This is a genomic window from Schaalia cardiffensis (assembly GCF_016405145.1).
Taxonomy (GTDB): domain Bacteria; phylum Actinomycetota; class Actinomycetes; order Actinomycetales; family Actinomycetaceae; genus Pauljensenia; species Pauljensenia cardiffensis.
In genome coordinates this window covers 1-57,671 of the sequence record NZ_JAEKIA010000014.1, presented here as the reverse complement: position 1 = coordinate 57,671, position 57,671 = coordinate 1, and the positions used below count along the sequence as shown (strand labels likewise).

At 61.7% G+C, this 57,671-nt stretch carries 38 protein-coding genes, 1 tRNA gene and 1 CRISPR repeat array (1 of these 40 running past the window's edge); of the genes, 26 read left to right on the top strand and 13 right to left on the bottom strand.

Features of this window, described 5'->3' with window-relative positions; translation table 11 throughout:
- Positions 1-1,327 carry the 3' portion of a PTS beta-glucoside transporter subunit IIBCA gene (locus JFX23_RS08190; RefSeq protein WP_198776486.1) on the top strand. 731 nt of this gene lie to the left of the window's left edge, so only the last 1,327 of its 2,058 coding nucleotides appear in the window; its start codon lies off the left edge, out of view; it ends in the stop codon at positions 1,325-1,327.
- Between the two features lie 362 nt (positions 1,328-1,689).
- Here the strand turns inward: JFX23_RS08190 and JFX23_RS08185 are convergent, their stop codons facing one another.
- The gene (locus JFX23_RS08185; protein WP_005963169.1) at positions 1,690-2,709 is read right to left on the bottom strand and encodes a LacI family DNA-binding transcriptional regulator; all 1,020 of its coding nucleotides are present in this window, start codon (positions 2,707-2,709) and stop codon (positions 1,690-1,692) included.
- A gap of 473 nt (positions 2,710-3,182) precedes the next feature.
- Between JFX23_RS08185 and JFX23_RS08180 the strand changes: the two genes are divergently transcribed.
- Together JFX23_RS08180 and ptsP are read left to right on the top strand one after the other, a co-directional pair.
- Positions 3,183-3,449: an HPr family phosphocarrier protein gene (locus JFX23_RS08180; RefSeq protein WP_005963170.1), complete on the top strand. Its 267-nt coding sequence runs from the start codon at positions 3,183-3,185 to the stop codon at positions 3,447-3,449.
- A 2-nt stretch (positions 3,450-3,451) separates the two neighbouring features.
- Entirely contained in the window at positions 3,452-5,137 is a 1,686-nt protein-coding gene (gene ptsP / locus JFX23_RS08175; RefSeq protein WP_198776485.1) for a phosphoenolpyruvate--protein phosphotransferase, read from the top strand.
- Positions 5,138-5,808: 671 nt separating this feature from the next.
- On the opposite strand, the gene JFX23_RS08170 is transcribed toward ptsP, so the two are convergent.
- Positions 5,809-6,432: a superoxide dismutase gene (locus tag JFX23_RS08170; protein WP_198776484.1), complete on the bottom strand. Its 624-nt coding sequence runs from the start codon at positions 6,430-6,432 to the stop codon at positions 5,809-5,811.
- A gap of 482 nt (positions 6,433-6,914) precedes the next feature.
- Positions 6,915-7,886: a DUF808 domain-containing protein gene (locus JFX23_RS08165; RefSeq protein ID WP_198776483.1), complete on the bottom strand. Its 972-nt coding sequence runs from the start codon at positions 7,884-7,886 to the stop codon at positions 6,915-6,917.
- Between the two features lie 242 nt (positions 7,887-8,128).
- Here JFX23_RS08165 and JFX23_RS08160 point away from each other — a divergent pair, with 242 nt between their 5' ends.
- From JFX23_RS08160 to hemH, 7 genes are all read left to right on the top strand, one after another.
- Positions 8,129-9,877 carry a DUF7059 domain-containing protein gene (locus JFX23_RS08160; RefSeq protein WP_198776482.1) on the top strand — a complete coding sequence of 583 codons (1,749 nt, stop codon included), beginning with the start codon at positions 8,129-8,131 and terminating at the stop codon, positions 9,875-9,877.
- 969 nt (positions 9,878-10,846) lie between these two features.
- Complete coding sequence (gene topA / locus JFX23_RS08155; protein ID WP_198776481.1) at positions 10,847-13,555, top strand: type I DNA topoisomerase; 2,709 nt, start codon at positions 10,847-10,849, stop codon at positions 13,553-13,555.
- A gap of 418 nt (positions 13,556-13,973) precedes the next feature.
- Positions 13,974-14,957 (top strand): dTMP kinase, encoded by a 984-nt coding sequence (gene tmk / locus JFX23_RS08150; protein WP_416153027.1) that lies wholly within the window; start codon positions 13,974-13,976, stop codon positions 14,955-14,957.
- Complete coding sequence (locus JFX23_RS08145; protein WP_198776479.1) at positions 14,924-16,162, top strand: DNA polymerase III subunit delta'; 1,239 nt, start codon at positions 14,924-14,926, stop codon at positions 16,160-16,162. Before tmk ends, JFX23_RS08145 begins: the two co-directional genes overlap by 34 nt.
- A 101-nt stretch (positions 16,163-16,263) precedes the next feature.
- A complete protein-coding gene (locus tag JFX23_RS08140; protein ID WP_198776478.1) occupies positions 16,264-17,925 on the top strand; it encodes an alpha/beta hydrolase in 1,662 nt (553 codons plus the stop codon).
- Between the two features lie 390 nt (positions 17,926-18,315).
- Positions 18,316-18,391: transfer RNA gene (locus JFX23_RS08135), tRNA-Thr, on the top strand.
- A 200-nt stretch (positions 18,392-18,591) separates the two neighbouring features.
- Positions 18,592-19,671, top strand: a complete 1,080-nt coding sequence (hemH, locus tag JFX23_RS08130) for a ferrochelatase (RefSeq protein WP_198776477.1) — start codon at positions 18,592-18,594, stop codon at positions 19,669-19,671.
- A 293-nt stretch (positions 19,672-19,964) separates the two neighbouring features.
- Here the strand turns inward: hemH and JFX23_RS08125 are convergent, their stop codons facing one another.
- Together JFX23_RS08125 and JFX23_RS09435 are read right to left on the bottom strand one after the other, a co-directional pair.
- Positions 19,965-20,537 (bottom strand): chloride channel protein, encoded by a 573-nt coding sequence (locus tag JFX23_RS08125; protein ID WP_269815705.1) that lies wholly within the window; start codon positions 20,535-20,537, stop codon positions 19,965-19,967.
- A 3-nt stretch (positions 20,538-20,540) separates the two neighbouring features.
- A complete protein-coding gene (locus tag JFX23_RS09435; RefSeq protein ID WP_233050700.1) occupies positions 20,541-20,729 on the bottom strand; it encodes a hypothetical protein in 189 nt (62 codons plus the stop codon).
- A gap of 1,168 nt (positions 20,730-21,897) precedes the next feature.
- On the opposite strand from JFX23_RS09435, the gene JFX23_RS08120 reads away from it, so the two are divergent.
- The 5 genes from JFX23_RS08120 to JFX23_RS08100 all read left to right on the top strand — a co-directional run bounded on the left by JFX23_RS08120 (position 21,898) and on the right by JFX23_RS08100 (position 26,603).
- Entirely contained in the window at positions 21,898-22,230 is a 333-nt protein-coding gene (locus JFX23_RS08120; protein ID WP_198776476.1) for a histone-like nucleoid-structuring protein Lsr2, read from the top strand.
- Between the two features lie 67 nt (positions 22,231-22,297).
- Entirely contained in the window at positions 22,298-23,032 is a 735-nt protein-coding gene (locus tag JFX23_RS08115; protein ID WP_198776475.1) for a phosphoglyceromutase, read from the top strand.
- A 227-nt stretch (positions 23,033-23,259) separates the two neighbouring features.
- Entirely contained in the window at positions 23,260-23,772 is a 513-nt protein-coding gene (locus JFX23_RS08110) for a CarD family transcriptional regulator (RefSeq protein ID WP_198776474.1), read from the top strand.
- Positions 23,769-24,713 carry an IspD/TarI family cytidylyltransferase gene (locus JFX23_RS08105; protein WP_198776473.1) on the top strand — a complete coding sequence of 315 codons (945 nt, stop codon included), beginning with the start codon at positions 23,769-23,771 and terminating at the stop codon, positions 24,711-24,713. Before JFX23_RS08110 ends, JFX23_RS08105 begins: the two co-directional genes overlap by 4 nt.
- A gap of 525 nt (positions 24,714-25,238) precedes the next feature.
- Entirely contained in the window at positions 25,239-26,603 is a 1,365-nt protein-coding gene (locus tag JFX23_RS08100) for an MFS transporter (protein ID WP_198776472.1), read from the top strand.
- A 252-nt stretch (positions 26,604-26,855) separates the two neighbouring features.
- On the opposite strand, the gene JFX23_RS08095 is transcribed toward JFX23_RS08100, so the two are convergent.
- Positions 26,856-27,668, bottom strand: coding sequence for a class I SAM-dependent methyltransferase (locus tag JFX23_RS08095; RefSeq protein WP_233050699.1), 813 nt, complete (start codon positions 27,666-27,668; stop codon positions 26,856-26,858).
- A gap of 280 nt (positions 27,669-27,948) precedes the next feature.
- Positions 27,949-28,533: a 2-C-methyl-D-erythritol 2,4-cyclodiphosphate synthase gene (gene ispF, locus JFX23_RS08090; RefSeq protein ID WP_040313990.1), complete on the bottom strand. Its 585-nt coding sequence runs from the start codon at positions 28,531-28,533 to the stop codon at positions 27,949-27,951.
- A gap of 607 nt (positions 28,534-29,140) precedes the next feature.
- Between ispF and JFX23_RS08085 the strand changes: the two genes are divergently transcribed.
- Positions 29,141-30,724: a threonine synthase gene (locus JFX23_RS08085; protein WP_198776471.1), complete on the top strand. Its 1,584-nt coding sequence runs from the start codon at positions 29,141-29,143 to the stop codon at positions 30,722-30,724.
- A gap of 484 nt (positions 30,725-31,208) precedes the next feature.
- Here the strand turns inward: JFX23_RS08085 and JFX23_RS08080 are convergent, their stop codons facing one another.
- From JFX23_RS08080 to JFX23_RS08060, 5 genes are all read right to left on the bottom strand, one after another.
- Complete coding sequence (locus JFX23_RS08080; RefSeq protein ID WP_198776470.1) at positions 31,209-33,200, bottom strand: hypothetical protein; 1,992 nt, start codon at positions 33,198-33,200, stop codon at positions 31,209-31,211.
- A complete protein-coding gene (locus tag JFX23_RS08075; RefSeq protein ID WP_198776469.1) occupies positions 33,197-36,829 on the bottom strand; it encodes a DUF5682 family protein in 3,633 nt (1,210 codons plus the stop codon). Before JFX23_RS08075 ends, JFX23_RS08080 begins: the two co-directional genes overlap by 4 nt.
- Before the next feature lie 33 nt (positions 36,830-36,862).
- Positions 36,863-37,996 (bottom strand): ATP-binding protein, encoded by a 1,134-nt coding sequence (locus tag JFX23_RS08070; protein WP_198776468.1) that lies wholly within the window; start codon positions 37,994-37,996, stop codon positions 36,863-36,865.
- Between the two features lie 233 nt (positions 37,997-38,229).
- On the bottom strand, positions 38,230-42,756 hold the full coding sequence (locus tag JFX23_RS08065; RefSeq protein WP_198776467.1) for a hypothetical protein: 4,527 nt from the start codon (positions 42,754-42,756) through the stop codon (positions 38,230-38,232).
- Between the two features lie 80 nt (positions 42,757-42,836).
- A complete protein-coding gene (locus tag JFX23_RS08060) occupies positions 42,837-43,682 on the bottom strand; it encodes a DUF4132 domain-containing protein (protein ID WP_198776466.1) in 846 nt (281 codons plus the stop codon).
- Between the two features lie 324 nt (positions 43,683-44,006).
- On the opposite strand from JFX23_RS08060, the gene cysS reads away from it, so the two are divergent.
- The gene (gene cysS, locus JFX23_RS08055; protein WP_198776465.1) at positions 44,007-45,458 is read left to right on the top strand and encodes a cysteine--tRNA ligase; all 1,452 of its coding nucleotides are present in this window, start codon (positions 44,007-44,009) and stop codon (positions 45,456-45,458) included.
- Positions 45,459-45,631: 173 nt separating this feature from the next.
- Here cysS and JFX23_RS08050 read toward each other — a convergent pair whose 3' ends face one another.
- Positions 45,632-45,862 carry a hypothetical protein gene (locus JFX23_RS08050; protein ID WP_198776464.1) on the bottom strand — a complete coding sequence of 77 codons (231 nt, stop codon included), beginning with the start codon at positions 45,860-45,862 and terminating at the stop codon, positions 45,632-45,634.
- A 191-nt stretch (positions 45,863-46,053) separates the two neighbouring features.
- On the opposite strand from JFX23_RS08050, the gene rlmB reads away from it, so the two are divergent.
- The 9 genes from rlmB to cas2e all read left to right on the top strand — a co-directional run bounded on the left by rlmB (position 46,054) and on the right by cas2e (position 56,832).
- Complete coding sequence (gene rlmB, locus JFX23_RS08045; protein ID WP_198776463.1) at positions 46,054-47,031, top strand: 23S rRNA (guanosine(2251)-2'-O)-methyltransferase RlmB; 978 nt, start codon at positions 46,054-46,056, stop codon at positions 47,029-47,031.
- 489 nt (positions 47,032-47,520) lie between these two features.
- Complete coding sequence (gene cas3, locus JFX23_RS08040) at positions 47,521-50,502, top strand: CRISPR-associated helicase Cas3' (RefSeq protein ID WP_416153026.1); 2,982 nt, start codon at positions 47,521-47,523, stop codon at positions 50,500-50,502.
- Positions 50,502-52,166: a type I-E CRISPR-associated protein Cse1/CasA gene (casA, locus tag JFX23_RS08035; protein ID WP_198776462.1), complete on the top strand. Its 1,665-nt coding sequence runs from the start codon at positions 50,502-50,504 to the stop codon at positions 52,164-52,166. The genes cas3 and casA overlap by 1 nt, the downstream gene beginning before the upstream one ends.
- Entirely contained in the window at positions 52,163-52,852 is a 690-nt protein-coding gene (gene casB, locus JFX23_RS08030; protein ID WP_198776461.1) for a type I-E CRISPR-associated protein Cse2/CasB, read from the top strand. Before casA ends, casB begins: the two co-directional genes overlap by 4 nt.
- A 14-nt stretch (positions 52,853-52,866) precedes the next feature.
- Positions 52,867-53,991, top strand: coding sequence for a type I-E CRISPR-associated protein Cas7/Cse4/CasC (cas7e, locus tag JFX23_RS08025; protein WP_198776460.1), 1,125 nt, complete (start codon positions 52,867-52,869; stop codon positions 53,989-53,991).
- Positions 53,988-54,713, top strand: coding sequence for a type I-E CRISPR-associated protein Cas5/CasD (cas5e, locus tag JFX23_RS08020; RefSeq protein ID WP_198776459.1), 726 nt, complete (start codon positions 53,988-53,990; stop codon positions 54,711-54,713). Before cas7e ends, cas5e begins: the two co-directional genes overlap by 4 nt.
- Positions 54,713-55,471, top strand: a complete 759-nt coding sequence (gene cas6e / locus JFX23_RS08015; RefSeq protein WP_198776458.1) for a type I-E CRISPR-associated protein Cas6/Cse3/CasE — start codon at positions 54,713-54,715, stop codon at positions 55,469-55,471. The genes cas5e and cas6e overlap by 1 nt, the downstream gene beginning before the upstream one ends.
- On the top strand, positions 55,468-56,421 hold the full coding sequence (gene cas1e / locus JFX23_RS08010) for a type I-E CRISPR-associated endonuclease Cas1e (RefSeq protein ID WP_198776457.1): 954 nt from the start codon (positions 55,468-55,470) through the stop codon (positions 56,419-56,421). Before cas6e ends, cas1e begins: the two co-directional genes overlap by 4 nt.
- 6 nt (positions 56,422-56,427) lie before the next feature.
- Positions 56,428-56,832 (top strand): type I-E CRISPR-associated endoribonuclease Cas2e, encoded by a 405-nt coding sequence (cas2e, locus tag JFX23_RS08005; RefSeq protein WP_198776456.1) that lies wholly within the window; start codon positions 56,428-56,430, stop codon positions 56,830-56,832.
- Between the two features lie 18 nt (positions 56,833-56,850).
- Positions 56,851-57,671: direct repeats of the CRISPR family, unit length 28 nt; unit sequence GTGCTCCCCGCGTGAGCGGGGATGAGCC.

Below are 57,671 nucleotides of genomic sequence, written 5' to 3'. Positions count from 1 at the left end.
GGTGCTGTGCGTCGCATGGATTCTGTCCACCATTGAGAAGTGGCTGCACAAGCGCCTCTCCGGTACCGCCGACTTCCTGTTGACGCCGCTCATCACCATGCTGGTCACTGGCTTCTTGACCTTCGTCCTCGTCGGCCCTGTCACCCGTCAGCTCTCGGTGCTGCTCACCAATGGGCTCGACTGGACCTACAACACCCTCGGAGTCTTCGGCGGCTTGATCTTCGGCTTCTTCTACAGCCCGATCGTTGTCACCGGTCTGCACCAGTCCTTCCCCGCAGTGGAAATCCCCCTTCTGCCCCAAAACGGCGGCCCCGGCGACTTCATCTTCCCGATCGCCTCCATGGCCAATGTCGCTCAGGGCGCTGCGGCCCTCGCGGTCTTCGCGAAGACCCGCGACGCCAAGCTCAAAGGCCTGGCTGGTGCTGGTGGCGCATCCGCTGTCTTCGGTATTACCGAGCCCGCGATCTTCGGTGTCAACCTCCGACTCAAGTGGCCCTTCTTCGTCGGCATGGGTGCTGCGGCGATCGGCTCGGCGGGCGTCGCGCTCCTCAATGTTCGAGGCGCTGCCCTGGGAGCCGCAGGCTTTGTCGGCTTCGTGTCGATCCGTACCGCTGACATCCCGAAGTACCTCCTCCTTGAGGTCATCGTCTTCGCACTCTCCTTCGGCGCCACCTTCGTTTACGCTTCGACTCGTGGCAAGGCCGATATGGAGGCTCGTCCCGCCGCTGCTGGAGACGCAGGCACTGTCCCGGCGCACGTCGCAGAGCCCACTGCAGTTCCGGTTGCTGTCGGAGCCGTTGGCGGAGCTGCTGCTCCCTCCCCTGCCGCAGCTCCCGCGCCAAAGCCTGCGATCATCGGCGATGCCACTGATTACTCGATCACCGCACCCCTTGATGGCCAGATCGTTCCTCTTGAGCAGGTGAAGGACGAGTCCTTCGCTCGTGGGATGCTCGGCCCGGGCATTGCGATTGCGCCCACTGGAGGCCAGGTCGTCTCCCCGGTCGACGGTGAAGTGACAGTTGCCTTCGCGACCGGTCACGCCTACGGTCTCAAGACCGCATCCGGTGTCCAGATCCTCATCCACATCGGTATGGACACGGTTGAGCTCAAAGGCAAGGGCTTCACGCCTCGTGTCGCCAAGGGCGATATGGTGCGCCGCGGCGACGTCCTTGCTGAGGTCGACTGGGATGTCATCCGCGAGGCTGGCTACGACACGATCACCCCGATCGTTGTGACGAACAAGAAGAAGTTCGAGGCCGTCACTCCCGCCGCTTCGGGTCATGTCTCCTTCGGAGATGTGATCGTCGAGGTCACTCCAAAGGCCTGAACCTGAGGATCACTCGCAGGGCCCCGAACCGCCACAGCGGTTCGGGGCCCTGTGACGTGCAGAGGCCGTGCTGTAGAGCGTTGAGCTGCTGGAGTCGGGCGGTGGATTCCTAGGTCTTGGGGCCCCGGGCCCAGGACTCAAGGGAACTGAACCCCCGGGTTGGAAAAGTCGCGGCCTCGGGCTCACTGATCTAGGAGGCGAGGCCGATCATCCCAGCCGCAGCGCCGAGCTCATTCTCGCGCTCGGATCTAGGGGCCGAGCCCGGGGGGAAAGGCCGGGCTCGGCGACTCAGACCGTCAAGCCCCAGGCGTGGAAAAGTCACGGCCTCGCGCCCTCAGCTTGGAAAAGTCGAGCCCCGTGACTCAGGCCGTCGAGCCCTCGAGGAGTTCCACGGGGAACTCCACGATCTCCCCGATCTCAGGGATATCCGCCCCGCCCTCAAGCGGCGCAGAGTTCACCGCATCGATTCTGCCCAAAAGCAGACGCACGGCCTCGCGCGCCATGTCCTCGATCGGCTGGCGAATCGTCGTCAACGTGGGAAGAGCACGACGCACCGCCACAGTCCCATCAAAACCGATCACTCGAAGCTGCTCGGGCACCAAAAGATCACGCTGACGAGCCCACTCGAGGACCTCCGCTGCGGCCAGATCATCCGTCGCGAACACGGAGTCGATCATCCCGACGGCACCATCCAAACACTGAGCCATGAGGGCCGGACGATCCGCAGGAGCTGTATGGAAGGGAACCTCGAAAACAATGGGCTCGATGCCCGCCGCTTCACAGGTGATGCGATAGCCCCGCTCACGCAGGTTCAGACCATGAGAACGAGAGGTGAGAAGAGCTGGGCGTCGTGAGCCGCCTGCGAGGAGTCGCTCGGTTGCGAGCCTGCCCCCGGCCTCGTTATCACAGCGCACATTCGGAATACGAGGGGACAAGGAACGGTCGATCGTCACGATCGGCATGCGGATCGATTGGTATTCCTCGAGATCCTCGTTGTGAGCACCGGAAATGATGCCGTCAACGCGGTTGCCGATGAGGAGATTGAGATAGTCGCGCTCGCGGTCCGAGCGACCCAGAGAGTTGCAGATCAGTACTCGGTAGCCGGATTCTGCGAGCGCGTTCTCAACAGCGACGGCGATCTCGCCGAAGAAGGGAAGGGCGACCGTTGGAACAATCAATCCGATCGTGTAGGTCCGCTTGCCGTGCAAGGCTCGGGCGACTTGGTTCGGCCGGTAGCCCAAGGTTTTGATCGCTCGGGCGACCTTATCCTTCGTGGCCTGCGAAAGGTAACCGCGATTGTTGAGGACTCTGGAGACGGTTGTAAGAGAAACTCCAGCCTCTTTGGCAACATCGGCAAGAGTGGGCTCAAGACGGCGGTCCACGCACCCTCCTTTCGAATGACTGAGGCAACAGACATGAACAGTTAACTTACTTTAATTCGTTCTGCCTGATCCTGAGGAGGTTCCACCCTGAAGAAGCAGAGGTTCAGGCTGCGCTGATACACAGCAGAAACGAGGTACGAGAAGGTTTCCCCTGAAGAAGGGGAGGATCTGCCCTCAAGATAATGCGGCCGCGCCCCACGGGGAGAGTGCGTTCATCCTCGATGCGTTCATCTTTCAAGATGAGAAGCCTCTGCCCTGAAGAAGCCGAGGAGACGGCACTTCCTGAGACAGGACAGTTTTGTGAAGGACTACCCCCTGATTCTCGGAAGAACGCTCATCCGCGTCGAGAGATGACGAATAGGTGAAGATTCGTGCGTCTGTCCAATACCCCTCCCCATACAGGTGCTAAACGATTAGCATGACACCAAGGTCGCCCATCCACCGTGGTATGGGTTCAACTGGAAGGAACCTTCATGATCTCCCGCACTGTCGTCGTTGCCTCGTCTGTCGGCCTCCACGCCCGCCCCGCCGCCCTCCTCGCAGAGGCCGTTGACGACTCCGGCGTCGACGTCACCATTGCTTTTGACGGCGAAGAAGCAGACGCCGCTTCACTTCTTGAAATCATGACCCTCGGAGTTGGCCACGGGGATGAGGTCACTCTCTCAACCGACGACGACAATGCCGGTGCGGTCCTCGACTCCCTTGTCGAGCTGCTCTCGCGAGACCTCGACAAGGAGTGAGCATGGCAAGCCCACACGCAGTTCTTCACGGCATCGGTGTTTCTGCTGGAACCGCAGCAGCGAAGGCCGCCATTGTTCGCCCCGCCCCCGGCGTTGATGAGAACGAAGCCCCCTGCACCGATCCGGTAGCTGAGGGCGAGCGCGTTCGCGGTGCCCTCGCCGTCGTATCCGCAAGCCTGAAGGAACGGGCCAAGGATGCTCCCGAAGAGTCAGCTCCGATCCTGAAGGCAACCGCCCAACTTGCGGCTGACCGTGGCCTCGCTAAAGCGATCGATAAGAAGCTGAAGAAGGGGCTCGGCGTGACCCAGGCGGTCCACGCCGCAGTCGAAGAGTACGCGGAGATGCTTCGCGGCCTCGGCGGCTACATGGCCGAGCGCGCCACGGACCTTTACGACGTGCGCGATCGCGCGATCTGCGAGCTCCGCGGACTTCCCGCTCCCGGTGTCCCCACCTTCGAGGAGCCCGTTGTCCTCGTCGCACGCGATCTCGCGCCGGCGGAGACGGCCACTCTTGATCCTGAAACGGTTAAGGGCATCATTACCGAGGTCGGCGGCCCGACTTCGCACACCGCGATCCTCGCCGCACAGCTCGGCATCCCGGCAATCGTTAAGGTCGCCGGAATCCTCGAGGTGAACGAGGGGGATCTCCTCGCTCTGGACGGCGGTGTCGGCGAGGTCGTGGTCTCCCCGACCGCTGAAGAGGTTGAACTCCTCGAAGAGCGTTCACGTCGTCGTGCCCTTGCTCTCGCCGGTTCCTCCGGTGAAGGCGCCACTTACGACGGCCACCGGGTCAAGCTCCTCGCAAATATCGGCACCGTCGATGATGCGAAGAGGGCTGCCGAGGTCGATCTTGAGGGTGCGGGCCTGTTCCGCACGGAGTTCCTCTTCCTCGATCGGGCGGAGGCGCCTTCTTTGGAGGAGCAGACCGACACCTACACGAAGGTGCTCGAGGCCTTTGGGGAGCGGCGCGTTGTTGTGCGCACCCTCGATGCGGGCGCTGATAAGCCTCTGTCCTTCGCGAACCTTGGTGAGGAGGAGAACCCCGCGCTTGGGCGAAGGGGTCTTCGCCTGTGCCAGGTCCGTGAGGACCTTATCGATACGCAGCTTGCCGCCCTCGCTGCCGCGCATGCGAAGACGAAGGCTGAACTGTGGGTCATGGCTCCGATGGTGGCGACCCTTGAAGAGGCTGAATGGTTCGCCGAGAAGGCGCGCGCCGCTGGCCTGCCGAAGGTTGGCATCATGATTGAGATTCCGGCTGCCGCGATCCGTGCAGACCAGATGCTCTCGGTCGTGGACTTCGCTTCGATCGGTACGAACGATCTCACGCAGTACACGATGGCCGCGGACCGTATGGACGGTGAACTCGCACCGCTGCTCAACGCATGGCAGCCCGCGGTTCTCCAGATGATCAAGTTCGCGTGTGAAGGGGGCCGTGCCACCGGCAAGCCGGTCGGTGTGTGCGGCGAGGCAGGCGGAGATCCGCTGCTGGCCCTCGTCCTCACGGGCCTTGGTGTCGCTTCGCTGTCGATGGCTCCTTCGAAGGTTCGCGCTGTGCGTGCGGGCCTGCGCATGCATGATCTGGCGACCTGTCAGCAGATGGCAGCCTTCGCTGTCGATGCTCCGACTCCTGAGGAGGGGCGCAACAATGTCCTCAAGCTCGTCGCGCCCGCGATGCAGGCGCTGCTCTGAGTAGACAGGTGTGGCGTCGAAGAGGGCAGCTGTTGTGGATAGGCAGCTGCTCCTTCGAGGAAGCACGAGCGTTCATCTGGAGCTTTACCTGTGAGGGTTCCTTTGTGATGCTTCGCTTGGTGAAGGGAGCTGAGTAAGGCTTTCAGGTGTTCGACGTTCTCCGCCCGGCTGGTCCTCCAGCCGGGCGGATTCCTTTTTACGAGGCGGCATTTTGGGGATGAGGCCGACAATACGTGGCGAAGCTGGGCTGCTCGTCTTGTTGAGGTCGGGGCTGCTCGTCTTGCTGAAGGCGGGGTCGCTGGTCTTGCTGAGGGCTGGGCTGCTCGCCTTGCTGAGGCCGGTGGGTGGCCCGTTTTCTTCGAATCCTCGCATCAGGCTTCTGGATGCTTCCCCAGGAGGGGTAACAGCTAGTGGAGGGTTTGACGATATGTGGAGGGGATATAACCCCTCCTGAATTCGTCAAACCCTCCACTCGTGTAGGAGCCTCGTAGTGAGGTTCGTGCTCAAGGCTCGCGGGCCAGCCTGTACTCAAGCTTCGTGGGCCGACCTGCACTCAAGACTCACGGGCCGACCTGCGCCCGAGGCTCGCAGGGCCACTCGCGGCCAAGGCACATGCGGACAAGCCCGCTAAGTGTCCAGCGATAGAGTGCGAGCACTCACCCGCTGAAGAATCAGGCGAGGACGAGACCCGTGTACTGGGTGCGGGCGCGCTCGAAGCGGGCGGCGACATCGGCCCAGTTCACGACGTTCCACCAGGCCTTAACGTAGTCCGCCTTGACGTTCTGGTAGTCGAGGTAGAAGGCGTGCTCCCACATGTCGAGCATGAGGAGGGGAACGGTTGCTACGGGGATATTGCCTTGCTGATCGGTGAGCTGGAAGGTCACGAGACGCTTGGACAGCGCATCCCAAGCGAGGACACCCCAGCCCGAGCCCTGAAGTCCGAGGGCGGCCGCGGCGAACTGGCCCTGGAACTTCTCGAAGGAGCCGAAATACTCGTCAATGGCTGCTGCGAGTTCACCTTCCGGACGCTCCTGGGCGTCAGGGGTCATGTTCTGCCAGAAGATCGTGTGGTTCGTGTGGCCGCCGAGGTTGAACGAGAGGTTCTTCTCGTAGAGGTTAATGGCGGCGAAATCACCGGATTCGCGTGCCGCTTCAAGCTTCTCCAAAGCAGCGTTCGCACCGCCAACATAGTTCGCGTGGTGCTTGTCGTGGTGCAGTTCCATGATCGTGCCGGAGATGTACGGCTCGAGGGCGGCGTAATCGTAGGGAAGATCGGGAAGGGTGTAGACGGCCATGGTCACTCCTCAATGGTGTCGATCGGCGGCCCCAGCGGGCCTCACAACTCCGAGATTACAGGCCCTTAGTCCTAACGTGCGAGGGGATGATGCGTGACTTTCAAGGCGTTTCCAGGCTCTTTTCTAGGCAGGCGCGCGATCAGTCCTCGCAGGCATCTCCTGACCAGGCCTTTTGCGCGCGCAGACCTTTTAAGCGCGAGCCTTTGTCCGTGCCAGGCTCTTACCCTCACGATGTTCTTCCTAGCTTCCCCGGGCAGCACTCGGCATTAGTGGGCCGCACCTCACGCAAGAGTGCATCTCAAGCACTGGCATGCCTTCAACAGTTTGCGCCTCTGAACGGGGCGTGCAGAGAAACCCCCATTGCCTCCCTGAAACAAACGGGCCCGTAACAAGGAGAGCACGTAGCAAACAGCCCCCAAACAAGCGAGCCGTGCTCTTGCAAGAAGCCGCCTTCAATCGGTATTCCTCAGCCGCCCCAGCCTTCAGCGGCTCGCATTCGCGCCCTCGTCCTCGTTGATCGGAGCGTGCCTTTTGGGGAGAAAAAGGGATATCCCGAGCCAGGTATAAGCGACGAGCGCACCCCAGGCGAGGCCAAAAACGCCCGAGAGCGCTGTTTCCACCGTCCACGTGGCTCCGCCGCCGAAGCGCTCGACTGCGGTCATGGCGTGTTCGACGAGCTCGTGCAGGAAGCTCAGTCCCAGATCCGACACAGAAGTGATGACGATGTGCCCGCCAACCCAGAGCATTGCGACCGTGCCGACAATGCCAATGATCGCGAAGACCTTCGGCATGATGGTGACGATTCCACGGCCCAGCGCAGCCAGCGGCCCTTGGCGTTTGGAGAGGTGAAGGCCGAAGTCATCCATCTTCACGAGGAGCGCCACAAGGCCGTATACGAAGAACGTCATGAAGAAGGCGACGGCGATCATGATGCCGATTCGTACGGTATTCGAATCAGCGTTGACGTTCGCGAGGGAGATCAAAATGATTTCAGCGGAAAGGATCAGATCGGTTCGACTTGCGGAGGAGACGATGCCCTTTTCAAGTTCTTCCGTGCTCGTCGCTGCAGGAGCATCCTCGTGGCTGTGTTCGGGGAAGAGGTGGAGCTTCACAAGGAGCTTTTCGGCGCCCTCGAAAGAGAGGAAAGAACCGCCGAGGAGGAGCAGGATCGGCAGCATCCACGGTGCGAGCCAGGTCAGCAGTAGTGCGAGCGGCAAGATGATGGCGAGCTTGTTGATGAGGGAGGCGCGCGCGATCTTTTTGATGATTGGCAGTTCCCGGCTCGGGTCCAGTCCCGCCACGTATTGAGGAGTGACGGCGGTGTCGTCAATGACGACGCCCACGGCTTTCGAGGAAGCTTTCGTCGCACCCGCGGCGATGTCGTCGAGGGAGGAGGCTGTCGCTTTGGCGAGGGTTGCGATGTCGTCGAGGAGAGCGATGAGTCCGCCGGACATGACCGTCCTAATTTTCGAGGGCGAGAGCGCGCTGCGCGCCAGGGTTAATCATGCCAGGCGAAGAGGGGAGTGCTCTTCTTGAGGACGGGAAGGGGCTTTTCGAAGACGGGTGTGCTTTGCTCAGGGTGGGGAGTGGTCAAAAACCAATCAATCAAAGCGCGCCATCGCGTGTGCTCTTCACGCGAGTGGTCTGCTCCTCCCAGAGGTCTTGATCCTTTATCCGCTTTTGTAGTCTTGTCGCCATGACGACCCCTGAACTTCCTTCCACGCCAAAGACGCGTTCCACGCCGAAGACGGAGCCTGCGCTCCTTGCGCGGGCGCTCGCCGATTTTGAGGCCGCCTCGTGGACTCTTGACACGCTGGATGTTCTCCTGTCAGCTCAGGCCCGAAGCGCGCTCGCCCGCGATCAGCGGATCCCAGCGCTTGTGGAACTCGAAGGGCGCAGTGATGCTGCGTCAATCCTCACCAAACTTTTCGTCCTCGGCGATGAAGTGAATGCGGAGGAACTCGAGGCCGCGCTGCCGACGCTCGGCGTTGAAGGTGCGAAGGAACTCGCACTCGTCGAGAAAGTGGGCGAGGAGTCGGGGGCTAAGGGGAGGTTCATCGCCCTCGTGGATCTGCGTCCTCATGCGGTGATCGCCCCTGACGCCGACGCCGAAGAGGGAACTTGCGAGCTCAACTGGTGGATCGCCTCGGATCGCACGAGCATGCAAAGCGGGTGCGCACTACCTGCGGATCATGTGCTCGGTGTGGGAGGCGCGTCGACAAGCCTGCTGGAAATGACGATCCGCGAGCCGATCGACTCCGCCCTCGACATGGGGTGCGGCTGCGGCATTCAGGCGATGCACCTGAAGACTCACGCCAACAGGGTTGTCGCAACGGATCTTTCGCCCAGAGCCTGCGAATACACACGCTTCAACGCAGCCTTGAACAGGCTCGATATCGAGGTTCGTGAGGGCTCTCTTTTCGAACCTGTCGCGGGTGAGGCCTTCGACCTCGTCGTGACCAATCCGCCTTTCGTCATCACCCCGGAGCTCCTGCGCGGCGATGGGCTCCTCGAATACCGCGACGGTGGGATGCGTCGCGATGAGCTCGTGCGCAGGGTCGTGCGTGAAGGGCCCGAGTGCCTCAAGCCGGGTGGTGTCCTGCAGATGATCGGCAACTGGGAGATCCCCGAGGGCGTCGACCCCGATGCCGAGTGGTCGAAGCGCCTCGAATCCTGGTTCGAGGGCCTTCCCGTCGACGCTTGGATCGTTCAGCGCGACGTTCTCGATACCGCGCAATACGTGGAGATGTGGCTGCAGGATGCGGACCCAAGTGACGAGGTCGGGGAGTGGGACTCGAATGACGAGGCCGGGGCATGGGACCCGAGTGAGGGTTCTTCGAGCGAGCGGGACGCGAGTAGGCATTCTTCGAGCGAGCGAGGCCTGCTGGAGAAAGCGTCGAGTGGGTGTTCTTCACCTGAGCGGGCGTTGCGGAAGCGTGCCTTAAGGGAGCATGCCTACCGGACATGGCTCGCCGATTTCGACGCTGCGGGCGTTGGCGGCGTCGGCATGGGCTTTATCGCGATCCGCAAGCATGTGGGCGACGAAGCTGAAGGCGTCATCCGCTTCGACCTTGGGCTCGCGGGGGCTCGACCTCGGGGCGAGGACGTGCGCCGAACCCTTGATGCGCTGCGCCTGCCGGAGGATTTATCTGGGCTCAGGCTCGTGCGCGCCGATGATGTGACTGAGGAGCGCCATTATGTTCCGGGTTCTGCCGATCCGATGATCCTGATTCTTCATCAGGGCGCGGGATTGGGACGCTCGATCCAGGTGGGGACGGCGACCTCGGCGATCGTGGGCGCGTCTGATGGGGAGCTCGAGGTCGGGCAGATCGTGGCTGCGGTGGCTTTGCTGACCGAGCGTGACGCGGCTGAGATCACCCAGGAGATTGATGAGCCGCTGCGAGAGCTCCTCCGTGCGGGAATGTTGATGATTGTGGAGCAATGACGGGCCTAGTGCTGGTCTGAACTCGTTCGTTGTGCCGCTAGTGGAGGGGATGGCGGAGTGTGGAGGGGTTATTTCCCCTCCACTTGTCGTGAACCCCTCCTCTGAGCGCCAAACCTTCCACTGATTGAAGTCCTCTAGCTGCGAAACTGAGGGGAAAAGGGTATATCGCGGTCTCCAGTGTGCGGGGAGGGTGGGTATATGAGCTTCCATGCGATCGCCCGGGCATTCGTCGTCTCCTGCGTACGGAAATGTTGAGCATCCTCGAGAAGCGATGTTTCAGTAGGTGTTTCAGTAGTGTTTCAGTTGGTCTGCGATGCGCGCGACTTTGTGTGAGTTTTCCTTGGAATCATGCGGAAAGTGGAGGGAGTGCTGCTGTGCTGAGCATGTTTCAGTATGTTTCAGTAGTGCTCCGAGGCAGAGGAGCTCTTTCTCGGAGGCGACCTTGCCGAATTTGAGGTTTCAGTAGTGCGTCGGGGCAGGGGCGCTGGGCATCTAGATGCGTGTGTTGTTGGCGGTGTTTGCCCGGAGTTGCTGGTTGTTCGGCTACGAGTGGAGGGGATGGCGGAGTGTGGAGGGGTTATATCCCCTCCACTTGTCGTGAACCCCTCCTCTCAGCGTCAAACCCGCCAGGAGTCGAAGCCGCTCACATGGGTGCGGGTGGGGATTGCACGGGTCACATGGGTGTGGGCGGGGGTTGGCGAAACACCCCGAAACCCTGAATCCGCGCTCACGTCACACGGGTGCGGGCAGGGATTGGCAGATTATGCAAATATGCACCGCAATTGCGAGGTGAGCTGGGCCATGACAGTGTCAACACGCGGGGTATGAGACAAGGAGAGCATCTGACCTCATCATGGGTCGACACCCCGCACGGATGTGGACGAAGCCGGAAACGAGGGCGCGGCGTTGTAAGGTCACCCTGCGGGTCAAAAACAGACTCGTGGAGGTAATACGCGGAAAGGGTGGAACATGGGGGCGTCGAAGCTGGTCATCGTGGAGTCTCCCGCGAAGGCAGCGACTATCGAGGGATACCTCGGTCCCGACTACCATGTCACCGCCTCAATCGGCCATATACGTGACCTCCCGCAGCCGAAGGACCTCCCGACAGAAATGAAGAAGGGCCCCTACGGGCGATTCGCCGTTGATGTCGAGCATGGTTTCACTCCCTATTACGCGGTGAACCCGGATAAGAAGAAGAAGGTCGCGGAGTTGAGGAAGGCCCTGAAGGAATCTGACGAGCTTTTCCTCGCAACTGATGAGGACCGCGAAGGAGAGGCGATCGCCTGGCATCTCCTCCAAGTCCTCAAACCGAAGGTCCCCGTCAAGCGAATGGTCTTTCACGAGATCACGAAGGAAGCGATTACTCGCGCCCTGGAGAACACTCGTGAACTCGACACCGCTTTAGTTGATGCTCAAGAGACCCGCCGCGTCCTTGACCGCCTCTACGGCTATGAGGTGTCGCCCCTCCTGTGGCGCAAGATCCGCCCCTCCTTGTCGGCTGGACGAGTCCAGTCGGTCGCCACACGCCTCGTGGTGGACCGCGAACGCGACCGCATGGCGCATGTTTCCGCTTCATACTGTTCCATCTCCACTCGCGTCGAGGCCGGGGCTGAATCCTTTGACGCGCGCGTCACCCACGTTGATGGTCGCGCCGTCGCCGCAGGTTCGGACTTCTCCGAGAAGGGTGTTCTCAAGGAGAAGGCGGAAAAGGCGGGGGTGCTCCACCTGGATGAGGCTTTCGCCGCCTCCATCGCCCAGGCTTTGGAGGCTTCGCCCTCGTCGATCATTGAATCGGTGACGCAGAAGCCCTATCGTCGTCGCCCGGCTGCACCCTTCACGACCTCGACGCTTCAGCAGGAGGCTTCGCGCAAGCTGCATTGGAATGCGTCTTCGACGATGCGTACGGCCCAGTCCTTGTACGAGTCGGGATACATCACCTACATGCGAACCGATTCGACGGCCCTGTCTTCCCAGGCGATTCAGGCGGCGCGCGCTCAAGCGGCGGAGCTCTACGGTGCCGATTCAGTGCCGGAGAAGCCGCGCTTTTATGGGAATGTTTCAAAGGGTGCGCAGGAGGCGCATGAGGCGATCCGCCCGGCAGGTGATCATTTCCGCACCCCGGCGGAGGTTTCCTCGCTGCTCAGTAAGCAGCAGCTCGCACTCTACGACTTGATCTGGAAGCGCACGCTCGCTTCACAGATGACGGACGCGCTGGGCTTTACTGCAACGATCCGCGTGCTGACAGGGATTTCGGTCGAAGGCGAGCGTCACGATGTCATTTCTTCCGCTTCGGGCACGGTGATCACCCACCCGGGTTTCCGTCAGGCGTATCAGGAAGGCCGCGATAAGGGCCGATATGACCAGGAGAAGGACTCGGGCTCGGAGAAGGTTTTGCCGAATGTTTCCGAGGGTGAGGGCGCTGATGTCGTCGAGGCGAAGCCCGAAGGGCATGAGACTCAGCCTCCGGGGCGCTACACGGAGGCGACTCTCGTGAAGACGATGGAGGAGCGCGGCATTGGCCGACCCTCCACCTATGCGGCGACGATCCAGACGATTGGAGACCGCGGTTATATCGTCCACCGCGGGCAGTACCTGGTGCCGACCTGGCTCGCCTTCTCTGTGACGCGTCTTTTGGAGGAGAACCTCTCCAATCTGGTCGACTACGATTTCACCGCTTCAATGGAGACGGACCTCGACCGCATCGCCGCAGGTGAAGAGTCCGGTGAAGAGTTCCTGTCTCTCTTCTACCTCGGAGCCAATGGCGAGGGCGATGCAGACGGCTTGAAGTTCCAGGTCGAATCCCTTGGCGATGACATTGATGCGCGGGCCGTAAACTCGCAGGAGGTGGGGGAGGGCGTCGTCGTGCGCGTCGGCCGCTACGGTCCCTACTTGGAGAAGGCGGACGGCACGCGCGCGAATCTTCCTGAGGATGTTGCGCCCGACGAGGTCGATGCGAAGAAGATCGAGGAGCTTTTTGCTCTCGCCGCTGATGATGGACGAGAGCTCGGCGTTGATCCAGCAACGGGGCATACCCTCATCGCGAAGAACGGTCGCTTTGGCCCCTACATTACGGAGATCCTCCCAGAAGAGGAGCCTACGACGAGTGCGAAGGGAAAGAAGAAAGCTGCAGCGCCTAAGCCGCGTACCGCATCGCTCTTCAAGTCGATGGACTTGAGGACGGTCACCTTGGAGCAGGCCCTTGAGCTTCTGTCCCTTCCTCGTGAGCTCGGTGTCGATCCGGCGAGCGGCGAGGTCATTACCGCGCAGAACGGTCGTTACGGTCCCTACCTGAAGAAGGGGTCGGACTCGCGTACGCTGTCGAGTGAAGAACAGCTCTTGTCGATCACTTTGGATGAGGCGCTCGCGATTTACGCGCAACCGAAGACACGAGGGCGTGGCGCGGCCAAGCCTCCGCTTCGTGAGTTCGATACGGATCCGGTGTCCGGTAAGAAGGTCGTGGTGAAGGACGGGCGTTTCGGCCCCTATGTCACTGATGGTGAAACCAATGTGACCGTGCCGCGTGCGGAGAGCGTTGAGGATCTGACGCAGGAGCGTGCTTTCGAGCTTCTGGCGGATAAGCGGACGAAGGGCCCGGCCCCGAAGAAAACGACGCGTAAGACTACGGCGAAGAAGACTGCGAGCAAGAAGACGAGTACGAAGAAGGCTTCTGCGAAGTGACTCGCAGGGCCCGCCCGCACTGACAGTTTCGGCCTTTACCCGCGTCATGAGGGGTGGGCGTCTCCGTATCTTGAGGGGACTCGCCCGCTCCCTGGGTTTCGAGGCTGGCTCGCGTCTTGAGGTGGGAGGCTGTGCCAGTGTGCCAGTGTGCCAGTGTGCCAGTGTGCCAGTGTGCCAGTGTGCCAGTGTGCCAGTGTGCCAGAGGAGAGGCGAAAGATCACGGTTCGTCTTCTCTCGAGGTGCAGGAAAGATCCCCCGGTGTTTCGCCCTCTTGAGGCGCGAGCGGAAGTGGCGGCGCTTGTGCCTTGACGCGGCGGAAGCGGCGCTCCATCTTCTTCTTTCGAGGGCTGGGACGAAGATGCCCCTGGGGCATGCGAGGATATGAGGCATGGAGCGAGGGACTGTGAACGAGGCTGCGATGGCAGAAGGCGTGTTCATCACCTTCGAAGGCGGTGATGGCTCAGGCAAGTCGACTCAGATCCAGCGTGTTCGAGACTGGTTCGAATCACAGGGACGACAGGTCAGCGTGACTCGTGAACCCGGTGGGACAGAGCTCGGCAAAGAAATCCGCAGGCTCGTCCAGAACGGACCGGAGGATGTTGATCCGCGATCAGAGGCTCTACTGTATGCGGCTGATCGCGCCTATCACGTCGCGACGAGGATTCGTCCCGCCCTCGCACGTGGGGAAGTTGTTCTCGCGGATCGCTACATTGATTCCTCAGTCGCCTACCAGGGGGCCGCGCGCTCCCTGGGTGTCGATGAAATCCGTTCGCTCTCGGTATGGGCCACCCAGGGGCTCAACCCCGATCTCACTTTCCTCCTCGATCTTCCTCCCGAGGTCGGGGCGCGTCGTCGGACGAACGCTCCTGACCGTCTTGAACGTGAGTCCATGGAGTTTCATGAGCGGGTCCGGCACGAGTACTTACGCTTGGCTGATGCGGAGCCGGATCGGATCATCGTGATTGATGCCGTGGGCACGCCCGACGAGGTCTTCTCGGAGATTCGTGGTGTTTTGGAGGAACGCTATCCGCATAGTGCACCATCCGCGCTGAGGGGTGAAACCCCTGGCATGGGCGAAGCCCCCTGCATGAGCGATGAAACGCCTTGTCCGACCGAGGTGGATGGGGCCGCTGCCCCAGATACTGCCACTGCGCATGGCCCTGCTGCCAAGCTCGAATCGGGCTCTAACGCCGAACCTGAGTCGAGCGCCGCACCCAAGCCCGTGCCTGTGGCCAAGCTTGAGTCGAGTCCCACTGCCACGAGCGAACCCACCCCTGTGGCCAAGCCTGCGTCCTCGTCCTCGTCCTCGTTGAGCACGGACAGTGCAGCGCCCTCTCTCCTTTCTCTTCTGGGCAGCCAGGAAACCCTATGGGCCTGCGAAGAAGAGGACGTGCTCTTGTGAACCAGGCCCAACCGGTGTGGAAAAGCCTCATCGGTCAGGAAGTTGCCGTCGCGAAACTTAGCGACGCGGCGAAGAGCGCAAGAAGGATCCTCGACGCGCAAGGAACGGACGCTGAGCGCATTGACACGGACCGTAGCGCCATGAGCCACGCCTGGCTCATCACGGGCCCACCCGGTTCGGGGCGCTCCAATGCTGCGAAAGCCTTCGCTGCCGCTTTGCAGTGCGTCGGCGAAGAACCGGGATGCGGAGTGTGCCCGGGATGCCGGACGACCATGCTCGAAACGAACGGCGATGTGCACTTCGTGCGCACTCAAAAGACCATCATCTCAGTAGATTCCGCACGAGGCCTTGTCAATCGAGCGCAGGCCTCACCTTCGCAGGGGCGCTGGCGAGTCATCCTCATCGAGGACGCCGACCGTCTCAACGAGCAAGCCGCGAACGCTCTACTCAAAGCCATCGAAGAACCGCCTGAGCGGACCGTGTGGCTCCTGTGCGCCCCAAGCTCAGAAGACATGATCCAAACGATTCGTTCGCGATGCCGACACTTGGTGTTGAGGATCCCCTCGGTTCACGCCGTCGCCAAGCTCCTCATGCAGGAGGGCATTGCGGACGAGGCGACCGCCCTCGAAGCTGCGCGCGCAGCCCAATCGCATATCGGGAGGGCTCGTGGACTGGCCAAGGACCCCGAAGCCCGTCGACATCGCCGAGACATCATCACCGCACCCGCGAAAGTACGTTCCGTCGGTGAGGCGGTGTTTGCCGCAGAGAATCTCTGGAAAACCGCGAAGGCTGATGCGGACGCTCGCACGAAAGAAACCGATGCGCGTGAGCGTGCTGAACTGTTGCGCGTACTCGGCCTGGAAGAATCCGCTCAATCGACGCGCATCGCCAGGGCACAGCTCCGCCAACTCGAAGAGGAGCAGAAACGACGCTCACGCCGCGCGCTCACCGATGAACTCGACCGGGCCCTCGTGGATCTGCTCTCCATCTACCGCGACGTCTTGATGATCCAGTTGAACGCCGATCAGGAGCTCATCAACTCAGATCTGGCGGATCTCGTGCACGAGCTCGCCCAAGAATCAACACCACGCCAGACAATGACGAGAGTGTCCGCGATCGAGCAAGCGCGCCGCCGACTCCTCGGCAATGGTCAGGCGCAACTCGTCCTCGAAGCGATGACGGTGTCCCTGCGCCCACAGGCCTGAAAACGTGCAAGGAGAGCGTCCTTCGAACCACGCCGCTTCGATCCACACCGGGAGTGAACCGGGCCTGCGGTTCTTCGTCTGAGTCCCCTAGTCTAGGGGCCATGAAGTACTCGAAACCCGCTCTCATCGCCTCTGTCATAGCGGTGGTCTTCGCTGTTTTTATGGCGACCACGATTCTTGTCGTGACCGTCTGGAGTGCGCAAAGCCTCTTGAATTCTGGAGGAAGCAAGCCCGATCGCTCGTGGGCAGAGTCGGAGCACTACACAGAACCGGATCCGGTGACAGCGTCAAGTGCCGAGGATTTCTACGCCCAGAATATCCACTGGGGCAGTTGCAGGGCCGATCAAATCACAGATCGTGGCTCTGCTTCGAAGAGTTCTCTTTCCGAGTATCAGTGCGCGCGCTTGTATGCGCCCCTCGACTGGGAAGAGCCTGCGGGAGAACAGATCACCTTGAGTCTCGCGATCCACCGTTCAGGTAGCGAGGGAGCGCCCGCCCTCTTCTTCAACCTCGGCGGCCCCGGTGGCGCGTCTGTGAACTCTATTACGTATCAGGTTGAAGATAGCCTCGGCAAGGACCTCGTTCAAAAATACGACATTGTCGCCCTCGACCCTCGTGGTGTTGGCGAATCCACTCCACTGAAGTGTCTGAGCGATGCTGAGCTTGATACCTACAACGCGACCGGCTCCTTTTTTGGAATGAACTCCAAGCGCGAGGAGGAGACCCCCCAAGAGATCGTTGAGTCGAACACTCGTGAGCTGACTTTCCTTGCCGATCACTGTGAACATCGATCGGGTGACCTGTTCGCGCACATCGACACTGTTTCCGCTGCGAAAGACTTCGATATGGTCAGAGAGGTGCTCGACCAGCCGAACTTCAACTACCTCGGTTACTCCTATGGGACCTTCCTCGGTGCGACCTATGCGGAGCTTTTCCCCGCGAAGACGGGCCGGATGGTCCTTGATGGTGCGATTGACCCTTCGATGAGCGTCAATGAGGTGTCGGATCTGCAGATGCGCGGTTTTGAAGACTCCATCGGGCATTGGATGGACATCTGCCTGGCCTCGAAGTCCTGTCCCTTCACAGGGGAGCGGAGTGCGGCACTCAAACAGTTGAAGGACTTTCTCCTCGGCCTTGATGAGGAGCCGCTTCCCACCTATGACCGAAAGCGTCCCCTCACCATGAATCTCGCGCTGGGAGCAGTGATCGGCACAATGTACTCGGAGGACACCTATCCGGTTCTCACTCAGGCTCTCTCTTCGGCCCTGAAAGATGATGATGGTTCGCAACTCCTGTACATCGCTGATCTCCTCAACGACCGAGAGGATGATGGCTCTTATTCTTCGAATGGTACGGAGGCTCTCATCGCGATCAACAACCTTGATTACGAGGCCGCAGGCACGATCGAGGAGTGGGAGCGAGACGCTGAGCTCCTGAAGAGGGAACTGCCTGTTTTCGGCACCTGGGCGGGATACGCCTCTGCAGGCCTCGACACTTGGCCCACGAGCCATGCTCAGCGCCAAGAGATCCACGCGAAGGGCTCCCAGCCGATCGTCGTGGTCGGTACGACGCATGATCCGGCAACCCCCTATGTGATGGCGCAAAGGCTTGCGAGTCAGCTCGACGCGGGCGTGCTTGTCACCTATGACGGCTGGGGGCATACCGCATATTCGAAGGACGCTGGTTCCTGCGTCGTCGGCGCGGTTGAGGGCTACCTTCTTGACGGTACTGTCCCGCAAAATGGGCTCACCTGCTCCAAATGAGCTCTGAAGGATGCTCCTGGCCCGCACACCGGCAAGGATGTGGTGTGTGGGCCAGAGCACATTCCGGGCACTGCGGCTCAGGCATGATGACTTCTGTGGAGCTGCATCGGCTCGCGATCGTGGGCGTGCATTGAGGTTTGGACTTGCGCTGAGGTTTCGGCTGGCGCTGGGTTTTGGGTCGGCGTCATCGGGCAGTTGCGAGAGCGGTGTAGGAGCGGCGTGGGAGAGGGGAGGCGCGCCAGGAGGGGGATCTCCTCATTCTTCGCACCCCGGAAGAAGGTGGGTGTGAGGGGTCCCATCCCTTCAAGACTTCATGGCATTTGCCGATGTGCCTGCGCGCCCATTAGACTCGCAGCGTTGTCTGAACGCCCTGCGGGGAACGGCAGACGCGCCACCTTAGCTCAGTCGGCAGAGCGATTCACTCGTAATGAATAGGTCGTGGGTTCGATTCCCACAGGTGGCTCCATCAGGGTTCAGCCCCTCACCAGCAATAGCCCGGTGAGGGGCTGAACTTTTCGCGCAGGAGTGAAGACGCGGGCTGAGGCTCTACCGATGGGGGAATGGCGGTGTGCGGAGAAGAAGCTTTGGGACTTTTGCCCCTTCCTTTTTCTTGAGGTTCAGAGTTCCGTTTCGCCCTTTGGGTAGTGTTCCCGTTAACCTAACTTCATGACGAATCAACCCTCAGTGTCATCTCAAGTGTCTGCCGCCGAGACAACGGCAGCATCGACAAAGGAAGCTTCGGGAAAAGGCACCGACATTTCAGCCGATACTCCCGTACTGCTCCTGACGAATTTGGGAACCCCTAAGACACCGACGACAAAGGATGTCCGCCGCTACCTGCGCGAATTCCTATCCGATCAGCGCATCATCGAAATGCCGCGCTTTGTGTGGAAACCGATCCTCGAAGGCATCATCTTGCGAGTGCGTCCGGCACAATCGGCTGAGAAGTACCGCTCGGTCTGGTTGGAGGAGGGTTCTCCTCTCCTGCATTACACGACCCAGCAGGCGAAGCTGCTCACAGACAGGCTTGGCATCAGAGTTGTCCCTGCGATGCGATACGGTGAGCCCGCCCTCGGGGATGTTTTGGACGAGTTGATGGCTGCCGGACATCGCAGAATCGGCATTTTGTCGGCGTATCCGCAGTATTCGGCGACGACGATTGCCTCAGTGAACGACGCCGTCTGTGCTTGGATGCAGGAGAATCGCGATCACCCGCAGATCAGATTCTCTCGTTCCTTCCCGAACGATCCGCACTACATTGAAGCTCTCGTCGGCGCGATTGAGGACTCCTGGAGCCGAAACGGCCGCCCCGATTTTCAGGGAGGCGACCGCGTGTTGCTGTCCTACCATTCGATTCCCGTGTCAATGCACAAAGCGGGGGACCCCTACCATTCGGAGTGTCTTGCAACGACAGAGGCTGTGCGCGAAAGACTCGGCCTCAGCGCCCAGGAGTGCGTTGCGACCTTCCAATCTGTTTTCGGGCCTTCTGAGTGGTTGAAACCCGCGACAATCGACACTGTCGAGGATCTCGCTAAGGCGGGAACCGGACGCGTTGACGTGATCTGCCCCGGCTTCGTATCCGATTGTTTGGAAACGCTCGAGGAGATTGACCAGCTCAATCGGGAGACTTTCCTGGAGGCCGGCGGCTCTGAGTTCCACTACGTCCCCTGGGGTAATGACGTCGATCGGGCGATTGATGCTCTCGAAGTGCAGGCGCGTGCCCTTATGTCTGGCTGGGTCGAGTAGGAGATGTGCGAGGACGAGGCGGCGAAGCGACAGGAGACGGAGGCGCAAGGCTCACCGATTGAATTCGTCTTCGCCGAGGGCGCGACGGTGAGTCGAGCAAAAGCCTTGAGACCAGCGGGAGCCTTGAGGCGAGCAGAGCCGAAGCCTTAAAGCCAGCCGGAGCCTCGAGTTCGGCTGCACCCCGAGCCGGGTCAGGGGCGCGAATCAAGCGCGGCCCTGTGCTCAGCATTGAGCTAGGGTGAAGCACTGCGAGTGTTCCTCGTCCTCGTTCGCTGAGCGCCTCCCTCGGGTTCTTACTCGGCTTCAGTGTGCGTTCGTTCAGCCCAAGCGGTCGCTGCAACGGCTCCGCCGATGGCGAGAATCGTTGGAACGAGGATTTCGCTGCCTTGGTGGGTGAACTCCATGAGGAGGACCAATCCTGTCAAGGGGGCTTTCGTTGAGGCTCCGAGGAATACCGCTGCGCCAATGAAAACGAAGGCGGCGATGCTCGTTCCCGGCCATATCTGGCTCCATAGGAGGCCGGTGACGGCTCCGAGTCCTGCGCCGAGAGCGAGGCCGGGTGTGAGTGTTCCGCCCCATCCGCCCGCGCGGATCGTCAAGAGGGTTGTCGCCGTCTTCGCAAGGAGAACGAGGGTGCCGCTTGCCAGGCCGAATCCGCCGAGCCATTCGGCCTCGAACTGGGTTTGAGCGCTGGCCTGGCCGTTTCCGAGCACTGAGGGGATGAACATGGAAACTATGCCGACTCCACTGAATGCGAGGGGGAGAGTCCACCAGAGGCTGAGATTTCGCGGTTTGGCGTCTTCGAAGATGTGAACGTACCGCCTGAAAGCAACACCGAGCCAGCCCAGAATTGGGCCGAAGAGCAGCGCTCAGCAGCTGAGTGAGGCTGAGGCGTGGAGTTCACTCACCGTGTAGAAGGGCTCGGGGCAATTCCACACGATCATTTCGACTCCGTGGAGCAGCAGCGTGCAGGCGCGTCCGACGAGTCCCGCGATGAGGCCGGTCGCGATGATTGATGCGGCGAAGCGAAGAGCGGGGGAAACCTGGCGTGTGCTCACCCTTCTCACTGTAGAGGCGCCCACCGTGGGTGAGAAGAGAGAAGAGGGGTGGCGTGGGAGCAATTGCTGCGACGCAAGAGAATCTGCATTGAGATTTCGGGTAGCCGAATTTCCTTGTGTGCAAGAAAAGGTGGGGCAATGCGAGAGGGATGCCTGAGGGGAGGTGAATCCCTTTGGTCATGTGAAACGGCTCCTAGTGGATCTGCCTCTTTGCTTCGCGCGTCTCTCATAGGCCCATATTCCTTGACGAGTTTCGTCTTGGGAAAATGTCATTCTCGTCATAGTGGGCTTGGCTTGTCTCGCCTCGTTATTTCCTGAGTGTGAAGAGCTTGTCTGACATTTGTTTGTCTGACATCTATAGTCCGTGTGGGGAATTGTGGGAGTTTCCGTGCCTCTTGTCCTATTCTCTTCCTGCTTGAGGTGCTCATGATCGCAAAATCCTCGAAGTGTTCGCGCCTTTTTTCTGCAGGGTGTGGGGCAGTGGGGCAAAGTCGAAGACTTTGAGGTGCGCCTTGAAAGCGGGCGTTGGCTGAGGGACTTCGGTGTGTGTGATTATCCGCGCAACTGCCAAGCATGATGCTGAGCGTGCGCCAGGCTCTGCCTCCTGGTCTGGGATGCCGTCTGAGGCGAAATCGGGAAAACTCGCCTTGATGAGGGGTTTTCCTCATATCTGAAGAGTGTGTCGGGGGTGCGAAGGAGTTGGAGCCGCAACGTGAGGTCTTCCCTTGGCTTGTCTTCTCGGCTTTCAGGGGCACGGGGTGAAGGGAAAATGTGAAGAATTGAGCTCCGAGTGTAGGCGACGAGCGCTTTTACCCCACAAGGGGTGGTGTGAATAGAGCAGCTGTGCGCGGGGCGCGAGGATCTCCTCAGAGGGAAAGGTGGCGCTCTTGTTGACGTGTCGGACTTCATTGACTCCTGAGCTTGCGTTGTGAATCCAGAAGCTGCGAGCGTTTCGAGAGAATGAATGAGTAGCGAATGGAATCCCAATGCGCCCCGCTATCCTCTTCCTCGAACTTTGAAGGACCAGGTAGTGATGGTCGAAAAAGGGGTGATTGTGTGGTGGTCAATACTTGAGAGCGCCTTTCCAAGGGGGTGAAATGTGGCTATGCTCGTGCTTGGAACATGAAACTAATCCATGTCTCAAGCCTGAAGAAAAGGAAATCATCGAATGAAGAAGACGCAGATTGTCCTCGTTGATGACATCGACGGTACCGAGGCCGTCGACACCGTCTCTTTCTCCTACGAGGGAGTCAACTACGAAATCGACCTCAACGAGGCACATATCCAGGAGTTCGCCGGGAGCATCTCGAAATGGATCGAAGCTGCCCGCCGCGTTGGTGGACGCCAAGCGAAGAGGGGCAAGATCGGGCGCGGACGCGGGGCAAGCGCATCCAAAGCCGGCCTGATTCGTGAATGGGCTCAGGGGCAAGGCATTGCCGTGAATGAGCGCGGACGCATCCCCGCCGAGATCGTCGCAGCCTACGAAGCCGCTCACGCCTGAGAAAACCCGCCACACCAGCGGACACTAGTCCCTGGCGCGGATGCGTTCAGAAGGGAACAATGAGGTTATGACCTACACACTGGTACTGCTCCGCCACGGCGAGAGCGAATGGAATAAGAAGAACCTCTTCACCGGCTGGGTTGACGTGCCGCTCAGTGAGAAGGGTGTTGAAGAGGCCAAGCATGCCGGCGAACTCCTCCGAGAGAATGACGTCCTGCCTGACCTGCTCTTCACCTCTCTTCTGCGTCGCGCGATCAATACCGCGCACTACGCCCTCGACGCTGCTGATCGTCTCTGGATCCCGGTCGAGCGCTCCTGGCGCCTCAATGAGCGCCACTACGGAGCTCTCCAGGGTAAGAACAAGAAAGAGGTTCGCGACGAATACGGTGAGGAGCAGTTCATGCTCTGGCGTCGTTCCTTCGACATCGCTCCGCCCGCCATTGAAGCAGGTACCGAGTTTTCTCAGGACTCCGATCCTCGCTACCTTGAAGAGGTTCCCGCTTCCGAGTGCCTCAAGGACGTCATCGCCCGCTTCATGCCTTACTGGGAGTCGACCCTGGTCCCGGCGATCAAGACCGGTAAGACCGTGATGATCGGTGCTCACGGCAACTCCCTGCGCGCCATCGTCAAGTACCTCGACGACATCAGCGATGAGGACATCATCGGCGTCAACATCCCGACCGGTATTCCGCTTGTCTACGAGCTTGACGAGGAGACCCTCAAGCCCGTCAAGAAGGGTGGCACCTACCTCGATCCTGAGGCAGAGGCGAAGATCGCCGCAGTCGCCAACCAGGGCAAGTGAGCTTCAGACACTGAAGTGAGTCGGCCCGACTGGAGCACTGTGAAGCGTTGAAGTCGGCGTCGCTTGTGCATGCGCAAGCAAGGCTCCCCCGAGATTCTTCCTCGGGGGAGCCTTCGCATCTCTGCACGCCTCGTCCTCGTCCACAGCTGTTTTTCTGCATGAAAAGCCCAAAATGCGTGCGAATGATAAAATGAGGATCGCTATTCGCAAAAAACGGGAGTTCTTTCATGTCGTTCGAAATCGGTCAGACGGTCGTATACCCGCACCACGGGGCAGCAACGATCGAAGAGATCTCCACGCGTAAAATCCGCGGCGAAGAACGCATGTATCTCACACTGCGCGTCAATCAGGGCGATCTGACGATCCAAGTGCCCGCCGACAACGTCGATCTCGTCGGAGTGCGCGACGTCGTGGACGAGGACGGCCTCGAAGAAGTTCTTTCAGTCCTGCGCGCTCCCTACATTGAAGAGCCGACGAACTGGTCACGCCGCTACAAGGCGAACCAGGAGAAGATCGCCACCGGCGACATCGTCAAGGTCTCCGAAGTTGTTCGCGACCTGACCCGCCGTGATGACCAAAAGAAGCTTTCCACCGGTGAGAAGCGAATGCTGACTAAGGCCCGGCAGATCCTCACCTCGGAACTCGCGCTCGCTCGCAATATCGACAAGGCCGCAGCGGCTGAGCGCTTGGACGAGGTCCTCGCGGAAGGTCGCGTCGAAGAAGAGCCCACCGAAGAGTGAAAGCCGGGGCTTTCGCCGTTTTGACGGCAGCCGGATCGGGGACCCGACTCGGCTGTAACGGTCCTAAGGCTCTCGTCGAAGTCGGCGGCGTTCCCATGCTTGTCCGAGCTGCTCAAGGACTCGCCGCAGCCGGAGTTGCGGGAATCATCGTCACTGCTCCTACTGAACAGCTTGAGTTCTTCTCCGCCCTCTTCCCGAACGCTCGGACCTCAGGGGGTATCCCCGTCGAGGTCGTCGCGGGCTCTCCCGCTTCTCGTCAGGCCTCCGTCGCATGCGGGCTTGCCGCCCTCCCCGGATTTGCCGAGCGGATCGGCATTGCTTGTGGTGAGGACACTCCCGTCCTCGTCCATGATGCGGCTCGTTGCCTGACCCCGCCTGAAATGATTGCGCGAGTCATCGCGGCAGTTGAAGCGGGGCACAATGCTGTCATCCCCGCGATCCCCGTTACGGACACCCTCAAAGAAGTCGGTCCGCGCACGCAAGCGGGTCCGCGCGAGGAAGTCGGCTCCAGAACGGAAGAGGGCCTGCACACGGAAGTGGCTCCGCGTGAGGAAGTCGGTCTGCGCGCGCAAGCCGGTCCACGCGAGGAGGCCGCTGCCCGACAATCCCAAGCCTCCAGGGCAGAGTCGGAGCATGCTTCTTCGGGAGCCGCCGAAGCTAGCGTCGTTTCAGTGCGGCCAGTTGTGGCAACTCCAGAGCGTTCACGTTTCGCCTCCGTGCAGACCCCCCAGGGCTTCACCTGGCAGACCCTGCGCCGCGCCCACGAGTGTGCAGGTGAACGGGCGAATAGTGAAAAGACTGCCGCGACCGATGACGCTGGTCTGGTCGAAGCGATGGGAGAGCCCGTGGTCGTCGTCGATGGAGATGCGCTCGCATTGAAGATCACGACCGCAGTGGACCTTGCTCTCGCTGAGCTGCTCGTCGACTCCTCGCTCCGATAGAGAGCCTCCCCATTCCCGCGGGCGTCGACTGACCCTGACTGAGTGCGGCCACTGCAATCTTTGGTGCCGTCTATCCGAGTGGGCGTGGTCCGACCTCGACTATCTGACGCTCCAGAAGAACTAGCGAGCATCCATCCGAGCGAACATGGACCGACCGCACTGTGTCACCGTTTCCGGGCTTCAAGGGCCAATCCATCCGACCGGGCGGGGACCAGCCCTTCCGAGCGGGGTAAGGGCAACGGCTCAACGCCATCCATTCGAGCAGGCGTGGACCGGCCGACGCTGAGAAGCCAAGAAATCCTTCCGACCCGTCGAGCAACGGCACAAGACATCCATCGTGTGGGCAAGAGGAAGAAGAGTCGTATCAAGAAGCGGGAAAATGCTTCCGTCATGCCGAGAGCGGCGAAAGGAACTCCTCCGGGGAACGCCACAGATCCTTTCAAGGTGTGAATGAGGTGGAAGCAGGCCTGGCCGTGATACTTTCCAGGGGACCGCAATCGCGGAGAACTCATCTAGGAGTAGAGCATGTCCTCCACACCCGCGTCTTCGGGTCCTGCGAAGACGAAGATCCTCACCCGCCCCATTATCGAATGGGCCCTCTGGGACTGGGGATCAGCAGCCTTCAACGCAGTCGCAACAACCTTCGTTTTCTCGGTGTACCTCACGGGCACAGACCGTTTCGCCCCCGGTGGCGAAGCCTCCACCCACCTGTCGACCGGCCTGACAGTTGCCGGCATCATCATCGCCCTTCTCGCACCGATCACCGGTCAGCGGGCTGACCGGCGCGGCAAAGGCGGTGTCTGGCTCGGATGGTTCTCCGCCCTCGTCTTTCTCTGCCTGCTCGGCATGTTCTTCGTCGCACCGGACTCGCCGATTGGCACAACCGGCGCGATGTGGATGGGCATCGGCCTGCTCGGCCTAGGCAACATCTTCTTCGAGTTCGCCTCCGTGAACTACAACGCGATGCTCAACCACCTCACGACCAAAGAGAACATGGGCCGAGTCTCGGGCCTGGGCTGGGGTTCGGGCTATGTGGGCGGCATCGTCCTCCTGTTGATCCTCTACCTCGGGCTCATCGGCCCGAACATGTTCGGCGTGCCGACCGAGAACGGGATGGCGGTCCGCATCTCCATGGTGATCGCCGCCTTCTGGTTCGGACTGTCCGCTCTGCCGGTCGTCCTGCGCCCGCCCAAACCTGCCGTCATTCATGAGGACACCGGTGAACGCGAATCCCTCCTCGACTCCTACAAGCTCCTGTGGGGAACGGTGAAGTCCCTCAAGCGCGAAGCTCCCCACACTCTTGCCTTCCTCATCGCTTCCGCAGTTTTCCGTGACGGTCTCGCCGGAGTTTTCACCTTCGGTGCGATCCTCGCGGGCACGGCCTTCGGTTTCTCCTCCAGTGACGTCATGATCTTCGCAATCGCAGCGAATATCGTCGCCGGGCTTGCGACGATCGCTTTCGGAGCGCTCGATGATCGTTTCGGTCCGAAGGCCGTCATTGTGGCGTCACTGGTGTTCATGGTCGCCTCCGGATTGGGCGTCTTCTTCCTCCACTCCTACGGGAAGGTCGTCTTCTGGTCGCTCGGCTTGGTGCTCTGCGTGTTCGTCGGACCGACCCAGTCGGCATCGCGTTCCTTCCTCGGTCGGATCATCCCCAAGGGGCGCGAGGGCGAGGTGTTCGGTCTCTACGCCACGACCGGACGAGCCGTGTCTTTCTTGGCACCCCTCATGTACGGGGTGTTCCTCAAGATCGGTCAGGCCTTCACTCCGGCCGGTCAGGACTTCACCTACTGGGGCATCCTGGGCGTCATCCTGGTCCTGCTGGTCGGCCTCGTCCTCACGATCCCCGTCAAGGCGCAGGCAGCGCACCTCGACCACCTCGAGGGCTGAGCGCTTCTCTTCCTTGGCCTGGTGTCGCCTGCCGCCTGGCCTGTCTCCCGAGCCTGATTTCTTCGTGAGCGGAGGGTTTAGCGGGCAGTTTGGTCGTGTCTTCTTCGTGAGTGGAGGGGTTGGCGACAAAAGGAGGGATTGTATCCCCTCCACTCGTCGCCAACCCCTCCTTTTACTGAGGGGGCGAGGCGAGCACAAGGTGAGTGCGGGAGGAGCGACAAGGCTCTCGGCAAGAGCCCTCCCTCATTCGCCTCACATGTCAGGTGAGCGCAGAACCACGACCGCGTTCGAGCGTTTCCCGGCCTCATGATCCTTCGACGCGGGCACATCCTCCCAGCGTTCTTCCGCGACTTGAATCGTCCAATCCTGCGTCAGCATCCCCGTCGAGCGAAGCGAATCGAGGATCTCCGTCGCCGTGTAAGTACGGCCTCCGTTGCGGTGCCACGGCGGATTCACCGTGTGCACATTCACGAGGATGATTCCGCCGGGCTTGAGGCGTGACGCCTGCTCGCTGATGAGCGCACCAAGATCGACTCCGCTCCCATCCTTGTTGCCGTGCACGAAGAAGATGGTGACGAGGTCGAAGAGGCCCTCGATATGGAGGGCTCTCGCGTCGCCGACGAGCCCTGTTGCCCGATCGGCCGCCCCGATTCGGTGGGCTCCATCAAGGAAACGCGCGATCGCAGTGGCTGAGAAGTCGACTCCGACGACCTGCCAGCCGCGCTCAAGCAGGTACAGCAGATCCGTTCCTTCGCCGCAGCCGATATCAAGGGCGCGCCCCGGGGTCAGAGGCGCAGCAAACTCGGGTAGCAACTCGTTCACATCTTCGGACCAGAGGCGCTGAGTGGAGGCGTAGCGCTTCTCCCATGCGAACATTGAATCGCTTCCAGTCATCGGCTTCGGGGCACCGACCTCGTCAAGATGAGGGGAATGATCGTCGTGCTGGGTGTGCGAGTCGGACAGCTGTTCGTTATTCATGGAGTCCTTAAGGATCGAAGAGCGGGCAAGCGTGTAGAGCGCAGGAGCGACAGGGGCGTCGCGCGCAGAATCATTGTGTACGTTCATGTCGTGGCCCGCTCGCCGTAGGTTCCCTTCTCAGCTCACAGCCTGTCTATTCAGACTTCGGCTTATGACGGGTAAGTGAGGCTTTGGCACGTACGGCTTGACCAGGACCTGGCCTGTGCCAGGTGAGTCAGGGCTTGGCCCCGTACAGCTTGACCAGACCCCTCGCTTGTACGGGTGAGTGAAGTTTTGGCCCGTACAGCTTGACCAGGCCCTCGCTTGTACGGGTGAGTGAAGTTTTGGCCCGTACAGCTTGACCAGGCCCTCGCTTATACCGAGCGGCTCAGGCTTCGGCCCGTACGATTAGTGCCACCGCAGACGCCGCCAAGCCCTCGCCTCGGCCAGTGAATCCAAGCCCATCCGTCGTCGTCGCGCTCACCTGGACGGGCGCTCCGATGATCTGCGACATGCGCTCGCAAGCCTCGGGAAGACGCTTCGCCATTCGAGGTTTCTTCCCGATGACCTGCACGGACACATTGCCGATGCACCAACCGGCCTCGCTGAGCATACGGCAGACCTCGCGGAGAAATTGTTCACCGGAGGCTCCGCGCCACTGCGGCCGATCGGTGCCGAAAACCGTGCCCATCTCACCCAGGCCCGTCGCCGAAAGGAGCGCATCGCACACTGCGTGCGCCGCAACATCACCATCCGAATGGCCTTCCAGGGGAGTTTCTCCCGGCCATTCCAAACAGGCGAGCCACAAAGATTTGGCGGCTCGGCTGCTCTCCTCGTCGGGGGTGTCGAGGGCGGTGCCGCTGCTCTCCAGGCCTGTCGAGGAGGCCTTGTCGGGTTCGCTCTCCTTGGCAAAGGCATGCACGTCAATTGCCTGGCCGACGCGGAAAGGAATGGGACTGCTTGAATCGCTCATGAGCTCAGGGTAGTGGGATCTGCGCTCTGACAGGGGACGAGGACGGGGGCGGGAGGGCATGAAGGCGCTGTCTCCAGGCCATCTGCGGACGGGAAGGAAGAGCTGCGCCCCGTTGACGTATTCGCGGGGGCCATCGAGGCCACCTGCGGAGGGGAGAGAAACGCGGGCAAGAGTGCGGGGAGTGAAAGGAGGGAGGGGGCGCGCGAAGAGGGGAATAGAAGGGGGCAAGGAGGGGAATAGAAGGTAGGGAGTGCAGGTATGGCGTGATGAGACAGGGGTAAGGGCAGGGGAAGAAAGAAGAGATGACACAGCGGAGGGTAAAGATGGAACGCAGCTCCGAGAGGTGCGAGAGGAGACGAGAGAAGGATACGAAGGAGAGCCTCGCCGGGAAGTAGGGGTGAGGAGCGATGTGCAGGGTATTGGGGGATCGGCGCTTGAGAGGCTCGTGAGGAGTGGGAGCGATGTGCAGGGTATTGAAAGGCCGACGCTTGAGAGCCTCGCGAGGAGTTGGAGCGAGGCATGAGGATACGAAAGATACAGCACCGGAGGAAGCGAACGTTTCTTGGACGCTTGAGTCCGAGCGTCCCGGCCCCGATAGGATCGGCGTGTGCGCTACATCTCGACACGTCATGATGCCACCACGCAGGCCCGCCCCTTCAGCGACATCCTCCTCGAAGGACTCGCCCCCGATGGGGGCCTTTACCTGCCCGAAGAGTATCCGCAGCTCAGCACCTCCGACCTTGAGGAGCTCAGAGAGACCCTCCAAACGAAGGGCTATGCGGCTCTCGCGGCGAAAATCCTCGCCTTGTTCATCGACGACATTCCCGTCGAGGACCTTGAAGGCATCGCTGCTCGCGCCTACTCGACGCCCGCCTTCTCGACCTCGGAAATCGTGCCGGTGACCCGATTGGAGTCAGGCACCTGGATCGCCCACCTGTCCGAAGGGCCGACTGCAGCATTCAAGGACATGGCGATGCAACTCCTCGGTGAACTCTTCGAATATGAGCTCGGGCGCCGCGGCGACTGGCTCACCATCGTTGGAGCGACCTCCGGGGACACTGGCTCCTCCGCCGAGTATGCGTTACGAGGACGCCCGGGCCTGTCCGTCGTCATGCTGACCCCTGCCGGGCGCATGACTGCTTTCCAACGTGCTAAAATGTTCTCCCTAATGGACGAGAACATCATCAATGTCGCCGTTGACGGGGTTTTCGATGACTGTCAGGACCTCGTCAAGGCCGTCAATATGGATGCCGACTTCAAAGCCGCGTGGCATCTTGGCGCCGTTAACTCGATCAACTGGGCGCGCCTGCTCGCCCAGGTCGTTTACTACATCGCGACCTGGCTTCGGGTGACCAGCGCGCGCGGTGCACAAGGTGAAGGAGCGCCACGGCCGGAGGATCGTGCCACCCAGGACAAGCGCGGCACCCAGGAGGAGTGCAGCACCGCGGCAGGGCACGCTATCCAGCAGGATCCTTCACCCCAGGGGGATCGCGTTCCCTCGGATGAGCGCATCAACGTGGTCGTCCCCTCCGGCAACTTCGGCAATGTCTGCGCCGCCCACATCGCCCGCTCAATGGGCCTGCCCCTGGGCGCCCTCGTCGTCGCAACGAACGAGAACGACGTCCTCGATGAGTTCTTCCGCACCGGCGTGTACCGGCCGCGATCCTGCGAGCAGACCCTCGCGACCTCCTCGCCCTCAATGGATATCTCCAAGGCCTCGAACTTTGAGCGCTTCATCTTCGACCTGCTTGGTCGCGACGCCGAACGAGTCGCCGATCTTTTCGGGCGGGCGCTCACTGAGGAGGGCTTCTTCGACCTGTCCGGCACTGAGGAGTTCGCGCGCCTGCGGGAGACTTACGGCTTCATCTCGGGCTCTTCCACGCACGCGGATCGTCTCGAGGAGATTCGCCGCACCGAGGTCGAGGACGCCTACCTGCTCGACCCGCATACTGCCGATGGCATGCATGTTGCTCGTTCGCTCGCCGCTTCCCTGGAGGGGCCGCTCGTCGTCATGGAGACCGCTCTGCCGGTGAAATTCGCCGAGACGATCCTCGAAGCGACAGGTCATCTTCCGCCGGTGCCTGAAAGGTTCGAGGGGATCGAGGGCGGGCAGCAGCGCGTCATCGATCTGGAGAACGAGGTCGGGGCGCTCAAAGCGCTCATCGAAGCCCGAGTCCGCGTCGACACCTGAGCGCGAGGCACTGCGCGCCCCCGCGTGGGGGTGGGTTGTGCGCCCGGGTTGACCCCAGGTTCTGCGGATTGGTCACGTCCCCTCGTGAGGGTGGGATGTCTGTTTTTTCGTGGCATCCGGCGCGGTCGGCGAGCCACGTCCCGTCGTGAGGGTGGGATGCGCCCAGCGTCCAACGCGCGGAAACTGCCTGAAATCACGGCCCCGAGTGAGGGGGATGTGTGTCCGGGTGGGACGCGGGTGGATTCTCGGGCGGGCCCACGAGCTGCCCAGTGTCGACACCCCCGCCACGCCCCCCGCGAGGGTATGGTGCGTCGCGGCAACCCGGGGCCGTCCATCACTACCCGGCCCCTTCGTGAGCTTGGGGCGCGATGCTGTGCGACACGCGAATGGGCGCCTTTCATGCATCGGATCAATAGTTCGTGGATCAATACCGCGAGGACCACTACTGCGCGGGTCAATACTGCGGAGACCACTCCCTCGCGGATCAATACTGCGAGGCGGCGAGCCAGGCGCGAGCGAGAGCCTCACTGTCCGGCTCCCAGGTGCCGTCGAAACGTCGACTACCCTCATGCGTCGCATCCTTCAGGGAAGAGAGCAGCTCAGAGGCGAAAGGGGCTCCGACTGCGCGGACCCAGGCAGTATCGCGTTCAAGGACAGGCGAGGAGAGGACGGAAGGGCCCGCATCGAGAACACGCTGACACCAGCGCTGCAGCACTGCGCGCACTTGGGCAAAACCGGACACCTCCCCCGCAGAGTCGGCGCCTGCGGCATCAAGCCCGCCAGGCTCATCCGCATCGCCCCCGGCAAGCGCGCCCTCGGCACCCGCCGAGTCTGTGCCCTCCCCATCGACCTCGGGAAGCACACCCGCCCAGGAACGATCGACAGCGTCAAGACCCGGCCACCACACGCCACCGAGCTCATCGGGCACGTAGATGATGCCCTCAAGTACGAGCATTCCCAGCAACTCCTCGTCGCGCACGAGGCAGCGGACCCGGGTGCCAAGCGCCGCCCCGAATAATTCCGTCGCCAGGCCCGCCCCGAGCGAGCGTGCGGCGGGCAGCAGGGACAAGAATCGCCCGTCCACGACGAGACCACTGCGGTCGCCGCCCAGGATCGCACCCTCGACGATTTCGTAGGGAGCGGGAACCGACTCCCATCCGGTTGATTCGGCGCCGAGGGAGGCCCGCACCTTCGAGCCCGCTCCCAGGCGACCGTCGGCACGCGCCGTGGCCCCGGAGACGAGGAGGCGGTGGCGAGAGAGGAGCCGGATTGGGGCAGATAACTCACGCCAGACGGGTTCGACGTGGTAGGCGCTTTCAACGTTCGCCGCATCTCCCGGGCGCACTCGCGCAACAGACCAGGTTTTCCCTGACGCATCCGTGAAAGTCGCCTCGACCCCAGCGAAACCCGAGGCTGTGATGATGGGAGCCGCGAAGAGGGGAACTAGGGACAGCCCCCCGACCTCGCGATAGGCTCCGCGCGCTTGGCCGAGCAACGCACTCGCATCCTCTTCGGGTCCGAGGCGGGACAGTAGATGCAGATTGACGAGGGCGGAGGCGAATGCCGATGCCCGCAGCTTCGGCGGGGCTGAAAGATTCTGGTAGTACGCCGTGAGCGCCCGGTCTGCGGTGACGAGGCCTGCGGAGCGCAGCCTGTGAAGATCGCGGGCGAGCATCGAGCGATGCAGCGCCCCCAGGTGTGTGGATCCGAGTTGCAGAATCTTCGCGAGATCAGCGAGGACGAGGAGGATGGTGTCGCGTTGAGCGGCGGACACGGGAGCACTCGCGCCCGGGGCTTGTGCCGGGCTCGTACTCGGGATTTTCGCACTGCCTGCACGTGGTGTCTTCGTAGGGCCCGTGTCCGAGGTGCCGGGAGCTTTAGCTCCAGGAGTTGTGGGTCCCTCCATTCCCGGGGCTTGTGCCGGGCTCGCGTCCGGAGTTTTCGTGCAGCCCCTAGTTGGTGTCTTCGCCTCGTTCGTACCCGGGGTCTTCGCAGCGCTCGCGCCTGGGGAAGCAGACTCTCCTGGGCCTGAACCTCCCAGAGCCTCGCTGCTTTCAGGCGCAGCGCCGACGCCTCTTTCACCCCCAGCGTTGGGGCCGTTTTCATTCGCAGCTCCAACACCGCTTTCAGCCGCAGTATCGCCGCTCTGAGCTGCGAACTCGGCAGGAACATCCAAAAAAGCTCCCCGCTCCTCCTGTGCCTCAGTCCCCTCCTCAGTCTCAGTCCCATCGGCGAGCTCCAAGCTCAAAGCGACCACCGCACGATGAGCACAGCGCGGCGCCAACAGGCAATCGCACACGATCTCGTCCTCGTCGCACAACACATCGACCTCGGCGATCCGCACCGTCGACTGGCCGAAAAGCGTCTGAACTCCGACCTCCACGCCATCGGCGAGATAGGCGTCAACTCTCTTGCGCACTCGCGGTGTCAAGGCATCGACGATGGAGGACAGGAGCATAGGGGTGATCCGAGTCATGAGTGCTCCCGAATGATTGTGCCCACCCAACGGGCCAGATCAAGCGGCGACACCGCCGCGACCCGCATGCCCGTGGCAGCAACCCGGGAGGCAACCCCGACGTTGTAAACGCCCGTGCCTGAATCGTTGAGCGCCGCACAGCCGAGCATCGTCACCCCCGACGCCGCCAGCGCCCCGACCTCGTCGAGGAGCGCATCGAGAGGGCCGCCCTCGTCGAAATCCGATACGAGGACGAGCAGTGTCCGTGTCGGCACGCGCAGGCGTGAGCGAGCCAGGCGAAGCGCCCCCGCGATGTCCGTGCCGCCTCCGACCTCAACCTCCATGAGCAACGCCAGGGGATCATCAACTCGGCCCGTGAAGTCGATGACCTCGGTGTTGAAAGCGAGGAAGTCCACTGACAGGCACGGGGATTGAGCGAGGATCGCGGCGACGAGGGCGGAGTAGATGACCGACTCCGACATGGAAGCGGACACATCGACCGTGAGGATGAGATGCCAGTCGGATTCTTGTGCCTGCGCCGAATGGAACACCGGGTGAACGGGGATGACCTGGGGGCGCCCGTCAATTGGTGCGACGTGGCGCAGGTTCGCTCGCAGCGTCCGGTCCAGGTCGAGACTGCTCGTGCGCCGCCGCGTTGGCCGCCCCCTCGCCAGGCCCGTCAGTGCCGGGCGCAGTCTCACAGCAAGTTCTTTCGACAGTTCGGACACGAGTCGGGCGACCAGTGGACGCAGTTTCGCCAGGCGAGCCTCCGGTAGGGAACCGGTCAGGGACAGTGCAGTCGTCAACAGTTCGATGGAGGGGCGCACGGACTGCGGGGAGAGGCGCTCCAACAGATCAGCCCGCCCCCGGGTTGCGGCCTCGCCGAAGATCTCCTCGATCTCTGCGTGCCCGAAGAGCGCATCAATCTCCGTTTCCCATTCGCGCACGCCCAGCTGCGAGGGACCATAGGAGGCGTTTCGTCGGCGCACATCAAGGGCATCGGCGGCGGGCCGTCCGTACAACTCATCAAGGGCGGAAGCCATGCGCCGACCCTGCGGTGACAGGCCCATGCGCTGCGTGCCGAGGATGAGTCGCCATCTTTCATCCGGGCTGAAGGACACATCCGCCAGGCCGAGGGCAGCAAGACGCTTCCGCACCCCCGTGTCGGCTTGTGTGATGGCGATGACCTGCTCGGCAGGAAGCTCAAGGCTGCGCGCCCGCCCCAAGTTCGGTGCGAGGTCGGCGAGGAGGCGTTCGCGAGAGTCCTGGTCGAAACAGTCGAAGCCGCCGCGCAGGGCCGGAAGGGCCGCAACGAAGTCGGCGTCATCAATGGTGTTGATCCGATCAACGAGGGCGAGGGCGGCGGGGGCCGTGTCAAAACGCGAGCCCGCTGCGATGAGCAGGCCAACGAGCCTGCGGCGCAGGACCCGCCTGGCCTGAGGGGTGGAGGCGTTGAGCCAGGAGGCGATGTGGAGCGCGGCCTCGTCCTCGTCAATGAGGAGCCCCGCGGACGCGCCCTGCATGAGGGGAGAGCCCGCAGATCTCAGGTGTGTGAGGGCCGCATGGAGAGAGAGCGGATGATCGGCGCCGATCGTGATGAAGGCGGCGAGGGCGGCAGCGTCTTCGGGCTCGTCAGAGCCTTCGATGCCACGGATCTCACGGATGGCGGCCGTGCCGAAGAGGTCAGCGGCAGTGGCGGCCCTTTCGCGCAGCGGCGCGTCAAGGAGGGCGGCTCCGGGAATGTTCTCTCGTGCTACGTCGCTCAGGGCAAGAGTGAAGGACACGGCCTCGGCGAAGGACACGCTCGCGGTCATGCGAGTAGCGAGCTCGAGTGCTCTCTCAAGGGGTGCGGGGCAGGCGCAGGCGCTGGATTCGCGCAGGAGTCGCACGATGTCCACCGCGCCCTCGACCCGCCGGGTGAGCAGAGCCGTTGACGCGATCTGTTCGACTGTGAGCCCACGGATGGAAGCGAGTTCGATGCTCGCCTCAGTGGCGGCAGTCCACTGCACGCGCCAGGTCTGTGCAAGGGCTTGCGCTCCCCGGGTCGTGCTCCGCTCTTCGCTGTGGCCGTAGACGACTCCACCTGCGCGCAATCGGTGCATGAGGATCGAACGTTTGAGGTCGAGGGTGCTGCGTTCAGGTACGAGCTCGAGCTCCTGGGCGCCTTCAAGGGGGAGGCGCGCCGCCTCAATCTCGGCTCGCACGGCTTCGAGCAGGGGAGATTTCGGGACAGAAGGATCGACTCGTCCCGTCCGCGTGCCGATGAGGACGCGTTCGAGGGCGTCGGCCACTGCTCTGCCCCGGCCGAGGATTTCCCCTTGGGCGAGGACGGAGGTGACCGCTTCGACGAGTTCGCGCCGTGAGGGGGCAGCCAGGTTGCGCAGGGTCGCGAGGTCGAGGGCGATGCGTGAACACTCTGCGGCTTCTGCGGGGCCTGCGGGGTGTCCGGCTTCGCGCAGCGCCCTCGTGATGGAGGTGATGACGGAGGCAACTTCGGCGCACAGGCGCTTAGGGTCGAGGCCCGATTCGTAGACGAGTTGTTGCCAGCCGGGGTCGCGGATGCCGGAGGGGTAGCCGGAACGCGAATCGAGGTGGTCGAAGGAGTAGGCGACGAGACAGGAGCGCACAGGAGTGTGCTGCGTGCGCGCAGGGAGCGTCGCAGCCTCGGAGGAGCCGTGTTCCCCAAGCGGAATGTTCACAGCCACAGGGGTGCAAGATGCGGTGTCTTGTGGAAGGGGGAGAAGAGCGGGGGCGTGGAAGGCTCCGACGAGTGCGGCGACTCGGGTGCCGGAAGAGATTTCGGGGGCGAGGGCGGCGCGCATCCATTGTTCGCGCTCGAGGCTGTCCTCGTCTGTTTCTCCTTCGTCGACGCGCATTGCCCATCCGTGGGCGAGGGCGGCGACGCGGATCTGCTCGGGGGTTGAAGAGGGTGCGCGAGCTTCGACGAGGCGGTCCCAGGATTCGGCTGAATCCCCGTCTTCGGCGCGGGCCGCAGCTTCGAGGGCTTTTCGGCCCCGAGAATCGCCAGTGGCGGGGGCCTGGCTGTCAGTATCCGGAGCGTCCTTAGCGGGGTTGGGTGCGCTCGCGGGATCGCTGGCGGCGGGGGTCAGGGGCTCGCTGCCCCTGGTCTCCTCACGGGGGTCGCTCTCTTCCCGGAGTGCGCCGAGCTCCATCTCATGATCGGCTGCTCCGGCTGGTGTCTCTCCTGCTCGTGGGCCCGTTGGCGTCTCCCCACTCGGTGTCTCGCCTGTTCCCGGACCTTCGCCTGGAGGGGATTTCTCTTCTCGTGCCGCAATGGGCCGGTCAATGCACAAGACGCGCACCCCGCGCGCCGCCGCCCATCGTAGGGCGGCGAGTTCGGGCGAGAAATCCGCGAAGGGGTAGAAGCTAAGATCCTCACCTTTGCTGAATGCGAGAGCAACCGGGGCGATAGTGTGTGCGCTGCTCAGTTGTGAGATCCATTCATCTGCTTCAGCAGGAAGTTCAATGGCGAGCACATCGGGGGCGAAGTCGTCGAGCATCTCGGGGATACTCGCGGCCAGCGCAGGGGAGTGATGGCGCACACCGATGAGGAAAGGTTCGAGGCATGCCGCGAGCGCCGACACCTGTTCGCGCGCATCGACCTCGTTCCTCATGTTTTCGGATTCCATCGCTATGTTGTGTGGTTCGTCGAGCTTTTCGGCTCAGTCCTCAAGTGCACTGCGAAGCTCCCAGAGCTGCGCCCAGGTGTGCCGTCCCTCGTTCGCGCGGCGTTTCACAGTCGAATCCCAGTAGGCGAGCAGGCGCGCCCCGTCTTCAGAATCGTCCTTGCGGACCGCCCCGAGCAGTTGACCGGGAATGAGTCGCACTCCGTCCTTCGCGTGCGGGAAGAATGCCCCGGCAAGGGCGATCGACCCGGAGATGGCGACCGCTTCAGCTGTTGACAGGACGGTTGATGGCTTCTCGACGGCCCATCCTTCCTGGCTGATCCCGCTGCGCAGGTCACGGAACGCGGTGACGAGGGTTTCAACGACGACCTCGTCGACCTTCGCGGGCACTCCGGCTGCACTGAGCGCCTGTTTCGTTTTCTCAGTGACGAGGGCGATCTCAGCCGAAGCATCGCAGATCGGAGCGACGGCCTCGAAGTTGAAGCGGCGTTTGAGGGCGGCACTCATTTCTGACACTCCCCTGTCGCGCAGGTTCGCCGTGGCGATGAGACAGAATCCGGGGCGCGCGTGAATCGCGTATTCTCCGAGTTCAGGGATGGCAATGCGGCGTTCAGAGAGGATGGAGACGAGAGAATCTTGGACTTCGGGCAGGCAGCGGGTGATCTCCTCAATGCGCGCGACCCGCCCACTCGACATGGCAGCCAGGACGGGGGAGGGGACGAGGGCGTCAACACTGGGGCCGCGCGCGAGGAGTTGGGCGTAGTTCCAGCCGTAGCGCAATTGGTCTTCGGTCGTGCCCGCACTGCCTTGGACGGTTAGCGCTGAAGTGCCGCAGATGGCTGCGGAGAGCAGTTCGGAGAGCATCGACTTTGCGGTTCCGGGTTCGCCGACGAGGAGGAGGGCGCGCTCACCGGCGAGGGTGATGACGCAGCGCTCAACGAGGGAGACGTCGCCGACGAACTTGCGGCTGATTTTCAGTCGAGGGTTTCCACAGATGAAGGAGACGACAGCGGAAGGGGTTAGGCGCCAGCCGGGCGGCTTGGGCCCCTCCTGGCGGGCGAGGAGGTTGAGTTCATCGGCGTACAGCACCTCCGGTGGGGGCACTTGCTGGGCTGTGTTCACCTCGGATACTCCGGGCGTGGAATCGCCGGGGGGTGTGCTCGTCGCCATGATTCCTCCTCGAAACCTTCTTCTCAGGGCCGGGTGGGTCCGGCGGCCTCATGGGCTCGTCGGCCCTCGCTCGCTCTTCCCTTCGACTGGGAGTCTATTCGCTTGTCGCGCTCTCGCCTGTGGCGGGAAGCCTATGCGCTCGTTGCGCTTTCGCCTGTGGCCGCGAGTCTGTTCGTCCTCTCCCCTTATGTCCCCGAGAGGCGGCGGGGGAGAGGACGAACATCTTCACCTGCTCAACGCCTGCGGTAGCGGGTCGTGCGCAACTCCGTGTATCCGGGAACGTCCCCGTCCACGTAGCGCTGCCACGCATCCTCGAAAAGGCACCCCAAGGGCACGAGCGGGACAACCACATCATGACGCGGAGTGACTTTCGTGGCATCCGTCAGATCGTAGAACGGGGCCTTCCAGACCTCCATCGGCTTATGAGGTGTGCTCGCCTCCTGCCAGCCTCCCGGAAGGAAGAGGCTCCTGCCCGCACGGGCGCGCTTCGCTTCGACGAGCAGCCCCGCCTCCAGCAGAGGGGCTGCCGCCGCGAGACGCTGCTTCTTCGACCAGGAGTTCCACGACTCGACGTTCTTGTCGCTGGGGAAGATCAGGGCGAGGATCTGCAGCCAGTAACGTGCCGAATCCTCGGGGACACCCAGGGACTTGGCCGCAGCGGACACGACCTCGGGTGCGGACACGAGCGGGTCACAAGCGCAGCCAGGGTGTGCGTTGACGAGGGAGTCGGCGATCTCGTCATAAACACCGATCACCACATCGAGGCGCTTCCGGATCCTTTGCAGCGAGTACTCGCCCTCGTCGATCGCGTCGAGCAGACGCCGATCCGCCGTGAAGTCTTTCGACCTGTTCGGATCATAGAAGACGGTCGGGTACGGGGCGTTCGTCATTGACCAGGGGCCGAGAGAATCGACCTGATCCGAGGGCGCGTTCTCGTCTACGGCGGGCAGGCCCAAGACGGTGCGCAGGCCGCTCCCATAGTCCTGCCACTCGACTTTCACGCTTCGGCACGCCGACTTCATCTGCTCGTACACTTGGGCGAGCCAGAGCGCGAAGCGGCTACCGGCCTCGGCCTGAGCAGCAGCCCACAGCCAGACATCAGGGTCGACGCTGTTCGGATCTTGACTGAGTTCGCGCAGTCGCCGCGCGCCGCCCCAGGGGAAAGCCGAATCCGCTGCGGCGAGAAGAGCACCTGGAAGATGGAAAACCTGCTCATTGTCCGACCAGGCGGCAATGACCGCTTCAACGTCGATCCCTTCATGCGCTAAACGCAGGGGGTCGGAGGCGCCTGCCTCGACGAGCCGCAGGAGTTCCTCAGTGCCGAGTCCACTGAGGAACTCCCTGCCTTCCCTCGCTTCGGCGACTTTCAAGCCGAGCAGGGTGCGCAGCTCCTTGTCGAGGAAGTTCGCCTCAGCCGAGCGAATGTTGGGCAGGCCCGCGAGGAACAAGGATGCGGCTGCTCTGGTCCACCCGGTCCCCTCAGCGAGGCGCGCGACCTTCGCCGGATCCCACTGGGGGGCGCCCTCGTCGAGGAGGACGCGGAACGCCTCGATGATCGTTTTGGCTTCGATGCCGCAGCCCCGGGTGATGAGGCTGATCGGAGCGCCGTCGACGCTCTTGGGAACACCGCCTGAGGGAGAGAAGAAGCGCGTCTTGTCGTTGCTGTTGTAAGCCCAGAAGGGACGGCCGGTGCCGATCAGGATTGCAGGGCCGGAGGGGGTGGTGAGGAGTCGCGCGGGCTCGGTGGATGATGGTCCTTCTTCGATCCCCGCCACCTCGAAAACGCAGCACGAGGGCGAGTACAGGCCTTCATCGACGAGGTCTCCGAATGCTGCGGCCGCCTGACCCACGAACTCTTTCGAGGCGAGGGGACGGGTGACTGAGAACAGCAGAGCGATCGGTCGGGTGGTGAGGTGGGTGAAAGCACTCCCAACTCCCGTCACCGCAAGCTCGGCTCCTCCAAGGCGCCGGGCCATGTTATGTAAAACGTCACGATCCGTCGTCAACGACCACTCAGTATTCGCCCAGCCGAGCGCGTCGCATGAGGCTTCCCATTCGGGGAAGCTCCTCGTCGGCTGTGCCTCTTGTGTTGTGCGCTCAAGCCCGTCTTCGACGATTCGTTTGACGCGGGCCGTTGCCCATACGACGGAGTCGACGAGTGCATGACAGTCGGAACCGAGGAAACTCGCAGCCGCTGCCCGCGCCTCGTCGGTGAGGATCCTGCCAGGATCCACCACCTCAGCATCCTCCGTGCTGTCGGCGGTCGGAACGACTCTGAGGAGCTTTTCGAGCTGGGAGGGTGTCGCGTGGCGCAGCTTGTCACTTGCGGCCTCGTCGCGCACTCGGAACTGATTCCAGCCGACCTGGGGGACTTTGTGGAGGAGATGAGTGCCCCCTCGTGCGTCAGCCGCGGCGAACATGGGGGCGAAATCGTCTTCGCGCACGAGCTCCTCGCCCTTGATCAGCCAGTGCCCGCCCCCGGGGCGTGCCATGCGGCCTTTGAAGCGGTCCCAGCGTTCCTTCGGGTGCACTTGATGCCCGTTGGCGTCAATGTAGAGCGACTTCTCGTCCCTGCTCATTCGCAGCCACGCGTGTCGGCCATGGGCCGTCGACACGTTGGAGTCGGCCGTCGTCGGGAAGACTGAGCACCAGATGATGGTGTGCTTTTCGAGTTCCCAGCCGTCGCGAAGGTAGGGTTCGATGAGTTCGGCGAGAGGAGCGGGCAGGGATTCGCGTCCCCTCTGACCCGTCGCGGGGTCGATTTCCCGGAAGGTGTCATCGAGACGCCAGTAGTGCTCGCCTTCGCGAAGAACGAGGGCGCGGTCGGCGAAGGGGTCGCCGCCGTCGCCTCCGTGGACGAGGCGCTCACCGACGAGGCGCCCATCGTTGAAGGGCAGGGTCAAGGGGACGTCCGAGCCGCCGTAGTAGCGGATCTGCGTTGATGTTCCCGGGTCGGTCGACCAGGTGAGGAAGTATTCCCAGTTCTTCCGGTAGGCGCAGGCCGTGGCTTCGCCTGCGAGCAGATAGTGCCAGTATTCAGCTTTGTCCGTTGCGGTGGGAGCGAAGGAGGCTTCGGCGATCCTCTTGTCGCCGTCAACCCAGATGATGTGACCATCGGCGGCGACGCCGATCGCGGGGAAAGCCTCGTGGAAGGTGGTGTTCGTGCCGAGTTCGGCGGATGCGGCTTCCAGTTCGGGCCAGGTGTACTCGGTGAGGAAACCGTCGCGGAAAACATCGGCGAGAATTTCTCCGGCGTTGAGTCGTTCGACGAGGGCGCTGATCTGGCGCGGATACGCGTCGAGACCGGCGGGGGTGAAGAGCGGGCTCAGTCGGCGTATTTCGGTGAGGACTTCTTGGGAGGTCGGGTGCTTGCCGAGCGTGGACTCCGCCCAGCGTCCGAGCATTGCGCGGGCACCGGAATGGGAGAGGATGACGTCGAGATGGTCTGAGGCCGTCCTGCCGATTGTCCCAAGCACCAGGTGCGCGTATTCGCTTTCGGCGAGGGCGTCGAGGTTGGGGCGGTCTTGCGTTTCCGCCCAGTCGGACAGGCTCAAGCGGTTGTAGTACGAGTAGGCGCCCGGAGGCGCATCGAATTCGACTTTCGCCCCGGTGGACAAGAGCGCGTCGAGGAGTTCGGGTTGCAGGCCGAAGACGCGCTTGGACAAGGTGATGCTCTGCCCCTTGAGACTCTTCATTCTTCTGACGAGGAGGCTGAGCTTGCGCGGGTATCCGGCGTTCCACTGGCTCTGGAGCATGCGCGTGTAGCGTTCGACCCATTCGCGGGCGTCGACTCGCCCGGCGGCGAGGTCTTCGCTCAAGCCGACGGAGGCGAGGATGTCGATCCACTCGTCGGAGGGGACAGGACCCGGGGTGAGGGCAAGGAGTGCCTTCATGGTCGTGGGCTCTTGCGCGACTAAAACGGGGAGTGCTTTCTTGAAGCCCCTCCAGAAGGCCGCGGGCGCTTTGGACAGCGACGGGGAGGAAAAGACGGCACGCAGGAAGCGGGCGTGGACTTCCACAGGGTCCGCGTGGGCGGCTTTCGCGAGGCGCTTGAGGTCTGCGGCGAGCCCGCCGTAGGGCGGCATCCCGCCTTTGACACGGTCGATGTTGAGGGTGAGGAAAATGTCGAGGGCGCGTTCGGGTTCGTAGCGTTCGCACAGGGTTTTCGACTCGTTCGTCAGTTCTTTAGCGGTGATGGCCCCGGCGAGGGCGAATTCGAGGAAGGCCTTGGAGTTGCGGTCTTCATCGACCTTGAGGCTGTGGACGCGCTCAGCTTCGCGCGCTTTGGAGAAGTACTGGGCTGCGTAGACGCGGTTGTCGAGGCGCAAGAAGATGCGGGCGGCCTCTTCGAGGAAGGTCGGAAGGAAATGCGGGGCGGAGTCGCCGAGCATTTTCGCCAGCTCGTCGAGGAGAAGCTTCGCATTTCCGGGCTTGGATTTCGCGGCTTTGGCGGCGCGCTGCAGGTCGCCGACAAGGTTGAGGGCGTGGCGCGCATTCTTCGGGTCATGGATGATCGGCCAGGCGGGGAAGCCGATGGCGCGTTGACGCATGCGACCGATAGGGGTCTTCTGCCCGGGTGTGAAGCCGAGGGAAGTGAGGGTGATGTCCTCAACTTCGCCGAGGGCGTCGGGGGTGAGGCGCACGACGGTGCGCCCCTCAAGGGCGGGGTGGGTGTAGGAGTGGGCCGAGGCGGGGATAGTTCCGGGGGCGTCTGAGGAGATGATGCCACCGAGTTCGGCGGCTCGAGCTGGGGTGATCATGAGGGGTCCTTCAGGGCGTGTGCGCACGAGGAGAAACGGGGTGCGGGGTTGGGCGATCGTGTTCGGGGTGCGAGCCTCGCTCAGGGGCGGGATTCATCGTTGATGACGCGTCCGGCGTAGATGTGGGCGGCCATGCGTACGCCTTCGGAGTAGGCGATGGGGCCGACCTCGCCGATGCGGATGACGTGGTCGTCGCGCACCCAGTGCAGGTCGCCGGTTTCCGTTTCGGCTTCGGGACTGTCCGCGCCGATCCAGTAGCGGGCTGTGACGAGGGCGCCGTCCTCGTAGACCGGACAGGTCGAGTAGCCGCCGGAGACTTTGAAGCCTGCGGCGGTGGCGCGTCCTGCGGCGTAACGCAGTTGTTTGAAAGAGCCACCCGACCAGGTGTTGAGTTCGAGTGCTTCGGCCTTGGCTGGGTCTGCGCGGTGGACATCGCGGAAGAGCTGGTCGAAGCGTTGGGAAATGCCGAGTTCTGCTGCGAATTCTCGCAGCTCGTCGAGGTCGGCGAGGGCGGCGGGGTGGGGGATGAGGACGGCTTCGTCGCTGATGCGTGCAGACTCCCCGTCGAGGTCAACGACGCCGAGCGCATCTAAGTGTGCGGCGCGCAAGAATCCGGCGACCTCTCCGTCCGGGGTGGAGATGACGAGGTCAGTGAGCCAGGATCTCCATGCTTCATCGGGCCAGACGGCAGCCAGGAGGCTTCGGGGAACGGGAAGGGAACGCAAGAACCAGCGTTCGACGGCCTCCCCGACTTCGAGCTCGTGCTGGTGGAGGAAGATCAGGGTCGAATCGAGGTCTTCCCAGACTTGAGTTTTCTTCGCGGCCGCGGGAACAGATTTGAGAGTTTTGCCTTTGTCGTTGCGGGCGACGATCTTGCCGTCCTCGATACTGAGTTCGTGACCGGTTCCGGTCGGGATCCACTCCATCGGGGTCCTTCCTCGCGGCGCCTTTGCGGCGTGCGATGGATGAGTCTTCGCGGTGCGGGTCGCGCAGGGCGAAGGGGTCGTATTGTGCCGGATAGGGGCCATGCCCTGCGTGAAGGGGGGCCATATTGTGCCCGAGCAAAGTCATGTCATGCCTGTTCGGCGGGGATTTTCGGAGTATATGTAGCGGCGGGAGGGCGGTCAAGGAGCCTGCGCTATCAAGGTTTCGGGGCTGAGGCTTTTCCGTCCGGCTGAGGCCTTTCCATCTGGCTGAGGGCGGGTGGGAGGCCGAGCCCGCCTGTGAAGAGCGCCGCTAAGATCGAGGGCATGACGCTGCACCTGCACGACTCGAAAACGGCCCGACTCCAGCCCCTCAACCCGGTAACTCCCGGACACGTGGGGATTTACTTGTGCGGGGCCACCGTGCAGGGCTCGCCCCACGTCGGCCACCTGCGGGCCGCCGTCGCCTTCGACTCCCTCGTCAGGTGGCTGCGCCGCTCGGGCATGGAGGTCACCTACGTGCGCAATGTGACCGACATTGACGACAAGATCCTCAATAAGTCCGCGCAGGCGCAGGTCCCCTGGTGGGCGTGGGCGTACCGCTACGAACGCGAATTCACTCAGGCCTACGAGACCCTGGGCGTACTGCCCCCGAGCTATGAACCTCGAGCCACCGGGCACATCCCCGAGCAGATCGACTTGGTGCGCCGCCTCATTGAGCGCGGCCACGCTTACGACGACGGACGCGGCAATGTTTACTTCGAGGTGCACAGCCAGCCCGACTATGGCTCCCTGACGCGCCAGCGCCTCGCCGATATGCGCACCACCGAGGATGAGGCCCAGATCGACGCGGCCCTCGAAGCGGGCAAACGCGACCCCAGGGACTTCGCCCTGTGGAAGTCCACGAAGCCCGGCGAACCTGAAACCGCATCCTGGGAGTCCCCCTGGGGTCAGGGCCGTCCCGGATGGCATCTCGAATGCTCCGCCATGGCCAGGCGCTACCTCGGTGAGGAGTTCGATATTCATGGTGGCGGCATCGACCTGCGTTTCCCCCACCACGAGAACGAGCAGGCCCAATCGCATGGCGCCGGTTGGGGTTTTGCCCGCCTGTGGGTTCATAACGCGTGGGTGACGACCAAGGGTGAGAAGATGAGCAAGTCCCTCGGCAATGTCCTCTCGATCGGCGCACTCACCAAGGATTTCCCTGCCGTCGCGGTTAGATGGGCCCTGTCCACCGTGCATCACCGCTCCGCAATCGAATGGGGCGAGGAGACTCTTCCCGCCGCTGCGGCCGCCTGGTCGAAATTCTCAGGCTTCGTGGAGAGGTCCATCGGCCTCGCAGGTGAAGCCTCCGCTGAGGAGATTGCTCTGCCCGCTTCTGAGCTTCCCGAAGGCTTCGTCGCCGCCATGAATGACGATCTCAATGTTGCGGGGGCGCTCGCGGTCATCCATGAGCACATGAAGGTGGGCAACACGGCCATTGACGAGGGCGACAAGGCGCTCGTCCGTCGAGAGCAGGTGCTCGTCCGTTCCATGCTTGACGTCCTCGGCCTTGATCCGGCTTCGGATCAGTGGCGCGGGGGACTTGGCGCGGGAGGGGCCGAGGGTTCTGCCGAGCATGAGGCCTTGGATGCTCTGGTTCGTGCCCTCATTGAAGAGCGCGCTCAGGCGCGCGCCGACAAGGACTGGGCTCGTGCGGACGCTTTGCGGGATCGACTCGCCCAGGCCGGGATCGCCGTCGCCGACGGCCGCGAGGGCGCGAGCTGGAGGCTGGGGTGAAGAGCGAAGGTTGTGTGAGGATCGAGAGGAGATGAGGATTCACAGTCCCGTGATGCTCTTAACTCTCAGATGAAAAGTCGATAGAATCACAGCACGATGCGCCCTCGGCTGGGGCATCGTCAGCACGGCCGCTCTGCTTGCAGGGCGGCCGTTTTTCTTCACTGCAATCAGTTTCACCGCGAACTCTTGCCCCCGGTTGTCGATAGAAGGGCTCCCTCGTCTTCTTCGCAAGAGGATCTTCGTTCTTCCTTTACGGCGTTGCTCCTTGGCCACTTGTAGAGATCAATGGCCTTAGGCAGCGCGTCTTCTCCCTCGAACTCACGGAGGAACTCTTCGAGTCTGGGTGCACTGAGCGCATCGCGAAGAGCTTCAACGTGGAGGGAGGAGAGTTCGACAGCTTTCATAAAATTATCCTATACTCGCAAGCGAGCGCCCCGGGTAGGCCTCTGGTTTCTTATCCATGTCCCCGGGGCTTTGGCATACGTGAATCGGGCCGCAATGGCCGCTTCGGAGTGCCGGGTCAGCGCCGGGCCCCGCTAGGCTGAATCGGATCAGGCGCGCCGGGAGGCGCTCGCGACGAAGAAGGACGAACACGATGGCTGGAAACGACGGGCGCCGCGGAGCCGTGCGCAAGCCAGGCTCGAAGAAGGGCGCGAAAGTCGGGACGGGCGGACACTCGCGCCGTCGCCTCGAAGGCAAAGGCCCGACGCCCAAGGCCGAGGACCGCGCCTACCATCCGGCTCATAAGCGCAAGATGCAGCGTGAGGCGCGCGAAGCTCAAGAGGCCGCGATCGCCCGCGCGCGCGCGAAGAGCTCCATCAAGATCGCCCCAGGCCATGAGCTTATCGCCGGGCGTAATCCCGTCGCCGAGGCTGTGCGCGCCTCCGTCCCGATTGAGCGCGTCTTCGTCCTCGACAATGTCAAGGATGACCGTGTTGAAGAGGTCATCCGCCAGGCCGCGCACCTGGGGGCCCCGGTGTTCGAGGTGACGCGCCGCGATCTTGATGCTGCGACCGATGGGGCTGTCCATCAGGGTGTCGCGATCGAAGTGCGAGGCTACGAGTACGCGCAGGTCAATGACCTGATCGTGGGTTCTTTGCAGCAGCTGGGCACGCCGCTGCTCGTCGCCCTCGACCAGGTGACGGACCCGCATAACCTGGGGGCGGTCCTGCGCTCGGCGGGCGCTTTCGGCGCGGACGGGGTCATCATCCCCGAGCGTCGCAGCGCGGGAGTGAACACGACGGCGTGGAAGGTGTCGGCGGGTGCGGCTGCTCGCGTGCCCGTGGCGAGGGCGACCAACCTTGTGCGAGCGCTTGAGGACTGCAAGCGCGCCGGTTTCTTCGTCGTCGGACTCGACGGTGGTGGTGACGCTGAGCTGCGCGACCTGTCTTTGGCCACATCCCCGCTGGTCGTCGTCACAGGGGCCGAGGGCGCGGGGCTGTCCCGTTTGGTGCGCGAAACCTGCGATCAGATCGTGTCGATCCCGATCTCCTCGGCGGTCGAATCCTTGAATGCTGCGGTCGCCACGGGGATCGCCCTCTACGAGGTCGCCTCGCTTCGGGCTGGGGAATAGGGGTGTAGCGAACGCGTGGAATGAGGACGCGTCTTCACAGTCGGAGTTCGCTTTCTTTTGGGAGTGTTGTTGTGGCAAGTGTCCGACTTGTATCCGCCGAGTCACCGTTGTAACTCCAGGCTCACGCCGACAGCGGGGAGAGCAGGCCCACTCGTCTTGGCAGTGAGGGTAGCGGGGGCGTTTGAACCCCGGATATCCTGTGATGGCCCCGGATTCGGGGATGACCCGACTAGTGGTGTTGGGATTTTTTTGTTCCCCGCGTGAGCGGGGTTGGTCACGGCAGGCGATCACGCAGGGGTCGCCTAGCCTTTGTTTCCCGCGAGAGCGGGGGTGCTTGTCCTCTTTAAAGGTCTTCATGCAACCAGCATAACACTAGTGGAGTTGGGATAATTAAGGGCTCTTGACAGGCCTTCTTTTTGGTGTTGAGATATGAGCAGGTGATTCGAAAGTCGAGCAAGCTGCTCAGTGAGGAGGTGTGCCGTGGTGAGAATGGCATCGAAGAAGGGGGCTGCATCCATTGTTCCCCGATCCCCTCGACGCGGAGTCCAGTTCGCAGATGCGGATCAGTCTCTGACTGACGCTGCGTTGTCCGAAGTTGCAAGGAGCTTTTGGGCTAAGAGCGGCGGACAGGGGTCAGAGATGTGGCTGTCGCTCGCGCAGCATCTCATGGACGCGTCCGATGTCGCGGCAGTTCTCTTCGATGAATACGCCGCTCCGGAGGTGCGGAGCCTCATGGCTTCCGTGTGGGACGGCAACGAGGCCCGCGCACGGTCGATGCTGCGATTCCTTGCTGGAGTTCACGATGTCGGCAAAGCCTCGGCGGCATTCTCATCGCAGGTTCCTTCCCTCGCCTCTTTCCTTTCGGACTTCGGAGTGGACGTGTCGCATTGGAAGGATCTTCCAGATCGGAAGAGCCTCCCTCACGGTTTCCTCAGCTACTTCGCCCTCGTCGATGCGATCGAGGACGGGGGCGGTGCCCGCGGCAGAGCGACGCAGTGGGCTGCGCTCGTCGCCGTTCACCACGGCCGTTATCCCAATCCTTCCGCAATGGACAAGGCGAGGAGAGTCCTTCTCCTTGTGGAGGGGCGACAACAGCAGAGTGTCTGGTCGAAGGGGCGGCGTGAACTCATTGAATGGATGGCGAGGAGAACAGGTGTCGTCTTGAACTCTTCGGAGCCGAGCGAACTACCGCGACTGCCGATCGCTGTCGCTTCCGCCTATGGTGCTCTTATCGTCATGGCGGACTGGCTCGCCTCGAATGAGGAGTTCTTTCCTCTCTTCCTTCGAGACAGTCGCGGTGAGTCGATGAGTCCCTCGGCTCAGATTCAACGGGTACGGGGCGGTATGGGGCGTGCTCAGATGCCGCGTCCGCTCCGAATTGAGGACGGTGCCCCGGTGGATATCGAGGCCTCATATCGCCGTCGTTTTTCGTGGGGTGAGGATACACATCCGACAAAAGCGCAGTTGAGGGCCGTGGCTATTGCTGAGACCGAAGACCCTGACCTGATGATTGTCGAAGCTCCTCCCGGATCGGGCAAGACTGAGCTCGCATTTTCTGTTGCAGAGCGAATGGTGCGGATGCGGGGCCTTCAAGGAGTGATGATCGCCCTGCCGACCCAGGCGACGACGAACGCCATGTTCGAGCGTGCCGAGACCTGGCTGTCGAATCTCCTTGGAGATGAACCCCAAAGACTTGGGATCCACCTTGCGCATGGGAAGAACGATCTCAATGAAGAGTTCGTCCGCCTCCTCGCAAAGGACTCTGCGCCGCTAGAAGTTTTAGACGAAGAAGAAGGGACGAGTGGTCTGTTCGCCAACCGCTGGATGGCAGCCCGCTGGCGCTCAACTCTTTCTCCCGTCGTCATTGGAACGATCGATCAGGTTCTGCTCGCAGCATTGAAGTCCAGGCATGTTCTGATGCGCCATCTCGGTCTCCTCGGAAAAGTTGTCATTCTCGACGAAGTGCATGCTGCGGATGCCTATATGGAGATCTATTTGGAGTCCGCACTTGCATGGCTCGGCGCGTTCGGTGTTCCTGTTGTGCTCCTTTCCGCTACTTTGCCATCCGCGCGTCGACAAGCACTGATCGCCGCTTATCGACGAGGACGAACCGGTGAGGAAGCGGGGGAGATGAAGGAACTTGAGGGCGACATCGGGTATCCGGTCCTCACGATCCTTAAGGACAAAGGGACGAACATACGAAGTGAAGTAGTCCGCGACGAGGGCGAGGAGACCAGGAAGGTCATTCGGCCACTCGAAGCGGGTGATGAGGGGCTTGCAGACTTCATCGATTCCCGTCTCGCTTCGGGCGGCTGTGCGGTAGTCATCAGGAACACCGTTGGTGATGCGCAGCGGACCTACGACGCAATGCTCCAACGTTTCGGGGAAGAATCCACGACGCTGCTGCATTCTCGGTTCCTTGCGTGCGATCGAGCGCAACGAGACGAGCAGATGCTCGCGTTGTTTGGGAAAGGATCTTCGCGTAGGCCGAAGAAACATGTGGTCGTCGCGACTCAGGTGATTGAGCAGAGCCTCGATGTCGACTTCGACCTCATGATCACGGATCCGGCGCCGATGGATCTCGTTTTGCAGAGAATCGGACGTCTACATCGTCATTCGGGCCGTGCGAGGCCCGCGCTTCTTCAAGAAGCCGAGTGCTTCGTCCTCGTCGATCAATCGGGTGATGGAGCATGGGGATTCTCGCAGGGGACGGAAGCCGTGTACGGGAAGTCGCGGGTTTTGAGGATGCTTGCGATCCTCCACGATCACAATGCTGAGATCGTCCTTGAAAAGGCGGGGGACTTTGCTTCCTTCACTCAACTCGCCTACTCAAATACTCCCGTCGGACCGAGTTCGTGGCAGCCGTCTCTCAAAGAGGCCTCGCGTGTTGATCAGGCTGAGACGAATAGAGTAACCGAGAAGGCGAAAGTATGGTCCTTTGACCCGGCAAGGGTCTCGACGTGGACGGGTGAAGCGCTGCTGCGAGAGTTTGCCGGAGAAGCGGCGACGGGAGAGATCAGCGACCCGAAAACAGGGCTCGCGGCCCGCCCGGCGGTGAGGGATGCTGAGGATCAGATTCCGGTGCTCATCATTCCCATCAATCCGGAGTACGGCGGGGCAGTGACTCCTCCCCCATGGCAAGAGGCCGAGGGGGAGCCGACCCTCATTGATGTCTCCGTGTGGCCTTCGCCGTCAATGGTCTCGCGAATCCGCACGTGGAGCGTGTCGCTTCCCCCTTGGCAGTTCCGAGAGAGGGGAGAAAACATTGATGATGCGGTGGACGCAGTTGCCTGTGCCCTCTGGGATGATCCTCGTATGCGGGAGTGGGGCTTCCTCGAGCATCCGCTTCTGCGTGGCGAATTGGTGCTTCCGATGCGCAGAGTTGACGAGCACTCACAACGTTTGGAAACGACGATTAGAGGTCGACGAGTGGTGTATACGAATCAACGAGGATTAGAGGTGCAGGCCTGATGAGTGAACTCGACTTTAACCTTCTCGACGAAGCGTGGATTCCCGTTCTCATGGTCGACGGAACTGCGCGAAGCATGGGGATCAGGGAGGTCTTTCATGAAGCGGGGGCGATTCGCGACATCGCGTGTGAGCTGCCGACTTTGAATATTGCAATTGAAAGGCTCTTGCTTGCGATCTGCTATCGCACACTTGATGTTCCGGATGTGGAATCCTGGTTGGATCTTTGGGACAAGGGTGTCCCTGAAGAGCCCATTCAGGAGTACCTCGATAGGTGGCACGACAGGTTCTTCCTCTTCGGAGGCAGGTACCCCTTCATGCAGGCCCCGGACCTTCGGACGGCGAAGGATACCGTCTCTTCCTTGGACAAGATCATTGCGGATGTCCCCAATGGTGAGCCTTTCTTCACGACGCGGAACGGTGAAGCGATTCGGAACATTTCCGCAGCAGAAGCTGCACTGTGGCTTCTGCACGCTCAGACCTTCGACCCTGCCGGAATCCGCTCTGGGGCAGTGGACGATCCGGAGACGAAAGGAGGGAAAGGATATCCGATTGGCCCCTCTTGGACGGGACAACTGGGACTCGTCATCCTCAAGGGAGAAACCTTGGATGAGACCCTCGTGCTGAACCTCGTCCCCTTTGAACGCTCCGGACTGAGAGGGCCCGCCAGCACAGGACCGAAAGGAGCCTGCTCCTGGGAGGTCAATGACGTGGAGACGGGACTGCGGCGCAACTATGCCGAGAACCCGGATCCCGATGGGTACTCGGTTTCGCGATTGCTTACCTGGCATTCTCGACGAGTGCGCCTAATCGGTAGCCGAGACGGCGTGACAGGAGTCGTTCTTACTCAAGGGGATCGGCTCAATCCGCAGAACATGCACCTCTACGAGCCGATGAGTCTGTGGAGATACTCGATGCCGCAGTCGAAGAAGGCCCGAATCGCGACTTACATGCCCCGTAAGCATGATCCGGCGAGGGCTTTCTGGCGTGCTCTACCTGGCGCTCTTCCTTTCACGCAGAAGGTGAAGGGCGCTGATAGGGGACAGTACGACATGTTCCTCCAAAGCGATATCTTGCGCTTCCATTCGAGTGAGGATCTTCGTGGTGTCGCGACCGCTTACCCGATTCGTTTTCAGATGGAAGCGATCGGTGTGACCTATGGTTCCAATGAAGCCGTTATCGACGATATCTATCACGATGCTCTTGCTTTGGCTTCTGTGCTCCTAGAACCGGGTGAAGGCGGGCTCGGCGACATTGTCAAGCAGTCTGTTGAAGACGTGGAGTCCGTCGCTCTAGTTATCGGCAATCTGGGGGCGAACATTTCTCGGGCTTCAGGAGAAAGAGGGGATGGGGTCGGCGACGCGGCGCGCGACCGAGCGAAGGAGCGTTTCTTCTCTCTCATCGATGATCCCTTCAGACAGTGGCTCTCCAGCATCGGCCCCTCTTCCGATCCGCTTGCCGAGCGTGCACGCTGGTCCGCCGAACTTCGTCGCATCGCACTGAGAACGTCTGAGGAACTACTGAGTCGAGCATCTGAATCCGCAGTCCGAGGACGCGACGTGGGAGGTTCCTATATCAGTGTGGGAATCGCGGAGAACTACTTCATGAAGAAGCTGAATGAGATCGTGCCGTCGAAGCGGACGGCGCAGAAGGGAATGGGGGAATGACAGAGGAATCTCGGGCGCAGATATCGGTGCCCACTAGAGATCTTGGTAGTCCCGAGGATGTGCGGAATCGTGTTCTTTCGGTGATCGCACGGCTGAAAGGCCACAATCCCTTTGCGATAGCTGGACGGGCGCAGTTGCGTTCAGCTCTGGGTAAGAACGTCGGTGAGGTGCCCTCAGTGTGGGCGTACACTCTCGAGTCTGGGGACGAGCGCCAGATCGGGAATGAAGCGACCCAGGGTGAGCTTGCAGTTCATGCGGCGCTCACGCTGTGGGCGATGCATCAGGGATCGCACGACACGTCGATGCATATGCGAAGCCAGCGGGGGGCGACGATCGGTGCTTCCGCTCGAAGGGTCGCGGTCTCAGGAGCATCGGATAATCGTTGCCCGGAAGAGCACCCGATCTACCGCCGTTTGTGTGCGATGATCTCCGCTCAAACTTTCGATGCGCTCGTCACTCACGCTCGGGGCCTTGTGAGCGTCATGTCATCAGCGGACGTTCAAATCGATTACGGACGCCTCGCTTCTGACTTCTACTCGTGGCAGAATCCTCGACTCCGCTCCAGAGTCGTACGCCAATGGGGTCGAGACTTCGCGCGTACGCCCCTGTCTGAAGACGGCGTGGCCGGAGGCAACGTCGTAGACCTTGAACCAATTCAATCCGAATCTGCAATTCCCCAAGACTGAAAGGACCGACTTCCATGGCTCGCTACATCGACATCCACATTCTCCAGACTTTGCCTCCGTCCAATCCGAATCGGGATGACACTGGCGCTCCGAAGACCGCGACTTTCGGTGGGGCACGCCGTATGCGCATCTCTTCGCAGGCCATCAAGCGTGCGACGAGGCTCGACTTTGAACAGTCGCTTCCGGATGGTAATCGTGGCATTCGGACGAAACGAATCGTCGAGCTGCTGCGCGACGTGATTGTTGAGAAGAGGGCGGATCTTGAGGATCGTGCTACCCAACTCGCAGAACTCGCGCTGACCGAAATCGGCTTCAAGATCTCCGACCCGAAGGGTAAGAAGACTGAACAGCAGATGAAGGAGGCGGGATTCCTCGTCTTTTTGTCTGCCAAACAGGTTGAACATGTCGCAGAGGCGGTTATTTCTGTCGCCGAAGAAGACGATGTAAAGAAGGCGTTTAAGGCGTTGAAGCCGAAATCACTCGTTGACACTGAAAACTCTGTGGACATCGCTCTCTTCGGTCGTATGGTGGCCGAGCCGAACTCTCTCAACGTCGATGCCGCCTGCCAAGTTGCTCACGCACTCGGCGTCGGACAAGTCGAGTCTGAATTCGACTACTTCACGGCGGTCGATGATGCCAAGAGCAACGATGATGATGCCGACGAGGGCGCTGGGATGATCGGTACGATCGAATTCGCCTCGGCGACTCTCTACCGGTATGCGACGATTAACGTTGATCTCCTCGTTGAAAACCTCGGTTCCCTTGAGGTTGCAGAGCAAGCGATTGAGATCTTCATCGGGAGTTTTCTGCGTTCGATGCCAACGGGCAAACTTACGACCTTCGCGAATCGAACCCTCCCGGACGCTGTTCTCATCCAGGTGCGCGACGACCAGCCGATCAACCTTGTCGGGGCCTTCGAATCTCCAGTTCGTCCAGATCGTGACGGTTTCGTCGCGCCCGCAGTCGAGCAGTTCGTCGCGTTCGAGCGTGAATTGGAGGAAGGAAGCGGTATGAAGCCGTTGTCTTCCTTCGTCTCGTGGACCACTTCGCGTGCAGTGGCTTTCGCGGAGCTTGGACAAAGGGTTCCGCTGGCAGAGCTCGGCACTACGGTTGTGCAATCAATTCGGGACGCTCGATGAGCAAGATCCTCATCTTGAGGCTCGCTGCACCCATGCAGTCATGGGGGGCATCGAGCCGATTCACGCAGCGTGGCACGGAAGCGTTTCCGACGAAAAGCGGAATAGTTGGTCTTCTCGCGGCTGCTGAGGGAAGACGCCGAAGCGACCCAATCGAAGACCTTGCAGGTCTGAGAATCGCGGCGCGTATCGACCAACCCGGTGAGCTCCTCAGGGATTTCCACACGGCGCATAGGGGTGGTGTGCCGATGCCTCTTTCTGATCGCTTCTACATCTCCGATGGTGTTTTCGTCGCTTTCATTGAGGGAGAAGACAATCTGATTGATGCTCTCCTTCATGCGATTCAGCGTCCAAAATTCCCCTTGTTCCTTGGAAGACGGGCATGCCCTCCGGCTCTCCCACTCCTTCTCGAGAGCCGGAGTGGGACGATGTGGTCCGCAATCACAGAACTCCCTTGGCAGGCAGCGCGCTTTCACCAGAGAAAATATAAGACGCTGGAGACGGTGAGCCTACGAGTCGTAGCTGATGAGGGGATCATTCCCGGCAGAATCGATTCGACGAGGACGATTCAGGATGTTCCTCTTAGCTTCGCTTCCGAGCGAAGGGAATACGGAATCCGAAACATTGACGAGGCCAGGGTCGATCTTCCCAATCCGGAGTATGTTCCCGTGGTGCCTTCACAGTTGTCTGTAGGAATCTCCCACGATCCGATGGAGGTGATCTGATGTACCTGACCCGGGTGTATCTGAACCCATATCGAAGAGGGTGCAAGTTCCTCATTTCTTCACCACAGAGGATGCATGCAGCTGTGCTCGCAAGCTTTCCTCCGGGGAGTATTCCCAGCTCTAGTGAGGGACGTGTCCTCTGGAGGATTGATCGTCCCCCAAAGACCTCCCGTTCTACGAATGAGAGTAGCCCTGCGATCGCTCTTTACATTTCGAGCCCAGTTGCCCCGGATCCAGCAGCCATCGTTGAACAAGCCGGATATGAGGTCAATGGGAGTGTTGTGGTCAAGAGAACAGATGACTTCCTGGACTCACTGCGGGAGGGGCAGCTGTGGTCGTTCCGAGTCACGGTTAATCCCACCTTTCGACGTGCCGGGCAAGAGGACGAGAAGGGCCGGAAGAAAGTGCTTGCACATGTCACCGTCGCACAGCAAACTCAATGGTTCCTCGACCGCGCTGTACCGAATGGCTTCGAAATTCCTCTCATGAGTGAATTCGGAGGGGATGTCTCTCGGACGTTGAGTGCAGATGGGGGACTTGTGGGAAGCGATGCTCCCTTTATTGGGCTTGTCGAACGTCGCAGCGAGCGTTTCCGACGTAACCACGATGAACGAGTAGACATGGTTGCTTTGCAGTTGGCAACGTTCGAAGGCAAACTGCGAGTCACTGATCCCGACCTGCTGAGACATGCTCTCGTCAACGGAATTGGCAGGGCAAAAGGGTACGGTGCAGGGCTCTTGTCTTTGGCGCGAGCATGACAGGCTTTCCTGGAATTCGCCCCCCGGACCCGAAGGACCTTCTTCGGGTCCGGGACCGCCTAACTTTCCTTTACATCGAGCGCTGTGTCGTGCATCGCGACTCGAACGCAATCACCGTAACTGACCGGAGAGGTGTGGCTCATATCCCTGCTGCGGCACTATCGGTTCTCATGATCGGCCCGGGCGTCCGGATCACGCATAGTGCGGTCTCCTTACTCGCTGAAAGTGGGGCGACCGCTGTGTGGGTCGGAGAGAACGGCGTTCGTTATTACGCTCATGGTGTACCACCATCGCGTTCCTCCCGGCTTCTTGAAGCACAAGCGCGAGCGGTCAGCGACCCTCGTGCACGATTATCTGTTGCTCGTCAGATGTATCTCAAACGTTTCCATGGTGAGAATGTTGCCGACCTCAGCATGCAGCAATTACGCGGACGAGAGGGGGCTCGAGTACGCCGGATCTACAGGGAGAACTCAAGCCGTACTGGGGTCGAATGGGACGGCCGCGACTACGATCCGGACAATTTTGAGTCCGGGTCAGTGGTCAACAGGTGCTTATCTGCGGCGAATAGCGCTATGTACGGGATCATCCATGCCGTTGTCGTCGCCCTTGGCTGTTCACCAGGTTTAGGTTTCATACACACGGGCAACTATCGCTCCTTCATCTACGACATTGCTGATCTCTACAAGGCGGATCTATCGATTCCGGTTGCTTTCGATGTCGCGGCTCAACAGCTCGATACAGGAGTCGGAGAAGAAACCAGAAGACGGATGCGAAATGCCATCCGTGAAGCAAGGATTCTCGAACGTTCTGTGGCCGACATTAAAGAGCTCCTTGCACCGATGATGTTGGAAGACTCGGAGCAAGACGAAGAGCTCGCTGTCGCTGACCTGAGACTCTGGGACGACCAAGGCAGTCCTGTGCTTGCGGGCGTCTCATACGAGGAGCACTGACTCTCAATGGTTGTCGTGGTGCTTTCGGTTGTTCCTGATTCACTGCGCGGGCACGTCACTCGGTGGTTGCTTGAAATATCTCCTGGAGTCTTCGTCGGGAACCTGAACGCACGCGTGCGGGAACGTTTGTGGACAGTGATCCAGGAGAACATTGGCAGCGGACGGGCGATTATGGTCTTTCATGCGTCGAATGAGCAGAGACTGTCGTTTCTGACCTTGGGTGATCCATGGGTGCCGACCGATTTTGAGGGCCTCACCCTCATGGTCCGTCCGGGTGGATATGACGATGAGAACGCGCCGGAACAACGGTCAGATCGAGGTGACGGACACCGTCGTCCCGGTATGAGCAACTTCGAGAAACGACGACGGGCGCGGCGAGGATTCCCAAGAACGGATCGACAAACGCTCTAAAATCGCAGATCATTAAGTGTGCTCCCCGCGTGAGCGGGGATGAGCCTTTCGGTGATCGCGTCACCGTAGGCAGGCCAGAGTGCTCCCCGCGTGAGCGGGGATGAGCCGCCGGCGTCTTCGATCCCGGCGGCGAGCCTGTGGTGCTCCCCGCGTGAGCGGGGATGAGCCCCCGGCGCGGCGCATGCCGACGGTCGTTGTGGCGTGCTCCCCGCGTGAGCGGGGATGAGCCGCCCTTCGGGCGTGGTGTGACCATAGCGGCGCGGTGCTCCCCGCGTGAGCGGGGATGAGCCCAGGCGTTCGTGAAGGCGCTGTTCGGAAACTGAGTGCTCCCCGCGTGAGCGGGGATGAGCCCAAAGACCGGCCCTGGACTCCCGTCGCGGCGCGGTGCTCCCCGCGTGAGCGGGGATGAGCCGACTACGCCGATGACATAGCCGATTTGGCTGACGTGCTCCCCGCGTGAGCGGGGATGAGCCTATTTGACGCGACTTTCCCAATCGACTGTCACGGTGCTCCCCGCGTGAGCGGGGATGAGCCGCCCTTCGGGCGTGGTGTGACCATAGCGGCGCGGTGCTCCCCGCGTGAGCGGGGATGAGCCCAGGCGTTCGTGAAGGCGCTGTTCGGAAACTGAGTGCTCCCCGCGTGAGCGGGGATGAGCCCAAAGACCGGCCCTGGACTCCCGTCGCGGCGCGGTGCTCCCCGCGTGAGCGGGGATGAGCCGACTACGCCGATGACATAGCCGATTTGGCTGACGTGCTCCCCGCGTGAGCGGGGATGAGCCTATTTGACGCGACTTTCCCAATCGACTGTCACGGTGCTCCCCGCGTGAGCGGGGATGAGCC

Excerpts from the sequence above, each read along its gene's own strand:
- JFX23_RS08180 (WP_005963170.1), top strand. The coding sequence starts at position 3,183 with ATGATCTCCCGCACTGTCGTCGTTGCCTCGTCTGTCGGCCTCCACGCC.
- ptsP (WP_198776485.1), top strand. The coding sequence starts at position 3,452 with ATGGCAAGCCCACACGCAGTTCTTCACGGCATCGGTGTTTCTGCTGGA.
- JFX23_RS08170 (WP_198776484.1), bottom strand. The coding sequence starts at position 6,432 with ATGGCCGTCTACACCCTTCCCGATCTTCCCTACGATTACGCCGCCCTC.
- JFX23_RS08165 (WP_198776483.1), bottom strand. The coding sequence starts at position 7,886 with ATGTCCGGCGGACTCATCGCTCTCCTCGACGACATCGCAACCCTCGCC.
- JFX23_RS08160 (WP_198776482.1), top strand. The coding sequence starts at position 8,129 with ATGACGACCCCTGAACTTCCTTCCACGCCAAAGACGCGTTCCACGCCG.
- topA (WP_198776481.1), top strand. The coding sequence starts at position 10,847 with ATGGGGGCGTCGAAGCTGGTCATCGTGGAGTCTCCCGCGAAGGCAGCG.
- tmk (WP_416153027.1), top strand. The coding sequence starts at position 13,974 with ATGGCAGAAGGCGTGTTCATCACCTTCGAAGGCGGTGATGGCTCAGGC.
- JFX23_RS08145 (WP_198776479.1), top strand. The coding sequence starts at position 14,924 with ATGGGCCTGCGAAGAAGAGGACGTGCTCTTGTGAACCAGGCCCAACCG.
- JFX23_RS08140 (WP_198776478.1), top strand. The coding sequence starts at position 16,264 with ATGAAGTACTCGAAACCCGCTCTCATCGCCTCTGTCATAGCGGTGGTC.
- hemH (WP_198776477.1), top strand. The coding sequence starts at position 18,592 with ATGACGAATCAACCCTCAGTGTCATCTCAAGTGTCTGCCGCCGAGACA.
- JFX23_RS08120 (WP_198776476.1), top strand. The coding sequence starts at position 21,898 with ATGAAGAAGACGCAGATTGTCCTCGTTGATGACATCGACGGTACCGAG.
- JFX23_RS08115 (WP_198776475.1), top strand. The coding sequence starts at position 22,298 with ATGACCTACACACTGGTACTGCTCCGCCACGGCGAGAGCGAATGGAAT.
- JFX23_RS08110 (WP_198776474.1), top strand. The coding sequence starts at position 23,260 with ATGTCGTTCGAAATCGGTCAGACGGTCGTATACCCGCACCACGGGGCA.
- JFX23_RS08100 (WP_198776472.1), top strand. The coding sequence starts at position 25,239 with ATGTCCTCCACACCCGCGTCTTCGGGTCCTGCGAAGACGAAGATCCTC.
- JFX23_RS08095 (WP_233050699.1), bottom strand. The coding sequence starts at position 27,668 with ATGAACGTACACAATGATTCTGCGCGCGACGCCCCTGTCGCTCCTGCG.
- ispF (WP_040313990.1), bottom strand. The coding sequence starts at position 28,533 with ATGAGCGATTCAAGCAGTCCCATTCCTTTCCGCGTCGGCCAGGCAATT.
- JFX23_RS08080 (WP_198776470.1), bottom strand. The coding sequence starts at position 33,200 with ATGACTCGGATCACCCCTATGCTCCTGTCCTCCATCGTCGATGCCTTG.
- JFX23_RS08075 (WP_198776469.1), bottom strand. The coding sequence starts at position 36,829 with ATGGAATCCGAAAACATGAGGAACGAGGTCGATGCGCGCGAACAGGTG.
- JFX23_RS08070 (WP_198776468.1), bottom strand. The coding sequence starts at position 37,996 with ATGGCGACGAGCACACCCCCCGGCGATTCCACGCCCGGAGTATCCGAG.
- JFX23_RS08065 (WP_198776467.1), bottom strand. The coding sequence starts at position 42,756 with ATGATCACCCCAGCTCGAGCCGCCGAACTCGGTGGCATCATCTCCTCA.
- JFX23_RS08060 (WP_198776466.1), bottom strand. The coding sequence starts at position 43,682 with ATGGAGTGGATCCCGACCGGAACCGGTCACGAACTCAGTATCGAGGAC.
- cysS (WP_198776465.1), top strand. The coding sequence starts at position 44,007 with ATGACGCTGCACCTGCACGACTCGAAAACGGCCCGACTCCAGCCCCTC.
- JFX23_RS08050 (WP_198776464.1), bottom strand. The coding sequence starts at position 45,862 with ATGAAAGCTGTCGAACTCTCCTCCCTCCACGTTGAAGCTCTTCGCGAT.
- rlmB (WP_198776463.1), top strand. The coding sequence starts at position 46,054 with ATGGCTGGAAACGACGGGCGCCGCGGAGCCGTGCGCAAGCCAGGCTCG.
- cas3 (WP_416153026.1), top strand. The coding sequence starts at position 47,521 with ATGGCATCGAAGAAGGGGGCTGCATCCATTGTTCCCCGATCCCCTCGA.
- casA (WP_198776462.1), top strand. The coding sequence starts at position 50,502 with ATGAGTGAACTCGACTTTAACCTTCTCGACGAAGCGTGGATTCCCGTT.
- casB (WP_198776461.1), top strand. The coding sequence starts at position 52,163 with ATGACAGAGGAATCTCGGGCGCAGATATCGGTGCCCACTAGAGATCTT.
- cas7e (WP_198776460.1), top strand. The coding sequence starts at position 52,867 with ATGGCTCGCTACATCGACATCCACATTCTCCAGACTTTGCCTCCGTCC.
- cas5e (WP_198776459.1), top strand. The coding sequence starts at position 53,988 with ATGAGCAAGATCCTCATCTTGAGGCTCGCTGCACCCATGCAGTCATGG.
- cas6e (WP_198776458.1), top strand. The coding sequence starts at position 54,713 with ATGTACCTGACCCGGGTGTATCTGAACCCATATCGAAGAGGGTGCAAG.
- cas1e (WP_198776457.1), top strand. The coding sequence starts at position 55,468 with ATGACAGGCTTTCCTGGAATTCGCCCCCCGGACCCGAAGGACCTTCTT.
- cas2e (WP_198776456.1), top strand. The coding sequence starts at position 56,428 with ATGGTTGTCGTGGTGCTTTCGGTTGTTCCTGATTCACTGCGCGGGCAC.